Annotated in this window: 52 protein-coding genes and 3 tRNA genes (1 of these 55 running past the window's edge); 25 read left to right on the top strand and 30 right to left on the bottom strand. The window is 32.0% G+C overall.

Annotation, left to right across the window (positions count from 1 at the left end; translation table 11 throughout):
• From VK164_RS08290 to VK164_RS08260, 7 genes are all read right to left on the bottom strand, one after another.
• Positions 1-243, bottom strand: partial view of a glycoside hydrolase family 20 protein gene (locus tag VK164_RS08290; RefSeq protein WP_324208896.1) — the 5' end (the start) only. Its footprint begins 2,019 nt before the window's first position; the window shows 243 of its 2,262 coding nt (coding positions 1-243); the start codon lies at positions 241-243; its stop codon lies off the left edge, out of view.
• 81 nt (positions 244-324) lie between these two features.
• Positions 325-2,898 carry a sodium-translocating pyrophosphatase gene (locus VK164_RS08285; protein WP_324208895.1) on the bottom strand — a complete coding sequence of 858 codons (2,574 nt, stop codon included), beginning with the start codon at positions 2,896-2,898 and terminating at the stop codon, positions 325-327.
• Between the two features lie 110 nt (positions 2,899-3,008).
• The gene (locus tag VK164_RS08280) at positions 3,009-3,539 is read right to left on the bottom strand and encodes an inorganic diphosphatase (RefSeq protein WP_166236880.1); all 531 of its coding nucleotides are present in this window, start codon (positions 3,537-3,539) and stop codon (positions 3,009-3,011) included.
• Between the two features lie 95 nt (positions 3,540-3,634).
• On the bottom strand, positions 3,635-4,237 hold the full coding sequence (locus VK164_RS08275) for a DNA-3-methyladenine glycosylase 2 family protein (RefSeq protein WP_324208894.1): 603 nt from the start codon (positions 4,235-4,237) through the stop codon (positions 3,635-3,637).
• A complete protein-coding gene (locus tag VK164_RS08270) occupies positions 4,238-6,721 on the bottom strand; it encodes a DUF5686 family protein (RefSeq protein WP_324208893.1) in 2,484 nt (827 codons plus the stop codon).
• A 64-nt stretch (positions 6,722-6,785) separates the two neighbouring features.
• A complete protein-coding gene (locus VK164_RS08265; protein ID WP_324208892.1) occupies positions 6,786-7,763 on the bottom strand; it encodes a pyruvate dehydrogenase complex E1 component subunit beta in 978 nt (325 codons plus the stop codon).
• A 181-nt stretch (positions 7,764-7,944) separates the two neighbouring features.
• Positions 7,945-8,017 (bottom strand) — tRNA-Phe (locus tag VK164_RS08260).
• A 122-nt stretch (positions 8,018-8,139) separates the two neighbouring features.
• On the opposite strand from VK164_RS08260, the gene VK164_RS08255 reads away from it, so the two are divergent.
• The 5 genes from VK164_RS08255 to VK164_RS08235 all read left to right on the top strand — a co-directional run bounded on the left by VK164_RS08255 (position 8,140) and on the right by VK164_RS08235 (position 13,202).
• Positions 8,140-8,874, top strand: coding sequence for a type III pantothenate kinase (locus VK164_RS08255; RefSeq protein ID WP_324208891.1), 735 nt, complete (start codon positions 8,140-8,142; stop codon positions 8,872-8,874).
• Positions 8,867-10,138, top strand: a complete 1,272-nt coding sequence (locus VK164_RS08250) for a hypothetical protein (protein ID WP_324208890.1) — start codon at positions 8,867-8,869, stop codon at positions 10,136-10,138. The genes VK164_RS08255 and VK164_RS08250 overlap by 8 nt, the downstream gene beginning before the upstream one ends.
• 22 nt (positions 10,139-10,160) lie before the next feature.
• Entirely contained in the window at positions 10,161-10,724 is a 564-nt protein-coding gene (gene lptC, locus VK164_RS08245; RefSeq protein ID WP_324208994.1) for an LPS export ABC transporter periplasmic protein LptC, read from the top strand.
• Between the two features lie 38 nt (positions 10,725-10,762).
• On the top strand, positions 10,763-10,945 hold the full coding sequence (locus VK164_RS08240) for a hypothetical protein (RefSeq protein ID WP_324208889.1): 183 nt from the start codon (positions 10,763-10,765) through the stop codon (positions 10,943-10,945).
• A gap of 151 nt (positions 10,946-11,096) precedes the next feature.
• Positions 11,097-13,202 carry a peptidylprolyl isomerase gene (locus VK164_RS08235; RefSeq protein WP_324208888.1) on the top strand — a complete coding sequence of 702 codons (2,106 nt, stop codon included), beginning with the start codon at positions 11,097-11,099 and terminating at the stop codon, positions 13,200-13,202.
• Between the two features lie 48 nt (positions 13,203-13,250).
• On the opposite strand, the gene VK164_RS08230 is transcribed toward VK164_RS08235, so the two are convergent.
• From VK164_RS08230 to lepA, 4 genes are all read right to left on the bottom strand, one after another.
• Positions 13,251-13,673, bottom strand: a complete 423-nt coding sequence (locus VK164_RS08230; protein WP_324208887.1) for a translesion error-prone DNA polymerase V autoproteolytic subunit — start codon at positions 13,671-13,673, stop codon at positions 13,251-13,253.
• Positions 13,664-14,929, bottom strand: a complete 1,266-nt coding sequence (locus VK164_RS08225) for a Y-family DNA polymerase (RefSeq protein ID WP_324208886.1) — start codon at positions 14,927-14,929, stop codon at positions 13,664-13,666. Before VK164_RS08225 ends, VK164_RS08230 begins: the two co-directional genes overlap by 10 nt.
• A gap of 66 nt (positions 14,930-14,995) precedes the next feature.
• Positions 14,996-19,207 carry a choice-of-anchor L domain-containing protein gene (locus tag VK164_RS08220; protein WP_324208885.1) on the bottom strand — a complete coding sequence of 1,404 codons (4,212 nt, stop codon included), beginning with the start codon at positions 19,205-19,207 and terminating at the stop codon, positions 14,996-14,998.
• Between the two features lie 128 nt (positions 19,208-19,335).
• Entirely contained in the window at positions 19,336-21,132 is a 1,797-nt protein-coding gene (gene lepA, locus VK164_RS08215) for a translation elongation factor 4 (RefSeq protein WP_324208884.1), read from the bottom strand.
• 155 nt (positions 21,133-21,287) lie between these two features.
• On the opposite strand from lepA, the gene dusB reads away from it, so the two are divergent.
• Positions 21,288-22,283, top strand: a complete 996-nt coding sequence (gene dusB / locus VK164_RS08210) for a tRNA dihydrouridine synthase DusB (protein WP_324208883.1) — start codon at positions 21,288-21,290, stop codon at positions 22,281-22,283.
• A gap of 2 nt (positions 22,284-22,285) precedes the next feature.
• Here the strand turns inward: dusB and VK164_RS08205 are convergent, their stop codons facing one another.
• The 6 genes from VK164_RS08205 to VK164_RS08180 all read right to left on the bottom strand — a co-directional run bounded on the left by VK164_RS08205 (position 22,286) and on the right by VK164_RS08180 (position 28,276).
• A complete protein-coding gene (locus tag VK164_RS08205) occupies positions 22,286-23,710 on the bottom strand; it encodes an MATE family efflux transporter (protein ID WP_324208882.1) in 1,425 nt (474 codons plus the stop codon).
• A gap of 120 nt (positions 23,711-23,830) precedes the next feature.
• Positions 23,831-24,190, bottom strand: coding sequence for a nuclear transport factor 2 family protein (locus VK164_RS08200; protein WP_324208881.1), 360 nt, complete (start codon positions 24,188-24,190; stop codon positions 23,831-23,833).
• A gap of 93 nt (positions 24,191-24,283) precedes the next feature.
• The gene (locus tag VK164_RS08195; RefSeq protein ID WP_324208880.1) at positions 24,284-25,177 is read right to left on the bottom strand and encodes a pseudouridine synthase; all 894 of its coding nucleotides are present in this window, start codon (positions 25,175-25,177) and stop codon (positions 24,284-24,286) included.
• Positions 25,178-25,207: 30 nt separating this feature from the next.
• A complete protein-coding gene (locus VK164_RS08190) occupies positions 25,208-26,128 on the bottom strand; it encodes a geranylgeranylglycerol-phosphate geranylgeranyltransferase (RefSeq protein WP_324208879.1) in 921 nt (306 codons plus the stop codon).
• 86 nt (positions 26,129-26,214) lie between these two features.
• Positions 26,215-27,153 (bottom strand): mevalonate kinase, encoded by a 939-nt coding sequence (locus VK164_RS08185; RefSeq protein WP_324208878.1) that lies wholly within the window; start codon positions 27,151-27,153, stop codon positions 26,215-26,217.
• A gap of 46 nt (positions 27,154-27,199) precedes the next feature.
• Positions 27,200-28,276 carry a diphosphomevalonate decarboxylase gene (locus VK164_RS08180; RefSeq protein WP_324208877.1) on the bottom strand — a complete coding sequence of 359 codons (1,077 nt, stop codon included), beginning with the start codon at positions 28,274-28,276 and terminating at the stop codon, positions 27,200-27,202.
• Positions 28,277-28,358: 82 nt separating this feature from the next.
• Between VK164_RS08180 and VK164_RS08175 the strand changes: the two genes are divergently transcribed.
• Positions 28,359-28,835, top strand: coding sequence for a TspO/MBR family protein (locus tag VK164_RS08175; RefSeq protein WP_324208876.1), 477 nt, complete (start codon positions 28,359-28,361; stop codon positions 28,833-28,835).
• 522 nt (positions 28,836-29,357) lie between these two features.
• The gene (locus VK164_RS08170; protein ID WP_324208875.1) at positions 29,358-30,047 is read left to right on the top strand and encodes a recombinase family protein; all 690 of its coding nucleotides are present in this window, start codon (positions 29,358-29,360) and stop codon (positions 30,045-30,047) included.
• Here VK164_RS08170 and VK164_RS08165 read toward each other — a convergent pair.
• Entirely contained in the window at positions 30,024-30,278 is a 255-nt protein-coding gene (locus VK164_RS08165; protein ID WP_324208874.1) for a helix-turn-helix transcriptional regulator, read from the bottom strand. The two genes, VK164_RS08170 and VK164_RS08165, sit on opposite strands and share 24 nt — an antisense overlap.
• A gap of 146 nt (positions 30,279-30,424) precedes the next feature.
• Here VK164_RS08165 and VK164_RS08160 point away from each other — a divergent pair, with 146 nt between their 5' ends.
• Both VK164_RS08160 and VK164_RS08155 read left to right on the top strand, forming a co-directional pair.
• On the top strand, positions 30,425-31,000 hold the full coding sequence (locus tag VK164_RS08160; RefSeq protein WP_324208873.1) for a DUF4352 domain-containing protein: 576 nt from the start codon (positions 30,425-30,427) through the stop codon (positions 30,998-31,000).
• A gap of 116 nt (positions 31,001-31,116) precedes the next feature.
• The gene (locus VK164_RS08155) at positions 31,117-31,389 is read left to right on the top strand and encodes a hypothetical protein (protein ID WP_324208872.1); all 273 of its coding nucleotides are present in this window, start codon (positions 31,117-31,119) and stop codon (positions 31,387-31,389) included.
• A gap of 45 nt (positions 31,390-31,434) precedes the next feature.
• On the opposite strand, the gene VK164_RS08150 is transcribed toward VK164_RS08155, so the two are convergent.
• From VK164_RS08150 to VK164_RS08130, 5 genes are read right to left on the bottom strand one after another with little or no spacing between them, the layout of a single operon-like run.
• Positions 31,435-31,674, bottom strand: coding sequence for a DUF2188 domain-containing protein (locus VK164_RS08150; RefSeq protein WP_324208871.1), 240 nt, complete (start codon positions 31,672-31,674; stop codon positions 31,435-31,437).
• 17 nt (positions 31,675-31,691) lie between these two features.
• Positions 31,692-32,045, bottom strand: coding sequence for a DUF6527 family protein (locus tag VK164_RS08145; protein WP_324208870.1), 354 nt, complete (start codon positions 32,043-32,045; stop codon positions 31,692-31,694).
• Positions 32,023-32,763, bottom strand: coding sequence for a ThiF family adenylyltransferase (locus VK164_RS08140; protein WP_324208869.1), 741 nt, complete (start codon positions 32,761-32,763; stop codon positions 32,023-32,025). Before VK164_RS08140 ends, VK164_RS08145 begins: the two co-directional genes overlap by 23 nt.
• Positions 32,760-33,182 (bottom strand): DUF6791 domain-containing protein, encoded by a 423-nt coding sequence (locus tag VK164_RS08135; RefSeq protein WP_324208993.1) that lies wholly within the window; start codon positions 33,180-33,182, stop codon positions 32,760-32,762. Before VK164_RS08135 ends, VK164_RS08140 begins: the two co-directional genes overlap by 4 nt.
• Before the next feature lie 7 nt (positions 33,183-33,189).
• The gene (locus tag VK164_RS08130) at positions 33,190-33,876 is read right to left on the bottom strand and encodes a multiubiquitin domain-containing protein (protein ID WP_324208868.1); all 687 of its coding nucleotides are present in this window, start codon (positions 33,874-33,876) and stop codon (positions 33,190-33,192) included.
• Between the two features lie 450 nt (positions 33,877-34,326).
• Here VK164_RS08130 and VK164_RS08125 point away from each other — a divergent pair, with 450 nt between their 5' ends.
• The 6 genes from VK164_RS08125 to VK164_RS08100 all read left to right on the top strand — a co-directional run bounded on the left by VK164_RS08125 (position 34,327) and on the right by VK164_RS08100 (position 41,495).
• Positions 34,327-34,683 carry a helix-turn-helix transcriptional regulator gene (locus VK164_RS08125; protein ID WP_324208867.1) on the top strand — a complete coding sequence of 119 codons (357 nt, stop codon included), beginning with the start codon at positions 34,327-34,329 and terminating at the stop codon, positions 34,681-34,683.
• Positions 34,673-35,194 (top strand): ImmA/IrrE family metallo-endopeptidase, encoded by a 522-nt coding sequence (locus VK164_RS08120; RefSeq protein WP_324208866.1) that lies wholly within the window; start codon positions 34,673-34,675, stop codon positions 35,192-35,194. The genes VK164_RS08125 and VK164_RS08120 overlap by 11 nt, the downstream gene beginning before the upstream one ends.
• A gap of 260 nt (positions 35,195-35,454) precedes the next feature.
• Entirely contained in the window at positions 35,455-36,465 is a 1,011-nt protein-coding gene (locus VK164_RS08115) for an AAA family ATPase (protein WP_324208865.1), read from the top strand.
• Positions 36,466-36,468: 3 nt separating this feature from the next.
• The gene (locus tag VK164_RS08110; protein WP_324208864.1) at positions 36,469-38,922 is read left to right on the top strand and encodes a S8 family peptidase; all 2,454 of its coding nucleotides are present in this window, start codon (positions 36,469-36,471) and stop codon (positions 38,920-38,922) included.
• 84 nt (positions 38,923-39,006) lie between these two features.
• The gene (locus tag VK164_RS08105) at positions 39,007-39,804 is read left to right on the top strand and encodes a hypothetical protein (RefSeq protein WP_324208863.1); all 798 of its coding nucleotides are present in this window, start codon (positions 39,007-39,009) and stop codon (positions 39,802-39,804) included.
• A gap of 140 nt (positions 39,805-39,944) precedes the next feature.
• Positions 39,945-41,495, top strand: coding sequence for a recombinase family protein (locus tag VK164_RS08100; RefSeq protein ID WP_324208862.1), 1,551 nt, complete (start codon positions 39,945-39,947; stop codon positions 41,493-41,495).
• On the opposite strand, the gene VK164_RS08095 is transcribed toward VK164_RS08100, so the two are convergent.
• The 4 genes from VK164_RS08095 to VK164_RS08080 all read right to left on the bottom strand — a co-directional run bounded on the left by VK164_RS08095 (position 41,461) and on the right by VK164_RS08080 (position 45,025).
• Positions 41,461-41,534: transfer RNA gene (locus VK164_RS08095), tRNA-Asn, on the bottom strand. The two genes, VK164_RS08100 and VK164_RS08095, sit on opposite strands and share 35 nt — an antisense overlap.
• Before the next feature lie 35 nt (positions 41,535-41,569).
• Positions 41,570-41,643: transfer RNA gene (locus VK164_RS08090), tRNA-Asn, on the bottom strand.
• Positions 41,644-41,714: 71 nt separating this feature from the next.
• Positions 41,715-43,040 carry an RIP metalloprotease RseP gene (gene rseP / locus VK164_RS08085; protein WP_324208861.1) on the bottom strand — a complete coding sequence of 442 codons (1,326 nt, stop codon included), beginning with the start codon at positions 43,038-43,040 and terminating at the stop codon, positions 41,715-41,717.
• A 71-nt stretch (positions 43,041-43,111) separates the two neighbouring features.
• A complete protein-coding gene (locus VK164_RS08080) occupies positions 43,112-45,025 on the bottom strand; it encodes a M1 family aminopeptidase (RefSeq protein WP_324208860.1) in 1,914 nt (637 codons plus the stop codon).
• A 243-nt stretch (positions 45,026-45,268) separates the two neighbouring features.
• On the opposite strand from VK164_RS08080, the gene serS reads away from it, so the two are divergent.
• The 6 genes from serS (at position 45,269) to gldD (ending at position 51,463) form a co-directional block, all read left to right on the top strand.
• Complete coding sequence (serS, locus tag VK164_RS08075; RefSeq protein WP_324208859.1) at positions 45,269-46,540, top strand: serine--tRNA ligase; 1,272 nt, start codon at positions 45,269-45,271, stop codon at positions 46,538-46,540.
• A gap of 74 nt (positions 46,541-46,614) precedes the next feature.
• Entirely contained in the window at positions 46,615-48,390 is a 1,776-nt protein-coding gene (locus VK164_RS08070; RefSeq protein ID WP_324208858.1) for a hypothetical protein, read from the top strand.
• A gap of 61 nt (positions 48,391-48,451) precedes the next feature.
• On the top strand, positions 48,452-48,778 hold the full coding sequence (locus VK164_RS08065) for a DUF4286 family protein (protein WP_324208857.1): 327 nt from the start codon (positions 48,452-48,454) through the stop codon (positions 48,776-48,778).
• A 1-nt stretch (position 48,779) separates the two neighbouring features.
• On the top strand, positions 48,780-49,559 hold the full coding sequence (rsmA, locus tag VK164_RS08060) for a 16S rRNA (adenine(1518)-N(6)/adenine(1519)-N(6))-dimethyltransferase RsmA (protein WP_324208856.1): 780 nt from the start codon (positions 48,780-48,782) through the stop codon (positions 49,557-49,559).
• The gene (mgtE, locus tag VK164_RS08055) at positions 49,549-50,901 is read left to right on the top strand and encodes a magnesium transporter (RefSeq protein ID WP_324208855.1); all 1,353 of its coding nucleotides are present in this window, start codon (positions 49,549-49,551) and stop codon (positions 50,899-50,901) included. The genes rsmA and mgtE overlap by 11 nt, the downstream gene beginning before the upstream one ends.
• Positions 50,902-50,914: 13 nt before the next feature.
• On the top strand, positions 50,915-51,463 hold the full coding sequence (gene gldD, locus VK164_RS08050) for a gliding motility lipoprotein GldD (protein ID WP_324208854.1): 549 nt from the start codon (positions 50,915-50,917) through the stop codon (positions 51,461-51,463).
• 32 nt (positions 51,464-51,495) lie between these two features.
• Here the strand turns inward: gldD and VK164_RS08045 are convergent, their stop codons facing one another.
• Complete coding sequence (locus VK164_RS08045) at positions 51,496-51,870, bottom strand: heavy metal-associated domain-containing protein (RefSeq protein ID WP_324208853.1); 375 nt, start codon at positions 51,868-51,870, stop codon at positions 51,496-51,498.
• Positions 51,871-51,979: 109 nt separating this feature from the next.
• Between VK164_RS08045 and VK164_RS08040 the strand changes: the two genes are divergently transcribed.
• Complete coding sequence (locus VK164_RS08040) at positions 51,980-52,849, top strand: DMT family transporter (RefSeq protein ID WP_324208852.1); 870 nt, start codon at positions 51,980-51,982, stop codon at positions 52,847-52,849.
• Between the two features lie 50 nt (positions 52,850-52,899).
• On the opposite strand, the gene VK164_RS08035 is transcribed toward VK164_RS08040, so the two are convergent.
• Both VK164_RS08035 and VK164_RS08030 read right to left on the bottom strand, forming a co-directional pair.
• Positions 52,900-54,951 carry a pitrilysin family protein gene (locus VK164_RS08035; RefSeq protein ID WP_324208851.1) on the bottom strand — a complete coding sequence of 684 codons (2,052 nt, stop codon included), beginning with the start codon at positions 54,949-54,951 and terminating at the stop codon, positions 52,900-52,902.
• 12 nt (positions 54,952-54,963) lie between these two features.
• Positions 54,964-56,289, bottom strand: a complete 1,326-nt coding sequence (locus tag VK164_RS08030; RefSeq protein WP_324208850.1) for a pitrilysin family protein — start codon at positions 56,287-56,289, stop codon at positions 54,964-54,966.
• A gap of 185 nt (positions 56,290-56,474) precedes the next feature.
• Here VK164_RS08030 and rplU point away from each other — a divergent pair, with 185 nt between their 5' ends.
• Entirely contained in the window at positions 56,475-57,149 is a 675-nt protein-coding gene (rplU, locus tag VK164_RS08025; protein WP_324208849.1) for a 50S ribosomal protein L21, read from the top strand.
• Between the two features lie 29 nt (positions 57,150-57,178).
• Positions 57,179-57,439, top strand: coding sequence for a 50S ribosomal protein L27 (rpmA, locus tag VK164_RS08020; protein ID WP_073582069.1), 261 nt, complete (start codon positions 57,179-57,181; stop codon positions 57,437-57,439).
• Positions 57,440-57,671: the final 232 nt, after the last annotated feature.

Here is a 57,671-nt window from a genome sequence, read left to right as displayed (position 1 = left end):
TTTAGACTTTGCTTTAGACGAAGTTGTAATTTCTAAATTTAATCCTAATTGTTGCTTTATGATTTGTTGCAAATATTCAGCTTCGAAAGAATTTTTATCGGCTTGAATCACCGTTTTCGAGTTCAAAACAAAAGAACCGGAATAATGTTCAATGTTTTGTGGCTTCGGAATTAAGTTAAGAGTTTGTTGTGCAATGCAAATTACAGAAAAGAGCAACAACAAAGTCAGTATTTTATATTTCATTGGAGTTGTGTTTGTTTCGCTAAAATTAAATAAAAAAACCGCACATTGCTGTGCGGTTTTCATTATTTGTATAGAAAAAGATTATTTTCCTAGTTCAGCAATTTTTGCTTCAACTTCTAAATCGTCTCCTTCAAAAACTTTTTCTTCTGTAATTTTTTTACCATCAACTATTGTAGTTAAAGTAACAGTAGCTTTTACTTTTCCATTAGCATCTTTTACTTTTTTTACTTTAATGTCTTTGATGTTTGTTTTTTCATGATTGCAGTTTGCACCATGAACATGTGCTTCTCCAATAAATTTTCCGTTTTCATCGTATTGAGACATACATTTGTCCATACATTCTTTTGAACATCCTTTAGATTCACACATTTTTGCACATTCATCTTTTGTCATTGTAGCACATTTTGACAAATCACATTTTCCTTCTGAACAAGTCATTTCAGTTTTTACGCAACAAGCACCCTTTTCAGTAGTTGCTGAATGTCCACCTAAAATTGGAGCAATTACTAATCCAATCAAACAAGTTAATTTAATTAAGATATTCATAGATGGTCCAGATGTATCTTTAAATGGATCTCCAACAGTATCTCCAGTTACAGCAGCTTTGTGCGCATCGGAACCTTTATATGTCATTTCTCCGTTGATTTCAACACCAGCTTCAAAAGATTTTTTAGCATTATCCCATGCACCACCAGCGTTATTTTGGAACACTGCCCAAAGTACACCTGAAACAGTAACTCCAGCCATATAACCACCTAGCATTTCAGCAATTAATTGGTTGTTATCGCCATAAACTAATTTACCTAATAATACAATTGCGATTGGGAAACCAATTGTTAAAATTCCTGGCAACATCATTTCGCGTAAAGCTGCTTTTGTCGAAATCTCAACACATTTACCATATTCTGGTTTTCCTGTTCCTTCCATAATTCCTGGAATTTCTTTGAACTGACGGCGTACTTCATATACCATGTCCATTGCTGCTTTACCTACAGAGTTCATTGCTAAAGCAGAGAAAACTACAGGAATCATACCTCCAACGAATAACATGGCTAAAACTGGTGCTTTGAATATATTGATACCATCAATTCCGGTAAAAGTTACATAAGCAGCAAATAAAGCTAATGAAGTTAATGCCGCTGAAGCGATTGCAAAACCTTTTCCAGTTGCAGCAGTTGTATTACCAACTGAGTCTAAAATATCAGTACGAGTACGGACTTCTTTTGGTAATTCACTCATTTCTGCGATACCTCCAGCGTTGTCAGAAATTGGACCAAAAGCGTCGATTGCTAATTGCATAGCTGTTGTAGCCATCATTGCAGAAGCTGCTAAAGCAACTCCATAAAACCCAGCAAAAGCATAAGAAGCCCAAATTGCACCAGCAAATAATAATACTGTTGGGAAGGTTGAAATCATACCTGTTGCTAAACCAGCAATTACGTTAGTACCAGCACCAGTTGATGATTTTTGTACAATTGCCAATACTGGTTTTGTACCCAATCCTGTGTAATATTCTGTCACAGATGAAATAACACCACCGACTACTAATCCTACTATTGTGGCAAAGAAAACACGCATTGAAGAAACTTCTTTTAATCCTTCACCATAGAATTCCATCGTCATAACTTCTGGTAACATAAATTGTACTAAGAAGAAACAAGATATCGCTGTTAAAACAATAGAAACCCAGTTTCCTTTGTTTAATGCTCCTTGAACTTGTGCTTCTTTAGCATCATCACTTGAAATTTTAACTAACATTGTCCCAATGATAGAGAATAAAATTCCAAAACCAGCGATTGCCATTGGTAATAAAATTGGTCCGATTCCACCGAAAGCATCTTCTATTTTACCACCCATATCTTTAATTACATAATTTCCTAAAACCATTGCAGCTAAAACGGTTGCTACATATGAACCAAATAAGTCAGCACCCATACCTGCAACGTCACCTACATTATCGCCTACATTATCAGCAATTGTAGCAGGATTACGTGGGTCATCTTCTGGAATACCCGCTTCTACTTTTCCTACTAAGTCTGCACCTACGTCTGCAGCTTTTGTATAAATCCCACCACCTACACGAGCAAATAATGCGATAGACTCAGCTCCTAATGAAAAACCAGCTAATGTTTCCAAAACAACTGTCATTCCTTCAGTGTCTGTCCAAACGCCACCCATAAAAGCGTGAAAGAAAAGTATAAAGAATCCTGTTAATCCAAGAACTGCTAAACCAGCAACTCCTAATCCCATAACTGTTCCTCCACCAAAAGACACTTTTAACGCTTGAGGTAAGCTTGTACGTGCTGCTTGTGTTGTTCTAACGTTTGTTTTTGTAGCAATTTTCATTCCCATGTTTCCAGCTAGAGCTGAAAAAATGGCCCCAAAAACAAAAGCTACTACAATTAATAAATGTGTTTTCACACCCGGAATAAAGGTAATTCCTGCTAATACAACACTTGCTAAAAGAACAAATATTGCTAATAATCTGTATTCTGCTTTTAAGAAAGCTAATGCCCCTTCATAGATGTAGTCCGAAATCTCTTTCATCTTTCCATCGCCAGCGTCTTGTTTTAATACCCATGCTCTTTTGGCCGCCATGAATGCAAGACCAATTAACGCCATCACAATTGGCACATAAATCATCATTGATTCCATAAAATGTTTATTTGGTTTTGTTTGTTAATTATATTCTAATTTTAACAAAAATAAACAAAAAAGGCAATATTCATAGAAAATATTGCCTTTTTTAGTTGATATACAGAAATTTATTTGATACTAAATAATCCTTCTGGTTTGTTTTCAATTTCGTTAAAACGTTGTGTACACTTCATCAAAATTTCTTTTGCTTCATTAACATCTCCCCAACCTTCTACGTCTACCTTTTTGTTTTCTAAATCTTTGTAAACTTGGAAAAAATGTTCAATTTCTTTGATTAAGTGTGGATTTACATCGCTTAAGTCGTTTAATTTATTCCAAATTGGGTCAGAAACAGGTACGCAAATTACTTTTTCATCCGGACCTTTATCGTCTGCCATATGAAAAACACCTATTGGTTTTACCTCAATCACACATCCTGGAAAGGTTGGTTCGTTAATTAAAACTAAAACATCTAAAGGGTCTCCGTCTAAAGCTAAAGTTTCTGGGATAAATCCATAATCTGCTGGATACATCATTGATGAAAATAGCATTCTATCAAAGCGCATTCTTTTTAATTCAAAATCGTACTCGTACTTGTTTCTACTTCCTCTTGGAATCTCGATTAATACATCAAATGTAGTAACTTTATCTGCTGTCATTTTTCTATTATTTTTAATAAAGGGTTGCAAAGGTACTACTATAAAACAGTAGAAACAAAAGAGTTTTGCAAAAAAAGTATATATTTTTACACTCTTTAAAAACTAATTTTTCTTCCTCTTTTTTCAAGATAATAATGCCAAAGAAGATAAGTCGCCACTGAACGATAAGGTTTCCATTTTTGAGCATAGATTTCCATTTCTTCTTTGGAGTGAGTATCAAAAAGCTCTTTCATGGTATTCACAACTGCAATATCTCCAAGTGGAATTATATCTAATGAATTCAGGCAAAACATTAAATAAATATCAATTGTCCAGTTACCAATACCTTTAATTTTTATTAATTCTTCTCTAACTAATTCAGGTATTTTACATGCTAAACTTTCAATGTTTATTTGCTCTGTTAAAATAGCTTCAGAAAGCGCTTTAATATATTTAGTTTTTTGCCGACTTACACCACAAGAGCGAAAATCTTCATCTGAAAAACGATATACATTTTCAATTGAAAATAATGGAATTGCATTTTTCAACTTATTAAAAGTAGCTTTGGCAGAATCTATTGAAACTTGTTGTTCTAAAATTAAAAGCACTAATGTTTCAAAACCTTGTGCTCTTTTTGGCTGAATAGGAATTCCATATTGCTGAATTATTTGTTCAAAAACAGCTTCTTTTTTAAGCAGATATGCAATTGCTTCTTCCATTTAGAAATAAAATCCAAATGAGGCTTTAACAGTAAATTTATTTGCATCTGGTATATCTAAATAACTTCCGCGCCAAGCAAAATCAATACGCAATACTTTAAAGATATTACCAATACCCGCGTGGTATTCCCAATATATATCTTCTGGAGCACGGTAAACCAATCCAGAGGCATTGATGAAACGGTTTTCGTCCGAAACTGTTCCATAAACACCTTTTATACCAACAATTTCTCTCCAATTTAATTTTCTTAAAAGCGGAACTCTAGAAAATAATCTTCCGTTAAAATGATGTTCAAAATGTAGAGAAGCATACTCATCAGCCACAAAATCATAATAATCTAATAAGTTATAGGTATTGTCTATAATGAAATACGACTGATTTCCTGGAATTACACCCATTAGTCCTAATGGGACTTGACCGAAAGTTTTTCCTACTTCCAAAGTGGAAAACAATCTTCCAAAACCACCAATTAGTACTGGTTGACGATAGTAAAATTGAAGTTTTTGATAATCGAAATCGCTATTCATAACACCTTTTAATCCTTGGCTGTAACTTAAGAAAAGACGTGCATAATTATTGTCAACTTCCATTCTTTCCACACCATAACCAACGGTTCTTCTTTTTGGAGTAAATTCAGTAACAAAATTAATTTCCGATTGTTTTACTTCACTCTTGGTAGTGGTTTGTGTAGCATCTGTATAATAATCTAAACTAAATTGATTGGATGCAGACTGCAATGTACGATAAGATAAATTAGTTTGAAAGGTTAAGTTTTTAACTGGTTCGATTTCAAATCCAAAGGTGGTCAAATTAACCGAAGTCAATTTATTATTTGTACCACTTGAAAAGAAAGAAGATGAAGCAAAACTTCGTCCTAAAACATCATTTGAAGTGGTTAAGCTTACGCCAATTTGTTCCACATCTCTACGATTTCCAGCAGAAAGAATGATTCTGTTTTTTTTGTTTACCATCCATTTTCCTGAAATTCCATATTTGAATTTATTATCTTTAAATCCGTATGCTGTATAGCCTTGAATTCGCCAAGTATCATTTGAACCAAAATAGGTTCTTCCACCAAAACGAATTCGTTGACCTTCAACATCATTGTATCCAAAGGTTGAAAATATTGGTCCAAAATCCATTTTCCATTTAGGAATTTCGATGTAACCACTTCCTAAAATGGATGCCAAATTATAAATACGTTTAAAACGAGGAACTTCTTTTAAAGTGTCGAGCATTTTATATATTCCAGCTTCGTTTTTGTTAAGATTTTCGAAACGATTTTCTTCCCAAAATTCATCCGATTTATTAAAAACCGAATTGTCATAAAAATTCACTTCCTCTTTAAAAAACTTATCTTCTTTCTTTTTATCAAATTGATGATTCTTAAAGAGCGAAGTGCGTTTTCCATAAACTCCTTTTGATTCTTCTTTTTTAGAAAAACTAAAATCTGACATCATGTAATCTCGTGTGAGCAAGAAAACGGAATCATTCATTACTTCAAACTCTTGCTCGATATAAATTTCTTTTACCCAGTTAATGTTAGCACTTTTACTAGCTTCAAGGTTGATTTTTTTAATTGCAAAAGTGGTGTCATTTACCCAAAAATCTCCTTTGAATGTTAATTCGTTTTTACGTCTTGGATAATAGACAATATTATAACACCATTTGTTGTCAATATACATACTATCTGATAACACATAGTTATATACATTGATTCCCGTTCTTGATAAAGGACTCACAAAATCTTTATCAAAAAATTTCAAATAATTATCATAAATATCATAATCCGCATACAAATCTTTAATAAAAGTATTTACACCATCGCCAGAACCAAGTCCGGAATTTTTATTAGCTGTTGTAATTTCTTTTGTTTTTTTAGTTTCGTTATCTCCATAAACTTCACTCAAGGTTTCGTTGATAAAAATAGGTAAAAACGTTTTTCCTGAAATTTTTGAGGTGTCGATTTGATTAAAAACAAATTCCATTCCTTTGAAAACTTTGCTTTTCATAAAGGCAGAATCAATAGTGTTCAAATCAAATTCTACTTTTTCATATTTTTCGTACTGATACTGTTTGAACATTTTGAGTCCGTTTTTTCTTCTTCGTTCCCATATTTTCCTCAATATATCAAGTGCTGGATTGTCTTTTTTAGACGTCTTTCCTGTATGAATAACAATTTCTTTCAATTGTTCGTTTTCTTTTAAGGTAATTTTTAAATTTTGATTCAAGCCAGGCTTCAGGGGAATTTCTCTCTTTTCATAACCTTCAAACAAAACAACTAAAGCAGTGTAATTTTGTTCAGATTCAAAATAGAAAATTCCGTTTTCATCTGTAATTACACCTTCTCTCGAATCTTTAAAGAATACACTAGCGAAGGGGATTGATTCACCTTTTTTATCAACAACTTTTCCTCCAACTTTAGTTTGACCTAAAGCGATTGTTGCAAAAAACAAAGTAAATAGTACTAATTTCTTTCTCATAATTAAAAACAAAAAACTTCATCAGCTAAGTACTGATGAAGTTCCAAATATAACGAGTTATTTTTTATTTATAGGTAACTTTTTTTACAGCTTTGATTACATCTTGTGCATTAGGCAACCATTCTTTTAATAAAGTTGGTGAATATGGCGCTGGAGTATCAGCTGTTGTGATTCTTTGGACAGGTGCGTCTAAATAATCAAATGCTTTTTCTTGAACCATGTAAGTGATTTCAGAAGCTACACTTGCAAAAGGCCATGCTTCTTCTAAAACCACTAATCTATTAGTTTTTTTTACAGAATTTAAAATGGTTTCATAGTCCATTGGGCGAACCGTTCTTAAATCAATTATTTCACAAGAAATACCTTCTTTTGCCAATTCATCAGCGGCAATATGAGCTTCTTTTATAATTTTTCCAAAAGAAACAATTGTTACATCTGTTCCTTCTCTTTTAATATCTGCAACTCCTAATGGAATTGTGTATTCACCTTCTGGTACTTCGCCTTTATCTCCATACATTTGCTCTGATTCCATGAAAATAACTGGGTCATTATCACGAATAGCTGCTTTTAATAATCCTTTTGCGTCATATACTGTTGAAGGAACTACTACTTTTAATCCTGGTGTGTTTGCAAACCAGTTTTCAAAAGCTTGTGAGTGTGTTGCGCCTAATTGACCTGCCGACGCGGTTGGTCCACGAAAAACCATTGGCATAGGAAATTGTCCAGCTGACATTTGACGCATTTTAGCAGCATTATTAATAATTTGGTCAATACCAACTAATGAAAAGTTAAACGTCATGAATTCAACAATTGGTCGATTCCCATTCATTGCAGATCCTACTGCAATTCCTGCAAATCCTAATTCGGCAATTGGAGTATCAATTACTCGTTTAGGGCCAAATTCATCTAGCATACCTTTTGAGGCTTTGTAAGCACCATTATATTCTGCTACTTCTTCACCCATTAAATATATTGACTCATCGCGACGCATTTCTTCACTCATTGCTTCACAGATTGCTTCTCTAAATTGTATCGTTCTCATGTGTTTACTTCTTAAAGTTTTAATGAAAGGCAAAAATAAAAATTAAAACCGATTTTTATATCATTTATACGAATTTGTTATTCAATACAACAAGTAATTATTAACTAAAACGTTGTAATTGCAGTTTTTAAAAATTAAAAAACACAAAAAAGCCCTTAATTATAAAATCAAGGGCTTTAAGTGGTACCTCCAGGGATCGAACCAGGGACACATGGATTTTCAGTCCATTGCTCTACCATCTGAGCTAAGGTACCTTTGGCAAACAATGCATTACTGCTTGTTGATTGCGGGTGCAAATATAGAACCTATTTTATATTTTCCAAAACAATTATTAAAAAAAATCAATTTGTATATTTGCAAAACAAAAAACCTCAATATGCTTTTAACAATAGATGTAGGGAATTCAAGAATTAAAGTGGCTGTATTTGAAGAAGATAACCTTGTTGAGTTGTTTGTTTTTGAGCCTCAAGAGGCCTTAAAAAAAATTTCTGAAATACTAAATTTTTTTCCCAAAATTAGCAAAGCTATATACTCTTCGGTTGGAAAATTAGATAGTAAAGCATTAAAATTTGTTCAAAATAAAGTAAAAACCACGATTGTTAATCATAATTCACTATTTCCTTTTATCAATAAATATAGTACTCCAAACACATTAGGTATAGATAGAATGGTTTTGTCAGCTGGAGCAACATTGAAATTTCCAAATCAGAATAGGTTAATTATTGATGTCGGAACTTGCGTGACATATGATTTTATTGATAAAAACAACTACTATTTTGGTGGTGCAATTTCTCCAGGTATAAAATTACGTTATAATAGTCTACATAATTACACAGCTAAATTACCGTTATTAACAATTTCTAATCCGGATAATTTTATTGGAGATTCGACAAATAATTCGATACATAGTGGGGTAATAAATGGTTTATGTTTTGAAATCGATGGCTTTATTTCACAATATTATCTTAAATATCAAGATTTAACAGTAATTTTAACAGGAGGAGACGCAGATTTTTTGGCTAAAAGATTAAAAAGCACCATATTTGCCAATTCAAATTTCTTATTAGAAAGTTTGAACTTATTATCAATATACACAGAAAATAATGATTAAAAAAATTGTAGTCTTTTTTAGTTTACTTGTATCAGCAAGCTTATTTGCTCAAGAAAACACAGCTTCACCTTATTCATATTATGGACTTGGTGATGTAAAATTCAAAGGAACTCATGACATAAAAGCTATGGGAGGATTAAGTATTGTTGGAGACAGTATTCATTTAAATCTTTCGAATCCAGCATCTTATTCTAGCTTAAAACTTACTACTTTTAGTATTGGAGGAACTTCAACGTTTACAAATTTCAATACTTCTACAGATAGTGAAAAAGCGCAAAGAACAAGTTTAGATTATTTAGCTGTTGGGTTGCCATTGGGTAAATTTGGAATGTCTTTCGGATTAATGCCTTACAGTGCAGTGGGTTATAAGGTTCAAAATATTACTGAAGCTGCTGATGATCCTGATGGTTTAGAAAGATCTAAGCAATTTACAGGTGATGGTAATGTAAATAAAGTGTTTTTTGGCACTGCTTATAAAATCACTCCAAAACTTAGTGCTGGAGTTGATGTTGGTTATTATTTTGGAGATATTAATAGTAAAGATATTGAATTTATAACTGATCCAATGGTACAATTAGGCACTAGAGAACTTAATAATTCAAAAATATCTGGGTTTTCATTAAATTTTGGGTTATTGTATAATTGTAAAATTTCTCAAAAGTTAGAGTTGTTTTCTAGTGTAACGTATAGTCCTGAGAGTAATTTAACATCAAAAAACACCAGAAATATTGCAAATATTATTTTCACTTCAAGTGGAGCCGAATTTATAGATACTGAAAATGCTATTGATATTAATGTTCAAGATACAAAATTAAAGCTTCCAAGTAAATTTTCTTTTGGAGCAGGGATTGGTCAAGCAAAAAAATGGTTAGTAGGGTCAGAAATAACATTCCAAAATACAAGCAATTTAGGTAATCGTTTTGATGATATTACTGGTGCAACATTTGAAAATTCTACAAAAATCTCAATAGGAGGTTATTATATACCGAAATATGATTCTTTCAATGGTTATTGGAACAGAGTGGTTTACAGAGCGGGTTTTAGACACGAAAACACAGGTTTGATAATAAATAACGAAAGCATTAAGGATTATGGTGTTAATTTTGGTTTTGGATTGCCGTTAGGTATTTCAAATATTAACTTAGGATTTGAATTTGGGAAAAAAGGAACTGCAGCTAATAATTTAATTGAAGAAAATTATTTTAATGTAAGTGTTGGACTTTCTTTAAATGATATTTGGTTCAAGAAAAGAAAAATTGACTAAAACTAATTTATTCAAGCTGGAGATGACTTTTTCGTTTAGCTTTATTAAAATATTTAGAAGTGCAATTATGTTGTTTTGCGTAATTGTACTTTTTTCATGTGAAAGTGATTTAAAAAAAGTTCAAAAGCTTAGTGAAACTTCTTTTATTCCTACTGGTGAAGCAGATTCTATAAACTTGAAATATACCGATTCTGGTAAGATAAAATCTATCTTGAAAAGCCCTAAAATGCTCGACTATAGCAATATTAAAAATGCATTTACAGAGTTTCCAAAAGGAATACATCTCACGTTAATGGATGAAAAAGGCAATAAAAGTACTGTAGTTGCGGATTATGCAATTTCTTATAAAAAAACTGAAATTATAGATTTACAAGGGAATGTAATTATTACTTCGCATGATGGAAAAAAACTGGAAACTTCTCAGCTTTATTTTGATCAAAAAAATGAATGGTTTTTTACTGAAAAATTATTCAAATATACAGACGAAGCCGGTGGATATCTAGAAGGGCCAGGAGTTGACTTTAGCAAGGATTTTAAAATTTTCAACATGCAAAAAAGTAATGGAGAAGTTAATACCCTTGATTAATTTTTTATTTAAAAACAATCTTTTTAAAAAATATTAAAATGAATTATTTAAAAATTGTACAATACTTTTACTTAGCCTTTGCGGCGTTTTTTGCTTATGATGCATTTGCTAAATATAATAGTGGAGAAAGCTATGTGCTAAGTATTTTAATTGCAGCAGTATCGTTGGGGATGTTTTTCTTTAGAAGACATTTTTACAACAAATATCAAAACAAAAAATAATTATTCAGGATTAGATAAATACAAATAAAATCTAAAACCAAAGAAAAGTCCAAAAACTTTAAAAAAAACTATGAAAATATACCTTTTCTATTTTATTATTAAATAGATAATTGTATTTTCGCCCTCTGAAAAAAATTAAACACAAATAAAAATGGCAGTTTTATCTAAAATTAGACAACGTTCATTCTTCCTAATTGTAATTATTGCATTAGCATTATTTTCATTTGTATTAGCAGATGTAATTCAAAGTGGAACTTTTGGAAATAGCGCAAATAATATTGGTTCAGTAAATGGAACGGATATTTCTGGGCAAGAATTTATGCAACAAGTTGCAATGATTGAAAAACAAGGTCAAGGTATGACTAACACTCAAGCAATTAATAGTGCTTGGGAACAAAACGTAAGAAGTATATTACTTGGTGAAGAGTTTGAAAAATTAGGACTTAAAATTGGTGACGAACAATTAATTAATGTTATCAAACAAAACCCAAATTTTGCTCAAAATCAACAATTTTTAAATGCTGCAGGTCAGTTTGACGAAAATAAATTTAAAGAATATATTAAGTCTTTAAAAAATGCTCCAAACCAAGAACAATGGTTGCAATGGAAAGAGTTTGAAAAAAACATCGAAAAATATGCTGTAGAGCAAATGTACAATACAATGATTAAAGCGGGTGTTGTTACAACAAAAGCAGAAGGCAAATTTGCATACCAAATGGAAGCAGATAAAGCTGATTTTGATTATGTAACTGTCGCATATTCTACTGTAAGCGATGATCAAGTTAAAGTTTCAGATGATGAAATTTTAGAGTACATGAAAAAAAATGCTAAAAAATACAAATCTGATAACACCAGAAGTATCGATTTTATCTTAGTTGAAAACAAACCTTCAAAAGAAGATGAGGTAGCAATGTTAACTTCTATAAATAGTGTTTTGAATGGAAAAGTTGTTTATAACGAGCAAACTAAATCTAATGACACTTTACCTGGTTTTAGAGCTGTATCAAATGTTGGAGAATTTGTAAATGCGAATTCTGATATTAAATTTGATTCTACTTATTTAGCTAAAAAAGATTTACCAATTGAATTTCAGGAGCAATTATTTAATTTGCCAACTGGAGCTGTTTTTGGACCTTACGTTCATAATGGACATCAATGTGTTTCAAGAATGATTGGTAGAAAACCAAATGCAAGTGCAAAAGCTAGTCATATCTTAATTGCATACAAAGGAGCAGAAAGATCAAGTGCTACAAGAACAAAAGAAGAAGCTCAAAAATTAGCAAATGATTTATTAGCACAAGTAAAGGCTAGCCCAACTAATTTCGCAATGTTAGCAATGGCTAATTCAGATGATCCTGGATCTAAAAGCAATGGAGGAGAATATGATAATATTACTCCAGGTCAAATGACACCAAAATTTAATGATTTTGTTTTTAATAATCCTGTAGGAACTATGGGAGTTGTTGAAACGGAATTTGGTTTCCATGTAATGAAAGTATCAGGTAAAAATGATGCTGTTTTGCTAGGAACTATTGCTCAAAAGATTCAAGCTTCTGATGCTACTATGGATGCTGCATATACAAAAGCTAGTCAATTAGAATCAAGTGCTACTGAAAATAAAGATTTTGATGCTGTTGCTAAAAAAGCAGGCTTAGTTGTTACACCAGCAACAAACATAAAAGCATATGATGAATACATTCAAGGTTTAGGGGCTCAAAGAGAAATAGTACGCTGGAGTTTTAATGAAGAAACAGAAGTTGGAACTGTAAAACGTTTTGAAGCACCTCAAGGATTTGTAATTGCAAAATTAAAAGATATCAATGATACTGGTTTATTGCCTATTGATGTTGCAAAACAATCTGTTGAGCCAATCTTAAAAAATCAGAAAAAAGCTGAAATTATTAAGAAAAAAATGAGTGGAACTTCATTAGAGGCTGTTTCAAAATCTTCAGGAGCATCTGTTTTAACTGCTACAGGTGTTTCTATTAAAAACCCTATTATTCCAAATGTAGGTATGGAATCTAAAGTTGTTGGAAAAGCATTCGGTTTAGCTTCTGGAAAAACTTCAGATATTATTGAAGGAACAAGTGGTATGTTTATCATTAGAGCTAAAAAGGTAACTAAGGCTCCTGCAATTTCAAATTATACTACTTATATCAATCAAGATAGAACTCAAAATCAATCTTATGCAATGTCAAAAGCTTACACGGCTATTAAAGACAAAGCAGATATAAAAGACAATAGAGCAAATTTTTAACAAAAGTTAAAAAGTATAAAAAAAGGGCTGATTTAATCAGCCCTTTTTTTATACTTTTTTAATAACATAGGTTACTATTCCCCATACAGTAAAGTCGTTGTGCAAACCGATTTTTATAGGTTTGTAGTTTGAATTTTCGGCGATTAGAAAAAGATTGTCTTCTTCTATCTTAATTCGTTTAACTGTAAATTCACCATCTATTAAACAAACCGCTATTTTGTTGTTCATTGGTTCTAAACTTCTATCTATAACTAGAATATCACCATCATCAATACCAGCGCCTATCATTGAATTCCCTGATGCTTTTGCATAAAATGTTGCCTCTGCATTTTTTACCAAAGTTTTGTCTAAGCTTATTTTGTTTTCCTCAAAATCTGCTGCTGGCGAAGGAAAACCTGCTTTAATTCCACTGCTTATAAATTGTTGTCCTTCAGAAAAAGTATCATCGGGAATAAAAAAAATTAGTGACATTTTATTTCTAATATTTCTTTAAAACTAGTTGTATATTTATTAGATAAATGGTGTTGCTTCATTTTCCATGTACGTTGTAAGTCTTGATTTCCTAATCGAATTTTTCGTTCTCCAATTTTTTTATGGTAGTCATCCATTACTTGCATTATTTTCTGATACTTTGGATTTTCATCATCAAACAAATGAAATTGCTTTTGATTTGATGGAATAATCTCTGTTACTATAACTCCAGCTTTTTTATAAGAGGCTTTTTCTTGATAAATTTCCTCTAACATTTTTGTTGCGATATTGCTTATTGAAAAAGCCGTATTACTTGGAAAAGGAAGTGTTTTTAGACGATAAAAGCTATATCGAGAATCTGTTGTTCTAAATTTATTTTTTTGCAGATATAAGATCACACCATAGCAACATGAATTTTGTTTGCGTAGCTTTTCAGAGCAAATAGAGGCAAATGTGGCTACTCGTTCTTTTAACTCATTATAATCGTTTATATCGTGCTCAAAGCTTCTAGTAATAGCGATTGTTCGTTTTGTTTTAGGTTCGTTTATTTCTAAAATTGATTTTCCTTCCAATTCATATTTTAAACGAATACCTACAACTCCCATTTCCTTTTTTATAAATGATTCGTTGTGTGGTAAAGTGAAATCATAAGCAGTTAAAATATTTTTACGTTGCATTTTTTTTGTTAATTGATAACCGATTCCCCATACGTCTGCAATTTTTGTCCATTTTAAAGCCTTAACGCGCTTTTCTTCAGTATCGATAACATAAACTCCATTGGTGCGCTCTGGGAATTTTTTAGCAATACGATTTGCTAATTTAGCCAAAGCTTTAGTTGGGGCAAACCCTATTCCTGTAGGAATACTTAACCATTTTAAAATTCGTTGTTGAATATTTAATCCAAGAGAATGATAATCAGAAACTTGTTGCCCATCAAAATTTAAAAAAGCTTCATCGATACTGTACATTTCTACATTTGGTGTGAAATTTTCTAAAATATTCATGACTCTTTGACTTAAATCGCCATAGAGTACATAATTAGAAGAAAAAACTTTTATATCATGCTGTTGGATGAATTCTTTAATTTTAAATTCAGGTATCCCCATTGGAATTCCAAGCGCTTTAGCTTCACTACTTCGCGATATAACACAACCGTCATTATTAGACAAAACCACGACTGGTTTACCGTTATATTGAGGTTGAAAAACACGCTCACAAGAAACGTAAAAATTATTACAATCTACTAATGCATACATCTTGTAAAATTACTTTTCTTTTGTCAAAAAGTAAATAATACAGTTGTTAATGTTAATAACTTTGAATTATCGTTTTAACGAAAAATGTGCCTTAAATATCTGCTTAGTTTGAGATGTTTGTGATAAGTATTCTACTGTAAACCAATAATCTGTTGATGGTAATTTTTCACCATTATAAGTTCCGTCCCAACCAAAACTAGCAGGAGATAATTGTTTTAAAAATTTCCCGTATCGATCAAAAATTGAGATGACAGCATTCGGTTGTTGACTTAAATCCCAAATATTCCAATTGTCATTAATTCCATCACCATTTGGTGTGAAATAATTTGGATAATTAATAATATAAATTGGTCCGATGCGGGTAGGAGAACAATTACCTAAAACATCAATTATATTAACAAAATATTCACCAGTTTCTAAATCAGAAAAAACATTGCTAGATTGTATTGCACTTAAATTTCCGTTAGGATACTCTAATTGATATAAGTAATCACCATAACCTCCAGTAATATTTACCGTAATAAACGTGTTGTTTTCAAAGGCAGAACTCACATCGAAATCAGCTACAGCAGGTCCTGATTGAGTAATTGTAACAGTTGTATTGTTGTAATTACAAGCCGCACCTACATCTGGAGTAAGCTTTATAAACTCAACATCATATGTCCCTGCTTGTGAGGCTGTATAATTTGGCCCTGTTCCCATAAGTGTACCATTCAAGTACCAATTCACAGTAAAAAATGCAGGATTTAATCCAGAATGCACGGTAAAATTTCTATATACTGTTCCTGTTACAGAATCTACACAGATAATTCCTCCTTGCAATGTTATGTCTAATAAAGGATGTACCGTGAAAGTAAATGCTATTTCATCATTACAATTTGGATTCCCTATTGCAGTAGCATAAATGTAATATGTATAAGTTCCTGCTGTTGAAATGTTTAAATTGGTAATTAAATCTGCCGCATTTCCTCCTGGTTGTGAGTAATAATTGATGTTATATGGCACAGTTGGTAATGTCGGTAAGATATAGTTTCCACATTCTTCATTGTCAAAAATTAAACCTAATGCGGCCAAGTTGGGTGTTTCTGAAACTATAATGTCAAAACTATCTTCTTGTGTACAAATAATTCTATCGCCATTTACTGCATAAACATAAATCGATGTTGTTGTGTTTGGAGTATTAAAAATTGTCCCATTTGGTACAGGATTAACACCATTTGGATCATAAAAATAACCTATTGAGTAATTAAATGGAGTTGGAGCTATATGTGTTAATGCTGGCAATTGAAAGTTGTCATTCTCACAAACATTAATATTTTGATAATTCGGTAAATTGATACCATTATAGGTCATTGTGAAAGGTAAATCTCTTACACAAAGTGTAGTTGGGTCAATATTGTAAATATAAAATGTATGTGTATAATTAAACACATCTGTAGGAGAAACAACAACTCCAGTTCCAGCAGGACCTCCAGATTCAGTATAAATAGTACCAAATGTTGGCGCAGGTATTGAATAAGGCTGGCATTTAGTCTCGCTTAAAACACCATCAACAGGAGGAAAAGGATTTAATGAAATAGTAAAACTTGATTCGCTATCACAACCATTTGCATCTGGCCCATTATAAATATAATATGTGCCTGGTGCTAAATGAGCACCTGATAAATCAATAATGTCTCCAGCATGCAATTGCTGTTGGCCAATAATTGTAGGTCCGCCAGATAGTGTATAATAAGTCCCATTAGACAGAGTAGGTAATATAAATTCTCCGCAATGTGTTCCGCTTGGTATCACATCGACTGCTGGTCTTGGATAAATAGTTATGTTAAAATTTAAATTGTCAGTACAATTTGGTAATGCAGATGTGTTTGCATAATAGTAAACAGTTTGCGACGAAGTAATTGTCAAATCTGTGATATGGGTTCCCCCACCCATTGGTGCAGTATAATATCCTCCAAAGGCAATTGACGGTAACGTGTAACTTCCGCAACCTGAAACCGAGGTGAATTGAGAGGTGTCAACTAAGTTTATGTCAAAAGTGTTTTCTATTGAACAATTTGCATTTGACGAAAATACATAATAAGTTCCTGGGAAATTAGGTCCATTAACACTAATTACATCTCCAGGATTTAATGCGCCAATTCCTCCTGAAAAAAGAAAATATGAACCATTTGTTAAAGGAGGTAAAACATATGAATCACAAACTGTAATATCAGAAGGTGAATCTGCTAAGGGTATTGGGTGAATGTTGATTATAAACTGATCGTCTCGACAAAAAACACCATTTACTTCCGCATAATAATATATGGTCATTGAAGTGCTTACTTGTGTTGTGTTTGTAAACTGTGTTCCTTCTGGAAGAAGAACGCCTGCTCCTAAAGGACCCCCGGGAGCGGTATAAAAATCGCCTATATTTTCAGGTGGAGTGGGAATAGTAAATATCCCGCAATGATCTAATTGAGGAACATACTCATCAATTAATGTTAAATTAAATGTTGATTCATTAGTGCATCCATTTGCATCAGGACCAATAAAAATATAATATGTTCCACCTGTGTCAAGTATATCTCCTGCATTTAATGGGCTTCCTGTTCCACCAGGACCTGTAAAATAATTTCCATTTGTAATAACTGGCAAGGTAAAATCATGACATTCTGTTGGGTCTGGAATATCATCTACAATTGGTAAAGGGTTAACAATTAAAGTAACAGAAGTGACATCAAAACAACTTGGATTTGAATTATCCTGCATTCTAATACCTATAGTTACAGTTGTAGTTCCATTAAGTATGGAAATAGAGGTTATTGCGCCTATTCCAGTAGCAGCTTCAGCTACAGTATTGTAATATGAAATGGTATAATTAGCTGCCGATTGCCCGTTCAATACTTCCGCATCTAAAAATGTTGTAAATACGTAATTAGTACTACCAATGCCTTCACACAGTTGAATATTATTAGGTTGTGTTGCTATTACCGCATTAGTTACAATTAAATTAAATGGATAAACAGCATCACAAAAATTCCCAGTTAAGGTGTTTAATATTTTTATCAAAATGGTTTGTCCACCAGAGCTAGAATAAGTGTTTAAATTTGCATTTGGTATTGGGTTGTTTGCGACAATGTCAGCTGGTGTTTCAAAATATAAAACATCATAAATTGCAGGGTTTAGCCCTAAAGAAACTTCGTTATTCGTGGTTAAATTAAATGAATATGTAGCTGCGCCAGTGTTACAAGTTTGTAAGTTTTGTGGTGCTATTACCGTTAAGTTATTAAATACGACTGTGTCAGTTATTAAACAAGAGCCTTTCACTGCTTCAACAGTGTATGTTCCAGCATGTGTTACTGTGTAAGAAGAATTGGTTTCACCTGGAATTGGATTTCCATTTTCAAACCAAGTATAAGTGTAAGTTGTATCTAAGCCTGTGTCTAATAAATATTCATCACCTGTACAAATAATTTGATCAGGGCCCATATCTAAAGTTGTTGTAAAACTCCCTGCAGCTAAAAAAACAGCTGAATCATAGCTTGAATCATTATAATCACCAATAACTAATCTGATTTTATAAGGAGTATTTGGAATAACTGCAGAAGCAGCATTCATTACAACTGTATGTCCACGCATGTTCAAGGTAGATGCAGAAGGATTAATTACATTATACACATCAAAAAATGACGCATTGGAAGATGCACAAGTTTCACCAGGAAAATTGTAAATGGAATTTCTAATATCTTTTACTGTTACTGGGGTGTTAGTGCCAGGAATTACAGCTAAATTAGTAGATACACCAGTGCTTAAATTAGTTAAAACAAATGCAAAAACATCACTAAATTCACATTGATATTCACCATATTCGTTTGATGCAAAAAGAAAATTAAAATTAAATGTGTTTGAAAGTGGTACAAAATCAAATTCTAAAAATGCTACATCAGTAATTACTGCTGTTTGACCACTTGAATTGCTTAAATTTTGTAAATAAACATCACTATTTGTATTAATTTGTGTACTTAAGTTGGTGTTTAGGTATTGTCCTTGAGTATTTATTGCAGTTCCATTTCTTATGATAATTCCTTCATTTATTGGAAATGATGAAGCATTTCTATTAAAATAAGCAACCGATTGTGGTGAAGAAATTGAGATATTTGAAACTTCTACGCAAGAATTTCCAAGTAATAAATCAACTAATTGAGCAGGCGAATTAGTTGTATTGTCAACTGTTATCGTTTGTGAGAACAAACATGTTGAAAATAAAATGGCGAATATATAGGTTATTTTTTTCAAGATTTTGTTTGGGATTAAAATCATTGATATAAATATAGGGAAAAAATAAAAATGATATTGATTATAATTGTGAAAAAGTTTAAACATTAAAAATTATTTAAACTTTTTCACAATTTATTAATTATTTGTTAATCATTTAATTTTAATACTGCCATAAATGCTTCTTGAGGAATTTCAACATTCCCTACTTGACGCATACGCTTTTTACCTTTTTTCTGTTTTTCTAATAATTTACGTTTACGCGAAATATCTCCACCATAACATTTCGCCGTTACATCTTTTCTCAAAGCTTTGATGGTTTCGCGAGCAATAATTTTTGCACCAATAGCTGCTTGAATTGGAATATCAAATTGTTGTCTTGGTATTAATTCACGTAGTTTTTCGCACATTTTTTTACCAATATTATACGCATTATCTTCATGAATTAAAGCCGAAAGTGCATCAACGGATTGCGCATTTAAAAGTACGTCTAATTTTACTAATTTTGAAGTACGCATTCCTATTGGATGGTAGTCAAATGAAGCATATCCTTTGGAAACTGTTTTTAATCTATCATAAAAATCGAATACAATTTCCGCTAATGGCATATCGAAATTCAATTCTACTCTTTCTGTTGTCAAATAGGTTTGATTAGTGATTAAACCACGTTTCTCGATACACAAACTCATCACATTACCAACAAAATCTGCTTTTGTAATAATTGTAGCTTTGATATATGGCTCTTCAACTCTATCTAATCTTGATGGTTCAGGCAAATCAGACGGGTTGTTCACAATCATTGGAACTTCAGGCTCTTTCTTAGTATAGGCTAAGTATGAAACGTTTGGAACGGTTGTAATTACAGTCATATTGAACTCACGTTCTAAGCGCTCTTGGATAATTTCCATGTGTAACATTCCTAAGAATCCACAACGGAAACCAAATCCTAAAGCAGCTGAACTTTCTGCAGTAAATACTAACGAAGCATCATTTAATTGTAATTTTTCCATAGAAGCACGTAAATCTTCATAATCTTCTGTGTCTACAGGATAAATTCCAGCAAAAACCATTGGTTTTACATCTTCAAATCCATGAATTGCATTTGTAGTTGGTGTTTTTGCATCAGTTATTGTATCTCCAACTTTTACTTCTTTGGCTTCTTTAATTCCTGAAATTAAATAACCTACATCACCCGTTGAAATTACATCTTTTGGTACTTGATTTAATTTCAAAGTTCCAATTTCATCGGCAAAATATTCACTGCCTGTGGCCATGAATTTAATTTTTTGTCCTTTTTTAATTTCACCATTCTTTACACGGAAAATTACTTCGATTCCGCGAAATGGATTATAATGTGAATCAAAAATTAATGCTTGAAGCGGTTCTTCTTTATCTCCTTTTGGAGCAGGAACTTTATCAATAATAGCAGCTAAAATATTTTCAACACCAAAACCAGTTTTTCCAGAGGCATGAATAATATCTTCTAATTTACAGCCTAATAAATCAATAATATCATCACTAACTTCTTCTGGATTAGCACTTGGTAAATCTACTTTGTTTAAAACAGGAATAATTTCTAAATCATGTTCTAAGGCTAAATATAAATTAGAAATTGTTTGAGCTTGAATGCTTTGTGCAGCATCTACAATCAATAATGCACCTTCACATGCTGCAATTGAACGCGAAACTTCATATGAAAAATCCACGTGACCAGGTGTGTCAATCAAATTCAATATATATTGTTCACCTTTATAAGTGTACTCCATTTGAATAGCGTGACTTTTTATGGTTATACCACGTTCGCGCTCTAAGTCCATATTGTCTAGCAATTGGGCTTTTTCTTCACGAGCGGTAACAGTTTGCGTAGCTCCTAAAAGTCTATCTGCAAGCGTACTTTTTCCGTGGTCAATGTGTGCAATAATGCAAAAATTTCTAATGTTTTTCATTCTTCAAGTTCAATATCAAGTTCAAATTTCAATAGCAATTCTTTCATGCAATTAATCTGCAAATATAAACTAAAGTTTTGGATTTTAAACCCGACAAGTTTTCAAAACCTAATGGCTGTAAAAATTTCCTATCTTTGCAAAAAAATTGAAGTACAATGCCTAAAATTGGTAACATTACACTACCTGATTTTCCTCTATTATTAGCACCAATGGAAGATGTGAGTGATCCGCCATTTCGTCGTTTATGTAAATTACATGGGGCTGATTTAATGTATTCTGAATTTATTTCCTCAGAAGGATTGATTCGTGATGCTATGAAAAGCAAGCAAAAGTTAGATATTTTTGATTACGAACGCCCTGTAGGAATTCAGATTTTTGGTGGTGATGAAGAAGCGATGGAAATGAGTGCTAAAATTGTAGATACAGTTCAACCGGATTTGGTTGATATTAATTTTGGTTGTCCTGTTAAGAAAGTTGTTTGCAAAGGAGCTGGAGCTGGTGTTTTGAAAGATGTAGATTTGATGATTCGCTTAACTAAAGCAGTTATCAAAGGAACAAGTTTACCAGTTACCGTGAAAACACGTTTGGGTTGGGATGAAAATTCAATCAATATTGACGAAGTTGCCGAACGTTTGCAAGATATAGGTGTACAAGCCTTAACGGTACATGCTAGGACTCGAGCACAAATGTATAAAGGTCATTCTGATTGGAGTCATATTCAAAGAATTAAAGAAAACCCTAGAATTACGATGCCAATTTTCGGAAATGGCGATATTGATTCTCCTGAAAAAGCATTGGAATACAAAAATAAATACGGTTTAGATGGCATGATGATTGGTCGCGCTGCTATTGGTTATCCGTGGATTTTTAATGAAATTAAACATTATTTCACTACTGGAGAAAAATTAGCTCCACCAAGCATGAATGACCGAATCGAAGCCGCAAGAAACCACTTAATTTGGAGTATTGAATGGAAAGGTGAAAGATTAGGAATAAACGAAATGCGTCGTCATTACACCAACTATTTCAAAGGTATTCACGGTTTTAAAGAGTACAAACAAAAATTGGTTACCACAGATGGCATCAATCAATTGTTAGATGTGTTTACTGAGATTGAACAGGTGTATACGGATTATGTTTTTGAGGGATAAAACTATACCTCAATTCTCTTCCATTTTCCTTTTTTATACAAAACATATCCTGCAATTGTAATGCATGCTTCTGCAATTGGAATAGCCATAAAAACACCAGTAGGTCCCATTTTTAAATGCTTCGCCAAAAAATAAGCCAACGGAATTTGAAACAACCAAAATCCAAAAAAATTAATTTTTGTGGGCGTCCAGGTATCTCCAGCTCCGTTAAAAACATTAATGAGCACCATACCAATTCCGTAAAAAACATAACCAAGACTTACTATTTGAAGTGCTTCAACGGCAATTTTTAAAACTACCGCATCGTTTGTAAACAACGAAACCATATATTCTGCACCAGTTAATGTAATAACCGTGATGATTGCCATAAAAATTACATTGTATTTTGCAGTCACAAAAACCGACTTTTCGGCGCGTTCGACTTGTTTTGCGCCTAAATTTTGCCCTACCAAAGTTGCAGCTGCACCACTTAATCCCCAAGCAGGAAGTATGAAAAACATCATGATTCGCAATGCAGTTTGATATCCAGCAGAACCTTGATCACCGCCTGTTGTTGCTACCAATTTGGCTAAAAATATCCAACTGCAGGATGCAATTACAAATTGTAAAACGCCAGGGGCAGCAATTTTTACTATTGCCTTTATCTGTTCAAAATCGGGAGTAATATAGGCAAGCACCATTTTTATTACACCCTTGCCATTAAACAAATTATATAATTGATATAAAACACCAATGCTTCTTCCAGTTGTTGTTGCCATTGCAGCTCCTGTTAATCCAAAGGCAGGAATTGGTCCTAAACCGTTAATGAATATTGGACATAAAATAATGTTACAAATGTTTGCCAACCACAAACTTTTCATGGCTATTGCAGCATTTCCGGCACCTCTAAAAATTCCGTTTATCAAGAATAAAAGCATTATAGAAGTACTTCCACCCATCATAATTTGAACAAAAGAAGTTCCGTAAATAGCAGATTCTCTGGAAGAACCCATCCACATGAGCATATCGGTCGCAAAAACAATTCCTAAAACACTAATTACAATATTTATTACAACGGCTATAACGATAGCTTGCATACCTGCTTTAGCGGCAGCAACTGGGTCTTTTTCACCAATTCTTCTGGCAACAACAGCCGTGGCTGCCATACTAATTCCAATAGCTAACGAGTATATTATTGTGAGAACCGACTCTGTTAATCCAACGGTTTGTACAGCAAAACTGCTGTTTTCTAAATGCCCAACAAAATACAGATCTACTAATGCAAAAACCGATTCCATCATCATTTCTAAAACCATTGGAATGGCAAGTAAAATAACGGCAGTATTTATTTTTCCAGATGTAAAATCATAATTTGACTCGCCATTTAATGCCATTTTTATGGTAGAAAAAACGCGTGAAAATATATTTTTTGATGATTTTTCAGTCATTTTGAATGAAATTAAACTTTAAATATGTCAACAACCAAATATAACTAAATTCATAAAATAGTTAATAAAATAATTCTGTACCTAATCATAAGCAATTAGGCAGAAAAAAATCACATTTATCTACCCATGATACACCCTAGAAAAAACAATCTTTCCTTCTTTAATTTCTAGAACTTCAGCTACCAACATATCTTCTTCTCCTGCTACTTGACGTGTGTATTCCATGAAAACTCGGTCGGTGTTGGCGGTTAATGAGGTTACTTTGTAATGTAATGTTGGTAATCTATCAAAAGCATCTTGCCACCAAACGCGCATCGCTTCTTTTCCAATGATTAAACCATTAGTTTCGGGTTGACGAATTTTTAATTTCGGACTAAAATGTTGCGCTTCGTCATCGTATAATGCTAATAGCTTTTCTAAGTTTTTAGTGTTGAAAGCATCAAACCATCGAATGGCAATTTGTTGTAGTTGATTGGGCATAAAATTTAGATTTAAAACAAGTTACAAAAGGTTGGTAAATAAAAAAAGGCACAAAGAAAAAATCGATGTGCCAATATCTTTCAAAAAATACGTTTAAGCATTTTTAAGGTTGATGATTTCTTGTTCGGTTAAGAATCTCCAATCGCCTCTTGGCAAATTTTTCTTGGTTAAACCTGCAAAAGTTACTCGGTCAACTTTTAAAACGTCATATTTTAGGTGTTCAAAAATTTTACGAACGATTTTTACATTTGACGTTTTCATTTTCAAACCGATTTCACTTTTTGGTTGATCTTCAATATATGTGATTTCCTCGACGTAAACTCTGTGATCATCAATAGTTAATCCTTTTTGGATTTTCTCTAAATCTTCAAATTTTAGATTTTTATCCAACGTTACTTGATATACTTTAGAGGAACGTTGATTAGGAACGGTAAATTTCTGAACAATTTCAGTATCATTAGTAAACAATAACAAACCCGTTGTTGTTTTGTCCATTCTTCCTACAGGCATCAAATTTGCTTTTGTAGCATTTCGTACCAAATCCAAAACATTTGCCGAACCAGGTGCATCATCTCCAGCTGTTGAGAAATTTTTAGGTTTGTTTAGTAAAATATATTCTTTTTTTTCTGGAGTAATATTTACTCCATCAAATTGAACAGCATCTGTTAATTTAACTTTATATCCCATTTCTGTAACAACTACACCATTTACTTTTACATTTCCACTTTGAATGTAAATATCAGCATCTCTACGACTACACATTCCTGAATTTGAAATGTATCGATTTAAACGAATTTCATCTGGATTTGAAGGTTTTTTGGGAGATTTTGATGTCTTTGGCGATTCTTTTGCAGCCTCAGGTTTTGTAGCAAATTTTGAAGGCGCTTTTCTTATAGGTGCATTTCCTCTGGAATTACTAGCTTTCTTGTATCCTCCTTGTCTTGCAGAACCCGGACGGCTTTTATCGTTATCTTGATGACGTGACATAATTGTAAACAAATTTTTGCAAAGATATAACTAATATGTTGAAATCAATTTTTTGCCGTGAATTAAAACGGAAGGTTCTATTAAAATGATACAAAAAACACCAGAAACAATAATCAACTTTAATAAGAAATGGAGTTTTAAATATTCGGTTTTTTTAGTTGCTTTCCATAGTAATATACCAAAAAACAGCAATGCAATTAAACTCAAATAAAAATAGATATCCATGTAACCTACGTTGTATATTTCAATTAAAAAATACACAGGAACCAAAGTTAAAAAGGTTAAAATTGAAATTACTATTTTAGCCGTTTTTTCACCAAAAGCAACTGGAATAGTTTTATAATCTGCTATTAAATCTCCTTCAATATTTTCTAAATCTTTAATTATTTCTCTAATTAAAATTAATAAGAGTAAAAAAATAGCGTGTGCAAAAATAACGGCATAAAAATTTTTATAATACATTAAAATTCCAAAGAAAGGTAAAATAGCCAGAATTGCCGCGGTAATATTCCCAACAAAGAACATTTTTTTTAATTTGTGTGAATAAAACCAAATTAAAAAAATATAGGTCGAAAAAAACAGCATTGCTCTCCAAGAAATAAAAAGCATTAGGAAAACTACAATAAAATTAATTGTAAAATACACCTTAAGTTTGGTTTCTTGACGTACTAATCGATCAATCATTGCTTTTTTTGGCCGGTTGATTAAATCTTTCTTGGCATCGTAAAAATTATTTATGATATAGCCAGAAGCTATGGTTAGGGTAGAAGCAAAAACAATTAGAAACAATCTCCAATCAAGAATAATCTCCAATGCTCTTTTTTCGGGAGCGAGGATGAAAATTGCAGAAAGATATTGAGCCAAAGCAATTACCCAAATATTGTATCCTCTGATTACAGAGAAGAAGCTTGCGATTTTTTTGAGTGTTAATTTGGATTTACGAGTAAGCATTTTTTTCTTGGTATTGGGTAAAAAGTATTAGATGAAAGGTAATAAATAAAACCTTATACCTTTTGACCTTTACCTATTTGCCCATTTTAAAAATTATAAACTACTTCTAATTTATAGTCTTTTAGTGATTCTTTAGCTTTATCTAAATCTTGAGTAAATCCTAGAATATAACCACCACCACCAGAACCACACAATTTTAAATAGTAATCGTTTGTGTCAATTCCTTTTTGCCAAACTTGGTGGAATTGTTCTGGAATCATTGGTTTAAAGTTGTTTAAAACTACTTTAGATAGTTGTTTAGTGTTTTCAAATAACGATTTTACATCACCGTGCAAGAAATTTTCCACACAAGCATCTGTATATTTAATAAATTGAGATTTTAACATCGTACGGAATCCGTTATCTTTTAAGTTTTCCATAAAAATAGAAACCATTGGAGCTGTTTCGCCCACAATTCCTGAATCAATTAAGAAAACCGCACCTTTTCCTTGTGTACTTTGTGTTGGAATTCCAGTTGCTTCAATATTATCTTTCGAATTGATTAAAATTGGAATACTCAAATAACTGTTCAAAGGATCTAAACCTGAACTTTTTCCATGGAAAAACGATTCCATTTGCGAAAAAATTGTTTTCAATTGCAATAATTTTTCACGCGTTAAATTTTCTAAAACCGTGATTTTGTTGTTTGCATATTTATCATAAATAGCTGCTACTAGAGCACCACTACTACCTACACCATATCCTTGTGGAATGCTCGAATCAAAGTACATTCCGCTGTTTACATCTTGTCTTAAAACTTCTAAATTGAAAGTTACTAATTCAGGTTGTTCGGCTTGTAAATTTTCTAAATAAGTGACGAACTTTCTTAAACTTTCGTTTGATTTTATGGCACTTTCTGAAGGATTTTCATCTTTCTTTAAAGCACCATTGTAGAAATTATATGGAATTGAAAGTCCTTTCGAATCTTGGATAATTCCATATTCTCCGAAAAGTAATATTTTTGAGTAAAAAAGTGGTCCTTTCATAAATTTCAGTTTTCTTTTTCAGTAAACAATGAGTAAATGTACAAAATTAATTTGATTTTGCACCAATCCCAATTTGATCACAAATATACTGACCATTTTGACAATGTCCAACTAATTCATCTTGAATAAATTGTAAAACTTTTACGCTAACGTTTTCGGGATATAAAATGTGCACATTTGATCCAGCATCTAATGTAAAGCAAACTGGAATTTGTGTTTCATTTCTGAATTTCCAAATCTTATTGATAATTTCTAATGTATTGGGTTTCATCAAGATAAAATAAGGCATGGAAGTCATCATCATGGCGTGCAAAGTCAAGGCTTCGCTTTCTACGATTTTGATGAATTCTTCTATATTTCCAGATGTTAAAATCGTTTTGATTTTGGATAAATTTTCGTGGGCTTGAGCAAAACGTCTTTCAGCATATGGATGATTGTGCATTAAATCATGACCAACCGTACTTGAAACTTGCTTTTCTCCTTTATCGACTAACAAAATCGTATCTTGATAGTTTTTAAAGTTAGAATGAATTTCCGAAAATTCCACCCCAAACAAATCTGAACTTCCATTAATTTCAGCATGATTACCCCAAACTACCACTTCGCCTTTGATACTTCTGCACGCGCTTCCACTTCCTAATCTTGCCAAAAAAGAAGCTTTTGAATAAAAGTATTCGTTAGAAATTGATGGATTTATTACTTTTTCTAAACTCATTATATTCATAGCTAAAGCTGCCATTCCGGATGCCGAAGAAGCAATTCCTGAACTATGAGGAAAGGTGTTTTGAGTATCAATTTTGAAATGATATTCCTTTAAAAAAGGACAATATAGCTCAATTCTTTCGAAGAATTTTTGAATTTTAGGCTTAAAATCTTCTTTTGGTTTTCCTTCAAAAAGCAAATCGAATGAAAAACAATTATTTTCCAATTTTTTAACCACTTCCAGTTTTGTAATCGTTTTACAATTGTTTAACGTGAAACTTATTGATGGATTAGCCGGAATTTGGTTTTCTTTCTTACCCCAATATTTCACCAAGGCAATATTACTAGGTGCGCTCCATTCGAAACTAGCCGATTCAATGGAATTATATGATGTTGTTATAAAATCTTTTTCAGTAAGCATTGCTTAAAATTTTGACAAAAATACCGATTTTGATTGATTTGTTCCCTTGATATTTCGTTAATTTGCTTATAAAATTGAAATGATGACAAAATATTTACGAATTATAAACTTAGTAATTGTTTGTTTGGCGGTAGGTTATTTATCTAGTAAGGTTACTCAAGCAAGTATAGAATCATGGTATCCATTGATAAAAAAGCCATTTTTCAATCCGCCGAATTGGGTTTTTGCTCCCGTATGGACTTTGCTTTTTGTGCTAATGGGAATTTCAGGTGGTTTAATTTGGAATCAAATGGCTACAAAAATGCCTTTGGTTAAAAAAGGGATGCTTTTCTTTATTATCCAATTGGCATTAAATGCACTTTGGTCATATATTTTCTTTGGATTGCATAATTTTTTATTAGCCATTGTTGAAATTATTCTACTTTGGTTAATGATTTATGAAACTTATTTTGTTTTCAAACAGATTGACAAAAAAGCAGCTTATCTACTAATTCCTTACTTGATTTGGGTAGGATTTGCAACAATTTTAACGGGAAGTATTTTTTGGTTGAATCGATAATAAATAAAAAAGTCTTACATTTCTGTAAGACTTTTTTGCTCCCCTAAATATTAATTTATCGAACCAATTAGTGGAAAGTTTTAAGAAAATCTACGAATTAAAAGGCTTCATAGACATTGACTCTAATACAGATAGTTTGATAAATAAGAAAGAAATCTCAACATCTGTCTATGTTTAATATCCCTTACTTATATAGAACCTAATATCATAATAGTTATGACAGTTGAAAAGCAATGAAAAATTATATGAATATCATTATTTAAGACTGTACCAAAGAATTAGCAAAAAGTGTCTAATGAGACAAAAAAGCAAATAAAAAGGAGGGCTTTCAAAAATTTCACTTTTTACAAAAAAGCAACTATAAAACCAGTAATACCAATACATTAGAACAGTTTAAAATTTTATGAGACACTTTTAAAAATTCAAAAAAATTGAGACACTTCAAAAATATCTACCTAAGAGATAAAAAAATTAAAAAAGAATGTATAATAATCTAAACGTCCGTTTATACTTTATAACACTATGAAAAAATATGTATCATATTATAGAGTTTCCACTCAACAACAGGGAAATTCAGGGTTGGGATTACAATCTCAAAAGAGCATGGTTAATACTTTCCTTAAAAAAGAAGATGTTTTAATTAATGAATACGAAGAAATTGAATCAGGAAAAAACAACAACCGTCCTGAATTACTAAAAGCTATTGAACAATGCAAAAAAGATAAAGCAATATTATTAATTGCTAAACTAGATAGGCTTTCGAGAAATGCTTCTTTCATTTTCACTTTAAGAGATTCTAATATTGAATTTGTTTGTACTGACATACCTGAAGCAAATTCAGTCACAATTGGAATAATGGCTGTTTTGGCTCAAGATGAAAGAGAAAGAATAAGCAAACGAACTAAAGATGCTTTAGCTGAATTAAAAAGAAAAGGAGTAAAACTAGGTTCGCCACAAAATTTGACAAATGAAGCAAGATTAAAGGGAATTGAAGCTACAATCCAAAAAGCCCTTAACAACGAAAACAATCGTAAAGCAACTGCACTAATCATATCTCTAAAGAAAGATAATTTAAGTTATCGAAGAATTGCTTTTGAACTAAATAAAAATGGGTTTAAAACAAGTATGGGGATGGAGTTTTCAGGAAGTCAAGTTTTATTTTTACTAAGAAGACATCTTGCAAATAATTTAAACTTTAACATTTCCCAATAAATCCGAAAGAGATATTTTTAATGCTTTGGCTATTATTGATAAAGTAACAATGTTGGGAGTAACTTTACCTTTTTCAATTTTATATAGGTATTGTCTATCTTTTCCTATCGATTCAGCTAATTCAGTTTGAGTTAGATTCAGCTTTTTTCTAAACACAACAACCTGTTCCCCTACTAGTTTAGGAACTGTATTCGACAAGTTTGCTATTTCGATTTCTGTTAGACTTTGCATTTATGCAAGTTGCAAGCAAAAACATTATTATTTGTAACCTTAAAATACTACATTTTTATATATTTGTAGTATATCATTTATCAAAAGTAAGATCAATTTAATCGGCAATAGTGCCAAAAAACAACTTAAACAAATAAAGACAGTAAATGGAAACAAATCAAACACCAAAAAAGAAAATGAGCCTAGGTAAAAAAATACTAATTGGTTTCGGAGTACTAATTGTAATCGGCATAATCTCAAATGCTGGGAAAGAAAAAAAAGAAAAAACAGTAGAGAAATCATCAAATTCAAAAGAACAGGTTGTAGAAAAACAAACTGGAGTAAAAATCGGAGAAATTCTAAAAACCGATTATTTCGATATAACTGCAAATAAAGTAGATTTAACAGACAGAGTAAATACCGGAAATGAGTTTTCAGACTTGAAACCAGAAGAAGGAAATAAGTATTTGATAATTAATTCAACATTTAAAAATACTGACAGTGAAAGTCGAATGATAATCGAGGGTTCAGTTTGGATAAACTATAATGGAAAAGACTATGAATTTGACAAATCTGAATCAGTAATGGCTGAGGGCTTTGGTGCTTTACTTGAACAAATAAATCCATTAACATCAATAACTACAAATTTAGTTTATAAAATTCCAGCAGAAATAACAGGAGATGCCTATTGGCAACCGGGGCGTTCTGATGATGATGAAAGAATATTTTTGGGGACATTATAGATTTAACTATATATAAGTTAATTTTATAAATAAATTTCGTATTTTATTCATAAATACTTGCATAATAATCAGATATTTCGTATATTTGTCTTTTATTTCGAGCTAACGAAAAAGGCTTGAGTCTAATAAAGGTGGAGTTCTTTGCTTTTCTGGCATATTTAATTTTGGCTATTGTATATGGATACAAAACTTTTGAGCCTGCTTACAATCACAAGCAGATGTCGTATTATGAGGTGAAAGCTGATACCGACAATAATGAAAACTTAAACGATAATTTTAAACTTAAAGAACAGTCAGATATGGAAAGAACAATAAATAATGAAGACGCGCTTGAACAAGCACAACAAAGTCCAGAATTAACCGCAGAGAACCCATCGCAGAATCATTAACTTTTTCCTAAAATATAAAACAGCCCTCTAGAGGGCTGTTTTTTTTTATCCGGGAGTCTGAGACGGGTCACTACTTTTTGGGTATGTCCTCTCCTCTTGGAACTTACCATCCTGTTTATGAATGATAACATTTGAATTTCCATTATGATTCTTAGCGATTTCAATGGTTCTTTGCATTACTTCGGCTTTTGTATTACCTGTAGTAGATGCTCTTTGACCTTCTTCGGCTTTTCCTTGCCAGCCGGTCTCTGTTTTTGTGACGTGATACGTCTTTCTTTCAGCCATGTTGTAAAATTTAATAATTAATCTTTTTTCTTTCTTTTAAAATACTTCTTTATGGCTTTAAAATCAGATTTCCTGTTTTTATCAATCTGAATTTCTGACCAAGAAGGAGCAACAATAATTTCATTATGTTTAATCCAATAATGCGATTTACATTCAAAACTCCAGTTCCCTATAGAAGGTGATAAAGAAACTGTTTTACCGTCATAAGTCAATTTCCAATGATTTGGAGTAATTGGAGTAATGACTTTATTACCGCAACCGCAGGCACAAAGATGCACTGCGGTTTTATATTCCACGGTAATATACAATATCCCTTCCTCTAATACACGAGGAATGAATTCTACGAAACTAAATGTCAGCAAGGTCTTCATTAAGCAATTTTCCAGTACTCGTAAAATATAAGTTATTGTGTTCTTTCTTTAAATCTTGGTAAAAACCAACCATCTTCTTCCAGCGAAGGACTGCAAATGCCGCGTTAAGACAATTTAAATCTGCAATCTGAATATTGGTAGCATATTCATTGTCTGCGAACTCTTCAGAGCCAATACGGTGCGGGAGGTGTTCGAAATAATTAGGTGTTCCAGCTGTAACGCGAATCGTTCCCAAGAGTTGGTCACCGACCTGTTTCAAACCCATGCCTACATCAATAAATGGTATTTTTAACCTAAGAAGTTCCTTTGTAATAAAACTTCTGACTTTGTTACTGTCAACACTGATAAAAACAAAATCATAGTCTGCTAATTCCGAAATATTTGATTCATTAACGTATGCATGATGTGGAATTACACCATTGCGTAAGTGAGAATAAATTTCGGTGAAGTAGCCAACTTTAGAAAGATTACCATCGGAGTCAAACTTATCTGCCGGACAAGCACCAGGAGCTCGGAAAGCATTATGAACCTCAAAAACATCTCCATCATATAGATGAATCTCAGCAACATGAGTTTTAGCAACCAAATCAAGTATATAAGAACCTGTCCCGCCAACTCCCACTATCGCAATTTTATGCCCTTCAAACTTGGTGTTCAAAGCCATGATTCCTGCTCTAGACGAATTGGTGTCGGGGTATTTAAAAACTTCATCCATCATTTTGTTACCTCCTTTCTCGGTCTGCTTGTTACTGTTGGCGCAATTGCTTTTGCAGGCGCACTGAGTATCTCAGCATATGTTCGTACTTTTTCGTAATAATCAGTATAAATACCAGTACCTCTAGGTTTACTTGAGAATTGAAAATTTACTACTATTCCCGGTGCTAATTGTTGCGCCGTACTGTTAATAATGATTTCGTTATATGAGCGACCATCGACGTGACAAGGAGTCTCTCCAATAAAACGAACCGTATGATCTCCCATTGGACCTATCACTTGTGGTGTGCGCAGTGCTAATACACAAACAATAGTTCCAAAGCAAACCTCGCAGTTAGAGTTTACATATGGAATCTGGTGGACCAGTAAATACTGTCCACCTATAAATTCCATATCATACCCGGCTTCCCAAAGCCGTAGCATGTCAGGATTATGACTTATCAGTTGCGGTTGCATGAAAAATCATTTTATGTTTAACATAAACAGCCGTTCCTTTAATCATAGAGCCTTCAGGGTTCTGTTTAGGACCGTCCTCATAAGCTACAGTATAGGCAACATTTGGATTATCATTATACGAACCGTAAGCAAGTATAATAACTTCTTCAAAACTGATTTGAGCCTTAGTCCATTTAAAAGGGTCTCCTCCTACCAAAATTTCAATTTCAAAGTTCACTGGAACAGTATAGAAACGTTCAACGGAAGGACGTGCTAAATCTACTTGCTCATCATCATCAATCAAGTTATCGATGTAAGGTTTCTTGTTGTCAAGGAAGATTTTGTCATCGGCATCAATATTAGCCACTTCACGAATCTGATTACCAGTAATAAATTGCTCCGACCATTCGTGCATATTACCATTAACAGTAAATCTTAGTTTTTCTGTAGTATAAAAATGCTCAATACCTTGACGAGCCAAATTGACCTTTGTGTCTTCGAATATTAGTTCGTCATCCCAAGGGTCAGAAATTTTTAAATAGAGCTTGTTTTCCTCAGAAATTCCAGCAAGTTCTCTAATTTCAGCACCAGTAATGTATTGCTGAGTCCATTCATAGTCTTTTTTGTTGACTATTAATTTTAACGTTGGCTTCAAAGAGCCTGATTTGTCGATGTGTTCCATCTGTTTAAGTATGTCTCCCCGGATTAAGGCAGCCAATTGTAGGGGATAGTAATACAATTAACTGTGCAGAATGTGTATTACAATTTGCATAATCCAAAAAGAATCATTACTTTTGTAGTACAGAACAAAGGGATTATTTAAGATAAAAATATCTTAAAAAAATGCGACAAACATTAACCCTATAAGTTACCCAATTTAACCAGTGCAAATGGTAGAGTTGGGTTTTTTGTTTTTACTCGAAAAACATATTGGTACAAATATAATAATTATTTCAATATGTTTACTATAAAAACATCTTTTTTTTATGTTTATTAGACAAACAATGTTATTTTATCGACAAAACGTTGGCGTAATAAACATATTTTCTTATCTTTGTATAAGAAAACACATTTTATGTTGTTATTATTCAGTACCTTTGTGCTGAAATTCAGATTATAAAAACACTTAATTATGCCAAATTTTAATTCAGTCCTTTATAAAATATTAGGAAGCAGGATTAAAGGACGCCGCGAATATCTCAAAATCAACCAAATTGATTTAGGTGACAAGGTAGGTATTGGGCGTACTTCCATAACTAATATAGAAAACGGAAGACAGAAGCCACCTCTATCAATAATTTATAAAATTTGTAAAGAGTTGAACATGGACATCTATACTGTTTTACCTACTTATGGAGAAATTGAAGAAATTATCAATGCGGATAATAACATGAACCCACTAAAACAATACTATGAAAAGTATGGTTTAGACGAAAATTTTCAGAAAGAAATAGACAATTTACTTAATAACGATACGGATGATATTTAAACACATAGAAGAAAGTTCAGAAAATCTTTTAAGAGATAATGGATTTTATAAAGTTGGTTTTGATATTGATAAGCTAGTAAAGCATTTAAAAATTGAGCTGATTAAAAAGCGTTTTGATTTTGAAAGTGATATTTCAGGCTTACTTGCCATTAACAATAATAGAGCTGTTATCTCTGTCAATTCTACGGAAGATGTTAAGCGTCAGCGATTTACAATCGCTCACGAAATTGGACATCTTACCTTACATTCAAAAGACCAACCTTTTTTTGTTAATAAAACTTCTAAAGTAATGTATAGAAATAATGCATCTGCAACAGGAGAAATATTCAAAGAAAGAGAAGCAAATGCTTTTGCCGCTGCCTTATTGATGCCTAGAGAATTAATCTCTAACGAGATTGATGAGTGCGAATTTGGTGGTGATGAAGCAGTGAAACATCTTGCTAAGCGATTTAAGGTTAGTGAACAGGCAATGTCTTTTCGCTTATCAAATCTTGGATATTACATTCGCTAAAATAAATTTATACAGAATAAAAAAGCCGCTAAATAAGCGGCTTTTTTATGTTTGGAATACTCAGCGCTACAGAGAAAAATTAAAAAATTTAAACTTGTTTATTCTAAAAACATTACCAGAGCTTGATTTAACACATATGAAGTGCTTGTTAAAAGCTTCTTTTCTTAAAAAGAACATAAAAATTAATCCCAATATTTGAATAGTATTATCCATTCTAAATCATTATTTTTGTATTTTTATACAAATAAATCATTCTTAAAATGAACCAAACGCTATTAACAAGATTATTTAAATCTATCGAAGGTAACAAAGAAGAGCCTTTGGTAAGGATAGCCTATACTATTATTGATGATGAAAGAAAAAAAGGACACACTAAATTAGCAGATAAACTTGATACGATTTTAGAGGGTAATTTGGCTCGAGTTTTAGAACCTCAACAGAATCCAACTTTAAAATTAACAAGAAATAGAGATGATGTTTTTTCAATTCCAGCTGATAGAAGATACAAACTACCTTTAGCAACTCATATAGAAAATGATTTTTTAAGACACGATATGGTTCTTGCACCAGTTGTAGAAGAAAAAATATTGAGAATTGAAAAAGAATATGTTGCCAGAGAAAGATTGGCACATCATGGTTTAAGACCACGCCAAAAAATACTTCTTTATGGTAGTTCGGGATGCGGTAAAAGCATGACTGCTGAAAGAATTGCATGGGATTTAGGATTGCCCTTTTATAAAGTTCGTTTTGATACTATAATTTCATCATATCTTGGGGAATCGGCATCTAACTTAAATAAGTTGTTTGAGAGCCTTGAAAAGTATCCTTGCGTGCTTCTTTTAGATGAATTTGATATAATTGGTAAGCAAAGAGATGTAAAATCAAACGATGTTGGCGAAATCCATCGAATCGTAAACATCGTTTTAGGTTTACTAGAAGAATATAGTGGGCAAGGAATATTGATTGCTACTACAAATTTGGAAGGCAGTTTAGACAAAGCTTTATTCAGAAGATTTGATGAAATTATTGAGCTTCCAAGACCAAATGAAAATGAAATTGTAGATTTACTTAAAATAACATTTTCTGCATTAAACCTTAATAAAAAAATTGACCTAAAGAATTACGCGAAAAATATGCAGGGTCTTTCTTATGCGTTAGTTGTTAAGATTGCAAACGATGCGGCAAAAAAATCTATTATAAACTCCCACAAAGAAATTTCTGCAGATGATTTGGATAAAGCATTAGAAGAAAATTTGGCTTTTAACAAATAAAACATGGAGAGATTTCCTCATTTAAAATTCCTTCAAAAGGTTACGGGAAAGCCTCGCTTACATGGTGGAGGAAACCCAAATCCACGTTCAGAAGAAAATAAAAACAACAAACAGGGACACTTTGGATATTTATCAGGTCAAACAAATCAAATAAAGACAAGCTGGCAAGACGAAATTAACAGAAGAGCTGCACTTAACTTAGCTCCTTTGGATAAGGATGTAATTCCAATTTTTTTAAAAATAAATCCTGATTTAATCACCTATGATTTTGATTTAAAACAATTTGGAATTGAAGTAATTTCTGAAGAAGATGAGGGGTATATTATTGGAGCTTCTTTAGACGCCTTTACTTCACTTGATGAAAAAATAAGTAAGTTTTTAAATGAACAGCATGGTGGAGCAAAAATTGCAGATTTTTGGGAAATAATTGATGGAAATAATTGGAAGCCAGAACACATTCTTTCTGATTATTTAAAATCTATTTGGAGTGACATCGTTGATGATAGGACATATAAACTAGAGGTTGGTATTGCTTTTGACAAGCCTCTAGGAAATGCACCAAATCCAAATAGCAGATTATATGAAAGAAATCTTCAAAGATACAATGAAAATCAAAGAGAAAGAGATGATCGCTTTTTAGAACGTCAAGATGAATTTGAAGCTTTTATAAGTCATTATGGTAATTTAACAAGCGGCATTATTAGTCTTGATGATAGCTTTTGTTGTGAAATAGAAATTACGGGTAAAGGATTAAAAGATTTAGTATTAAATTATCCATTTGTATTTGAAGTTTCTGAAACTGATGATATTATTGGGTTAAATAGTGAAACCGAAGAAGTCGGAAGTATAGAAATTGAAGTTATTGCTCCAGAATTAAATTCTCCAGAAGTTGGTGTAATTGACAGTGGGATAATGGAGGGGCATAAGTTAATTTCTCCCTCAATTATTGATGGAAATTCAAAATCTTATATTGATGGAGATAATTCAACAGCCGACCATACTAAAAATGGAGGACATGGTACACGTGTAGCAGGTGCGATTTTATATCCAAATGGAATAACTTCAACACAACAACCTTATCAATTACCATGCTTTATTAGAAATTTAAGAGTTTTGAATGGAGATAACAAACTTACTCATAAATTACCTGCTGAACTTATGAAAAATATTGTGGAAGATAATGAAGATTGTAAAATTTTCAATCTTTCCATAAATTCAAATGTAGCTTCAAGAATAAAACACATGTCTTCATGGGCAGCAACTATAGACACTCTAATAAATCAGAAAAAAGTGATTTTTTTGATTTCTGCAGGAAATATAAGCAAAGAAGACATAAGACATTATACTAATAGTGGCATTAGTTATCCAAATTTTTTAGATGAAAAATATTGTAGAATTGCGAATCCAGCTCAAAGTAGTTTTGCAATAACAGTAGGCTCTGTTAATCATGCAAATTTTGAAGATGATGATTTTGTATCACTAGGTATTGAAAATGAAATTTCCGCTTTTTCAAGAATCGGAACAGGTATATGGGGAATGATTAAACCTGATGTAGTTGAGTATGGTGGAGGTTTAGCAATTTCTAAAACTGGAAACATTGTTTCAAATAAAGAATCTATTTCGCCTGAACTTATTCGTTCAACATTAAACGGTGGTTCTGCAATTGGAAAGGACATTGTTGGTACTTCATTTGCTACACCTAAAGTTTCATATATTGTTGCTCAATTATTGAAATTATATCCAGATGAGGATGTAAATTTATTGAGAGCATTAGTTATTCAAGGTGCCCGATTACCAAATGCCTTTTTTGAAAACCCAACATCAAAATGCATAAAACATTTTGGCTACGGAATACCCTCTTTAGAACGAGTAACTAGAAACACTCATCAAAGGGCAACATTCTATAGTGTAGGCGAAATAAAAGCAGAAGAAGGTCACATATACTCATTAAACATCCCAGAATTTTTGAGATCTCATGTTGAAGAACATGACATTTTAATTGAAGTCACATTATCATATACCACAAAAGTCAGAAGGACGAGACAAAAGACAAAATCATACTTATCGACTTGGCTTGATTGGACAACCTCGAAGGTTGGAGAATCATTTGAAGATTTTAAAGATTATGTCCTTAAAGAAATTGAAGAAGGGGAAACTGTTTATGACAGAGACACGAGAAACGGAATGGCTGGTTGGAATTGGAGAATAAAAAGTGATACAAGAGGTACTGTCGATGGAATTAGTAGAAACAACAGTACTGTTCAAAAGGATTGGACAATTATTAAATCTCATGAGCTAACAGATGATATAAGTTTTGCTGTAAGAGGTCATAAAGGCTGGGACAAAACAAACGGAGAAGTTCCATATTCACTGGTTGTCTCAATCGAAGTATTAAACTCAAATTTGGAAATCTACGAAGCCATCAGAGTTGAAAATGAGGCACAAATAGAAACATAATATTACATATACTTCTTAATTTTATTTTCATTTGTTACGCTAGAGTAATATTTTTTTATATCTTTGTAAAAAAATAATATATCTATGGAACTAAATTATGAAAAACTAAAAGAATATAATGACAAATTAAATCAAGAGTCATTAAAGGAAATTTACAACGAACTACCCGAGTCTTTTATACAATTTACAAATAGTGAAATTATAAATCATTGTTTGCATCAAGTTAAAGTTGGAACAAAAAATGAGCAATCTGCTAGGGTTCTAAACAGCTGGATTAATAGTGATGTTATCTTTGTTAAAGATGAAGATAAAGGTAAAATACGAAGATTTGACAGACTTGAAAGTATTTGGCTAAACATTGTTGTTGAAGCAAGAAAATTTGGGCTTCCATTAGAATCTTTAAAACAAACTCGAAAAGATTTAACGCAATCTCCAATAAAAAATTTCTCATTATTAAAGTTTAGCATTATTAACACAATAATCAGAGAACCTCAAGTACTCATGATACTTGAAGATGGTTATGCTAAAGTAATTTCACATGACACACATTGGAAAAGAGCATCAAGAGCATTATATCCCACACACATACTTTTCAATTTAACAGAATTTATCTCTTTAGAATACCCGCAAAATGCACTTTCGGTAGATTTTAAAATCTCAAACCCTTATGAAAGTAATGAAAAAATGACCTTTTTATATTTTCTAAAAACAGGAGATTTTAAGTCAATTCAACTACATGTAAAAACTGGGGATGTAAGGCTAATAGAAGACCCGAGAACCTTAGTTGAAAACAAAGAAATAATGAAATATATTTCATCTTGGGGCTTTGTAAAAGCAGAAATCATTCTTAATGACGGTACAAAAACCACCATAACGCTTTAAAACTATGGTTACCATTGAAAAGTGCAAAGATGTTTTAAAGCACTCAACTCAAAAATATACCGAAGATGAAATTAAACGTATTCGAGAACTACTATATAAACTTGCAGAGATAGAAAACGATAACTTTAAAATTGAACAACATGGACCAAGTAGTGATGTACACAAGAGTATCGACTGATGAACAAAAAGAAAACGGTTACAGTCTCCAAGAACAAGAGAAGAGAATAAAACAACACTGCGAAAAATTAGATTGGAAAATAGTCTCTCATTTTCAAGATGATCATTCTGCAAAAGATTTCTTGAGACCACAATGGAAAGTCTTAATATATGAAATAAAAAGTAAACGCTTAAAAATTGACACAATTGTCGTAACAAAAATTGATAGGTTTTCAAGAAATGCATTTGAAACTCACGACATGATTAATATTTTGGCAAAATACAATATTAGAGTTTATAGTATTACTGAAAACCAATATTTCGATTTCAAAAACGCACAAAATTTTTTCCAACAATACTTTAGTGCTGGTCTTGCACAATACGAAAATATACTTAGAGGCGAGAACACAAAAAGAGGGATGCGTCAAGCAGCTAGAGAGGGTCGTACAATTGGGAAAGCCCCTACAGGGTATCTTAATGACATAATTAACAAAACTGTCATAAAAGACCCTGAAACAGCTCCGTTGATTATTAAAGGCTTTGAAATTCTTTCACTAGACATATATCCTATTGAAGAGGTAAGAAGAAAACTGATTAAAGAAGGATTAAGAAAATGTTGCAAACAAACATTTTTAAATATTGTTAAAAATCCATATTATTATGGGATAATTAAAATAAAATCATGGGAAGATGAGCCAGAAGAAGAAATTATAGGAACGCATTCTCCCTTAATAACGAAAGACTTGTTTGATAAAGTACAAAAAATTATTTCTGGTAAAAAAAAAGCAAATTTAGTTAAAATATCAAGAAACGAAGACTTCCCTCTTCGAGGTCATTTAATCTGTAATTCCTGTCACGGTAATCTTACTGGAAGTCCGTCCACAAGCAGAAATGGGGTCAAACATTATTATTATCACTGTCAAAAAGGCTGTAAGACAAGATTTAGAGCTGACTTAGCGCATAGTTCTTTTGAAGATTTACTAGATGGCTTCAAAATAAAAAAAGATATTTTAAATCTATACAATATAATCCTTGAAGATATTTTCAACAGTAATGAAAAAGATAGACAAAAACAAATTAAACAAGCTGATGACAAAATAAGGCAGCTAAGATCAAAACTAGAATCATTACAAGATAAACTATTAGATGATATAATTGACAAAACTGAATATAATTCAATAAAACTCAGAATACAGAAAGAGTTAGAGGAATGGGAATTAAAAAAACAAGAGCTAAGTATAGATAAATCAGAATTTCAGAAATATATAAATTACGGCTTTCCTTTTCTATATAATATAAAGGAATACTACAAAAAATGTAATGTAGATGTTAAACAAAAAATTTGTGGTTCGATATTTCCAGAAAAAATAATATTTCACAAAAATAAATATCGAACCGCAAGTGAAAATGATTTATTAACCCTTCTTACCTTAAATATCAATAAGTTCGGAGATTTTAAAAATGAAAAAGCCACTCCGAAGAATGGCTTGTCCACTTATGCTCCCCCTCTTGGGCTCGAACCAAGGACCCTCTGATTAACAGTCAGATGCTCTAACCAACTGAGCTAAGGAGGAATAACCTCATGGGTTTATGTTTTGCTAAAAAGTTGCTCCCCCTCTTGGGCTCGAACCAAGGACCCTCTGATTAACAGTCAGATGCTCTAACCAACTGAGCTAAGGAGGAAAATATTTATCTTTTTAGCGAGTGCAAATATAAACTGATTTTTTATTAACGCAAATTATTTTCTGTAAAAATTACAAAACTTTATCTACAATTAATTGGTAAATATCTTTTCCAAAAGTTAAAGCCATTAAACTCAACAAGATAATCATTCCTCCGGTTTGTACATATCCCATTGCTTTATCTGATAATTTTCTTCCAGTTATCATTTCTGCGATAGTAAATAATGCATGGCCACCATCTAGTCCAGGAATAGGTAATAAATTCATAAACGCCAATCCTATTGAAAATAACGCTGTAAAATTCCAAATAAATTCCCAATTCCATTCATCTGGTAAACGACGTGCTATTCCGATTGGGCTTTGCACTTTAGTATATGCCTTAGTTGACGGTTTTAAAATTAATTTGAATTGTTTCACATTGTATACTAATAATGCCCATGATTCTTTAACAGCTGCTGGAATAGCTTGACCAATTGACAATTTATTATTTACTTCATAATCTAATTTATCTAAAGCTTTGTTAACAAAACCTAGTTTCCCTTCTTTATCTACTTTAGCTTTCAATTCAACCATTTGAGTTCCTCTCAAAACAGATAAAGAGACACTATCATTTTTATGTTTAGAAATTAGTTCTTTAAACTCATCATAATATGTAAAAGTACTGTCATTTATAGCTTTTATTTTGTCTCCTTTCTTCAAACCTGCTATATCTGCTGCCGATTTTGAAATAACAGAATCAACAACTGTATTTGAAAAACGAGGACCAACAAACTCTTTACCTTCTTTGCTGATGATTTCACCTTTAATTTCGTTGGTTAAAACAACCTCTATTTTCTTACCATTACGTTCTACCTCTACCTTATCACCAAGTAAAACATCTAATGTCATTCTGTTAAAACTAGGTTGAAAATTGCCATCTACAGCTAAAATTTTGTCGCCATTTTTAAACCCTGCAAACTGGCCTACCTCTCCAAAAGCCAATCCATTTTCTTGAATTTTTTCAGTTGCAATGTATTTTTGGCCTACGGTTGCATACATTATCGTGAAGATTAACCAAGCTAAAATTATATTTACAATAATACCGCCAAGCATTATAATTAATCGTTGCCAAGCAGGTTTTGAACGAAATTCCCATGGTTGAGGTTCTTCACTCATTTGAGCTGTATCCAAACTTTCATCTATCATTCCTGATAATTTTACATAACCGCCTAGTGGCAACCATCCGATTCCCCATTCAGTTTCTCCTATTTTCTTTTTAATCAATGAAAAACCAGCGTCCATAAACAAATAGAATTTTTCTACTCGTACTTTAAACATTTTTGCTGTAATGTAATGGCCAAATTCATGAAGAATTACTAAAACCGATAATATGAATAATATTTGCGCTACTTGAATCATTTTTTATGCTTTTATTTAAACGACAAAAGTAAGGTTTTCACCTTACTTTTTATCATATTTTTATAGTTGGCCTATTTTTTTATAAAATTTTTATGAATTATCCCTTCCGAAGTAGTGATTTTAATCACATGTAGTCCCGAGGATAAATTATTTACATTAAAATCAACTGTACTTTGCAAGCCAACTAATTGGCCTAATGTATTGTAAATTTCTACTTTTTGTAACTGAACATTAGTTGGCATCATAATATGTAATTCATCATTTGTGGGATTTGGATAAATCGAAACGGTTTCTTCTAATTGAAAGGCTTCATTCCCTAAAGTAACTACATTGTTTTTTGAAATAATATGCTTGTTGGGATCAAAAGTGACTCCAGCAACTACAAAAGGTACAGCAACAACAAACTCTTGTCCATTAGTTGTATGATTAACTACTACATCATGATTTGCTCCACCAGCACTCGTTAATCTTATTTCTAAGGGCATTTCAAAAAAAGAAACACTTGGATCAGATTGTGTTTGGCTAACGGTTATTTTTGCTTGTCCAGGACCCCAGTTTTGAGCAGTTACAGTATAAGTTGGATATCCTTGCATATATAGCCAATCATTGAAAAACTCAGTTAAACTGCTTCCGTATACTGCTTCTAAATGCGATTTTAAATTGTTTGTTAATGCATAACCATATGCCAAATTAGTATCTGCAAGATAATTTTTAACAGCTTGAAAAAAAGCTGTATCTCCCATTTTCCATCTTAACATATGAACCACCATAGAGCCTTTATTGTATGTAAGTCTTGAACTAAAAATACGATTTACATTTTCTGCTTCTGTATCTGTTAAAAAAACGGCGCCATTGGAAACGGAAGTAATATTTGATATTTTGCTATTTTTCCATGAAACAAAACTAGCAGCTCCATCTAAATTTTCAACAACTAAACCTGATAAATATTCTGCAAAGCCTTCATTTAACCAAATGTCTTTCCAAGAACCACAAGTGATTTTGTCACCAAACCATTGATGGGCTAATTCATGAGCAATTAAATTTCTGCCCCAACTTCCCATAAACGAAACGGTTGTATGCTCCATTCCACCACCCCAGCCAAATTGTGCGTGACCATATTTTTCTTGATGAAAAGGATAAGCCTCAAATAAATTTTCATATAAATTCATTATTGGTAAAGTTTGAGCTAAACTAGTTACTGCGCTGGTGTAATTCTCTGGATAAATATAATTTACAATTGGAAAATCATTTGGTATGGTACCAGCTGTTTGTGTAAAAACTTGATAATTGGTTACTGCTATAGCAATCAAATATGCAGGAATAGGATAATTATGATGAAAATGAGTTGTTTTGTTTCCTCCATTAACAACTTGAGAAACTTCAATACCATTAGCTACACTAGTATAGGTAGAAGGAGCGGTTATATAAATATCTACACTTTCAACTTTGTCGTTTAAATCTTGCTTGCATGGCCACCAATCTCTGGCTCCGAATGGTTCTGATAGAGTATATATTACTGGTGTTCCAGAATGTGTTGTTGCTGTAAAAGCTGCTTCGCCAGATGCAGGTGCTCCTGAATATGTTATAACAACTGTTGCGTTATTTCCGGTATTTAAAACACTTGGAAGTGTAATTACTAATTCTTCATTTGCATTTTGTGCGAAAACCAGAGGGCTTCCTGCTAAAGTTACTGAACTTACTGTTAACTCGTTTGTTAGATCAAAGGTTACAGTTGTCATATTTGACAATGCAGTAAAAGTTGTTGTTACCACCCCACTAATAAAATAATTTGCAGGGTCTACGGTAAATCGCAACTCATGATATGTTACATTGTAGTTTTGAGTATTTGGATTTACAGCCATTGTCTGTAAATTAGAAGCAGATTTCATTTCTGATTCAATCATTCGTTCAAATTCAGTATTTTCTGTTTGGGCAAAACTAAAAACTGATAAAAGATAGAATAAGCAAAAAGTAGTTTTTTTCATTTTTTATGTAGGTTTAATAATTTGGGCACTCATTTAACATACAATTATGTAATTTAATTGTGGTTGTAATTTATAATAAAGTTTATTTTAAATAAAAATTTAGCGAATATACTATAAAATGTTTAATTTTTAAACGATTTGTTACTGAAATTCATACACATACATAAACCTTATAGCATTTCTTTTTTTTGTCGTTTATCTAAAACCAATTTCTTAAATTTGTGGCTTTAAATCCAATATATTATGTTACAGATAGCGTACATTAGAGAAAACAAAGAAGAAGTAGTAAAAAAATTGGCTAAGAAGAACTTAGATGCCAAGGCTGCAATTGATGGAGTAATCGCACTTGATGAAAAAAGAAGAGCAACACAAGCAGAATTAGACACTATTAAATCTGAGTCAAATAAGCTATCCAAAGATATTGGAGATTTAATGAAGGGTGGTGAAAAAGCAAAAGCAGAAATCTTAAAGGAAAAATCAGTTCAACTTCGTGAAAAAGATAAAGAGTTGACAGAAGTATTAAATGCTTTTGCAGCTCAATTACAAGAAGAATTATACAAATTACCAAATTTACCAGCAGACATCGTTCCAGAAGGGAAGACACCTGAAGAAAATTTAAATGTTTTTCAAGAAGGAGAGATTCCTAAATTACACGAAGGTGCTTTGCCTCACTGGGAATTAGCAAAAAAATATGATTTAATCGATTTTGAATTAGGAGTTAAAATTACGGGTGCAGGTTTTCCGGTTTACAAAGGAAAATGTGCTAAATTACAACGTGCATTGATTACTTATTTTTTAGATAAAAACACCGATGCGGGTTACTTAGAATATCAAGTTCCACACATGGTAAATGAAGCATCTGGATTTGGAACTGGTCAATTACCTGATAAAGAAGGACAGATGTATCATGTTGGTATTGATGATTTGTATTTAATTCCAACAGCCGAAGTTCCTGTAACAAATATCTTTAGAGATGTTCTATTAAACGAAAATGATTTACCAGTTATTTGTACTGGGTATACACCTTGTTTTAGACGTGAAGCAGGTTCTTATGGTGCACACGTTCGTGGATTAAATCGTTTACACCAATTTGACAAAGTAGAAATCGTTCGTATTGAGCATCCAGATAATTCTTACCAAGCATTAGATGGAATGGTAGAACACGTAAAAGGAATTTTACAAGAATTGAAATTGCCTTATCGTATTTTAAGATTATGCGGTGGTGACATGAGTTTTGCATCTGCTTTAACCTATGATTTTGAAGTGTTTTCAACTGCTCAAGAGCGTTGGTTAGAAATTAGTTCGGTTTCTAATTTTGAAACATTCCAAGCAAATCGATTAAAATTACGTTTCAAAGATAAAGATGGTAAAAACCAATTGGCTCACACTTTGAACGGAAGTTCATTGGCTTTACCAAGAGTATTGGCAGGTATTTTAGAAAACTACCAAACTCCAGAAGGAATAGTAGTTCCTGAAGTTTTAAGAAAATACACAGGATTTGATATTATCAACTAAACGTTAATCTTTATAAAATAATGTACTAATTTGACACTAAAAAGTGTTACTTTAGTACATTATTTGTTTTATTTATGCTGAAAAAAATAGCTTTTTTTGTTATGTTTTTAACTTCGTTTTGGGTTTCGGCACAGAACGAACAATTGGCATTTAACTACATTGATGCTGGTGAATATGAAAAAGCAGTCACTATTTTAGAAGAACTTTATTCAAAAAACAAGCAAATCTATTCAGACAAACTATTGTATTGTTATCAGCAATTAAAACAATATGATAAAGCATTAAAGCTTATTGGAGAATTAAAAGTAAAATATAATAATCCTACGTTTTTAGTAGAAGAAGGTTATGTTTATCAGTTGCAAAAAAAACAATTGGATGCTGATAAAAAATATGAGGAAGCGCTTAACGAGATAGATAAAAATCCTAATTATGCATACAATTTAGGTAGTATTTTTGAACGAAAAGTATTGCTTGAATGGGCTTTGAAAGCTTATGAAAGAGGACAAAAAGCAAATACAAATCTAAATTTTGATTATCAAACTGCTTTACTACTAGGGCAATTAGGAAATTTAGATTTAATGTTAGAAAAATTACTTGATTATGGATACAAAAATCAAGAAAATACGGCATTAGTTCAAAATCAATTGAGTCGTTTTTTGATGGATGATTCAGAAGGAACATTTGCCGCAGATATTAGAAAGGCATTGCTGTTAAAAACACAAAAATCACAAGATGTGTATTGGAACCAATTTTTAAGTTGGTTTTTTGTACAACAAAAAGAATATGGAAAAGCATTTGTTCAAGAAAAATCGGTTTACAAAAGAAATCCGGAATCATTTATAAACATTGTTACTCTGGCTAAGATGGCTATTGATGAAAAGCAAAGCGAAGATGCAAAAACAATTTTGACTTTTGTTTTAGAAAACACACAAGATTTGGATTTACAAATGCAAGCACATCACTTTTTAATTTCTATGGAAATTGAAAATGCACCACAAGCCGATTACATATTAATTCATCAAAAACTACAGGAATTACTTAAAAAGTATGGCATTACTCCATTCTCACTAGATTTGCAAATTCTAACAGCACATTTTGAGGCATTTTATTTGAATCAACCTGAACTTGGAAAACAGCTTTTACAAAACACTTTAAATCTTCCCCTCAATATTAGACAACAATCTAAAATAAAGATGGAATTGGCTGATATTATGGTATATGATGAAAAATTCAATCAAGCCATTTTATTTTATGCTCAAGTAGAAGAAAATTTAAAGAATGATGTTTTAGCTCATGAAGCAAGTATGAAATTAGCGAAAGCCAATTTTTATAAAAAAGATTTTGATTGGACACTACAACAAGTAAAAAATTTAAAGCAATCGTCGAGTTTGTTAATTGCAAATGATGCTGTAGAATTGTTTTTACTTATTCAAGACAACTCCGTTGAAGACACTTTACGCGTAGCATTACAAGCTTATGCTAAAGCTGATTTACAACTTTATCAAAAGAAAAATGAAGAAGCACTTCAATCTTTTTTGAGTATTTTGCAAAAGCACAAAGGAGAAACCATAGAAGATGAAACGTTGTTGAAAATTGCTAAAATCTATGAACAAAAAAAAGAATATAACACAGCTTTAAACTATTATCAAAATATCTTAGAGAATCATAAAGAAGGAATTTACATTGATGAAGCTCTGTTTTTCTCTGCAGAAATTTATCGTAAATATCTTTTAGACAATGAAAAAGCAAAACCTTTATATGAGAAAATGGTTTTAGAACATGCCGATAGTTTATATTATACCGAAAGCAGAAAACAATATAGAGCCTTAAGAGGTGATGCAACGATTTAGAAAAAAGAAAAAAAAATATTTTAGTTAAACAACTGCACAGTTAAACGATTAAACAAGAATAATGATTATATATAACGTAACAATAAACGTAGACGAAAGCATACACCAAGATTGGTTAAAATGGATGCAAAACAAACATATTAATGATGTTTTAGCAACGGGTTTATTTACTAGTGCAAAAATGGTTAGAGTACTAGTAGAAGAAGAAATGGGCGGAACTACATACGCAATTCAATATTCTACAGATTCTAGAGCTAAACTTGAAGATTATTATAAAAATCACGCACCTAGATTACGCCAAGAAGGATTGCAACTTTTTGCCGATAAAATGTTAGCCTTTCGAACCGAATTAGAAGTAATGAGCGAGCATTATCACGAAAGTAATTAAAATGGAAAAAGTAACTGCAAAAAAACACTTAGGACAACATTTTCTAAAAGATGAAAGTATCGCAAAAGATATTGCCGATACGCTTTCTCTAGAAGGTTATTCTAAAATTTTAGAAATTGGTCCAGGAATGGGTGTTTTAACTAAATATCTATTGGAGAAACCTACTGAGACTTATGTTATTGAAATTGACAAAGAGTCTGTAGAATATTTAGGTGTACACTATCCGAAATTAGAAAATCATATTATATCTAAAGATTTTTTAAAATATGATTTGAATGAAGTATTACATAATGAACCTTTTGCAATTATTGGGAATTTTCCATATAATATTTCCACACAAATTGTGTTTAAAACATTAGAAATGCGTGATCAAATTCCTGAATTTGCTGGAATGTTTCAAAAAGAAGTTGCTCAACGAATTTGTGAGAAAAAAGGAAGTAAAGTATATGGGATATTATCGGTATTAACCCAAGCATTTTATGATGCTGAATACTTGTTTACTGTTCCACCAGATGTTTTCAATCCGCCTCCAAAAGTAGATTCGGGAGTGCTTCGCTTAACAAGAAAAGAAGATTATTCATTGCCTTGTGATGAAAAACTATTTTTTAGAGTTGTAAAAACAGCATTTCAACAAAGAAGAAAAACACTTAGAAATAGTTTAAAATCGTTCAATTTTTCTGATAATTTAAAAGAAGATAGTATCTTTGGCCTCCGCCCAGAACAGCTTACGGTGGAACAATTCATAGATATTACCAAAAAAATAACAGCCGATGGAGTTTAAAATCAGCAGAGAGTTTCTATCTGAAATAGAACAACTTATAAGTGAAAACAAGTCGCAAGAATTACTTTTGCTACTTGACGATATTCACTTTGCTGATATTGCCGAAATCATGGAGGAACTCGATGATTATGGAGCGGCTTATATTTTTAACACTTTAGATTCTGAAAAAACTGCAGAAATACTGTTAGAATTAGATGATGAGGTTCGTGAAAAAATCTTACATAATTTATCTCCAAAAGAAATCGCTGAAGAGCTTGATGAATTAAGCACTGATGATGCAGCTGATATTATTGCCGAGCTACCGCAACACAAAAAAGAACAAGTAATATCAGAATTAGAAGACGTTGAGCACGCAAAAGATATTGTTGATTTGTTGCGTTATGACGAAGATACTGCTGGTGGGTTAATGGGTAAAGAGCTGGTTAAAGTTAATGAAAATTGGAATGTTTTAACTTGTGTCAAAGAAATGCGTCTACAAGCAGAAAATGTTTCGAGAGTCCATTCAATATATGTAGTTGATGATGAAGAACGTCTAAAAGGACGTTTGTCATTAAAAGATTTATTAACAACTTCCACCAAAACACCAATTAGTGAAGTTTATATTAAAAAAGTAGATTACGTAAAGGTAGATACAAAAGATGTTGAAGTTGCAAGAATTATGCAGAAGTATGATTTGGAAGCGATTCCAGTTGTTGATGAATTAGGACGTTTAGTGGGTAGAATTACTATTGATGATATTATTGATGTGATCAAAGAAGAAGCAGATAAAGATTACCAGTTGGCAGCAGGGATTTCACAAGACGTTGAAGCGGATGATAGTGTTTTAGAATTGACAAAAGCACGTTTACCTTGGCTGGTTTTAGCTCTATTTGGAGGATTTATATCTGTTCATGTATTAGGAATATTTGAGCCTATTATGAAATTACATCCAGAGTTGTTTTTCTTTACGCCACTAATTGCTGCGATGGCTGGTAATGTAGGGGTGCAATCCTCTGCTATTATAGTTCAAGGTTTAGCAAATAATACTATTATAGGACCTATTGTTGAGCGATTACTTAAAGAACTTTCCCTAAGTTTATTAAATGGTGTTATTCTATCGGCGATACTTCTTTTAGGAAGTTACTTTCTATTAGGATATGAAATTCATGTAGGTTATACAGTTGCTATAGCTTTACTTTCAGTTATTATTATGGCATCATTAATAGGGACTTTTATACCTATTATTTTGAACAAATATGGGGTTGACCCAGCATTAGCAACAGGTCCATTTATTACAACAAGTAACGATATCTTAGGAATTTTAACCTACTTCACAATCGCTAAAATTATTTTAGGGATTTAAAATAAATTGGTTTATGTATAAAAAAATCATATTACTTACAATGACAATCGGATTAATCTCTTGTGGGGATGAATCAGTGCCTAAGCCAAAGGGTCAACTTAGTTTGGAATATCCAAATGCTACATATAGTATATTAAAAACAAATTGCCCTTTTTCGTTTGAAATCAATGAGTTTACTTCTGTTAAAGAAAAAAATTGCTCGTATGAAATTCATTATCCAAAAATGAAAGCAACTATTTATTTAACTCATAAAACGGTTTCAAATAATATCAATGATTTGTTGAGAGATGCACAAAAGCTAACGTATGAGCATGTGATTAAAGCTGATGATATTGTTGAGCAACCTTATATAAATAATGATAAAAAAGTTTACGGAATGTTTTATCAGGTAGGAGGTAATGCGGCTACTAACGCACAATTTTATGTTACAGACAGCATTAAACATTTTATAACTGGAAGTGTTTATTTTTATGCAAAGCCTAATTTTGATTCTATTTTACCGGCAGCTGATTATTTGAAGGAAGATATGCGAAGAATAATGGAAACTATTAAATGGAAATAAAAAAAGCGCTGATATTCTCAGCGCTTTTTTTATTAAGCTTTATCTATACTTTTTTCTGATTTTGTAACTTTATACAAATCTCCTCCGCCTACTTTTTCTATTGTTTTTGTTAAAGACTCTAAAGTTTGCTTTGTTTTGTCAAACTTTACTGTGGCAATTTTGCTTTCAAAATCAACTTTTGCTTCACCAACGCCTTCAGTTTCAGATAATTTTCCTTCTATGGTTTTTGCACAACCAATTTCGCATGTCATTCCTTCAATTGTAAAACTTGCTGTTTCTAAATTCTCAGCAGCTATTTCTGTTTTTGTTGTTGCAACTTCTTTAACTTCTGTTGTTGCTTGTTTTTTACAACTTACTACAAAAAGCGTTATTAGTGTTGCAAAAACTATGTTTTTTATATTTCTCATAAAATAAATATTTAAAAAATCGATTCTTTTTTATGTCTTTGCAAATTTACAAAAATTCATAGTGTGATTTTCAAAATAAAGCCTGAATTTTGCCAGTTAAAATGATGCTATGGAAAACAACACTACAAAATGGTATTTATTAGCTTTTTTAGGCTGTGTTTGGGGAAGTTCTTTTATATTGATGCAATTAGGGTTGCAAGGAGTAAATTCAATTCAGTTAGGGAGTTTGCGTATATTGTTTGCTGCCTTGTTTTTAATTGTTGTAGGATTCAAGCATATTGCTCAAATTCCTTTGTATAAATGGAAGTATATTGCCTTGACTTCATTGTTTGGGACATTTGTGCCTGCTTTTTTATTTGCAATAGCCTTGTCAAAAATTGATGGTTCAGTAAGTTCAATATTAAATTCATTAACTCCTTTGAATACGCTGCTAGTTGGTTTGTTCTTTTTTGGATTAGATGTCCAAAGAAGACAAATTTTTGGGGTAATTATAGGTTTTGTAGGTTGTGTTTTATTGGTTTTATTTGGAGATGGAGAAAACACAACTGAGAATTATTATTACGCAATTTTAATAATTATTGCCTCTATTTTTTATGGGATTAATGTGAATTTGATTAAAAAATATTTGTCTGATTTGAAACCTTTGACCATAAGTACAGGAAATTTTATTGTAATGTTTATTCCAGCGTTATTGGTGCTTTATTATACAGACTTCTTTGATATTGTACATCAGGAAAAAGTACAAACTTCACTTGGCTTTATTGTAATTTTAGGGATCGTTGGGACGGGATTGTCTAATATATTATTTTTTAAATTAATTCAACTTTCTTCACCAGTTTTTGCTTCTTCTGTTACTTATATAATTCCTGTTGTTGCAATCATGTTGGGTTATTTATTTATGAATGAAACCTTGTCAATTGTTCAGGTAATAGGTGCTTTTGTAGTTTTAGTCGGCGTTTATTTTTCGAGTAAGAAATAAAAAAAGCACCCAATTTCTTGAGTGCTTTTTATAAAATTTACATTCTGATGTTATTTAAAATCTGCATCAGTTACACCTTCGTTAATTTTAACTTCAGATGTTGTTAATTCGATTTCTATACCAACATTCATAATGGTTTTGTATGGGAATTTTAATCCTTTTACATCCTTATAATCTTGGTAGTAAGTTGTTTGGGTCATTTTTTGACCTGCTTGTTCCATTTCTTTAGCTTCAGCAACTTTAAATCCTGTTTTTACATCATAATATAATGTTGATTTTCCGTTTTTGATAGCGTAAGCATCTGCTCCATTAATATTTTCAATTCCAGTTAATGTTACCTCTTTATCTGTTAATAAAGCTAGTTCTTTAAAAGTTGCTGCATCAGCTTGCATGTCTTTTAAATCATCTCCAGTGAAGTCTTTTCTTTTACCTTGCTGAACCATGTACGCTTCTTTTTCGTTCACTACTTGTTTCATCATTACCATTCCCATTGCTTTCATTTCTACACCTAATTTTTTAGGAGCTGTTTTTACAACTAATTCTAATGGTGTTCCTTGAACTGTTCCAGATGATAATATGGCTAATGTTTTTACATTTTTAACCGCTTTTTCACCGCCAATTGCATTGATGTAGTTGTTTAAAACAGATTGAGCAGTTACACCAGCAGGAACTGGTTTTTTAACTTCTGGTTTAGCTGTAGGATTACCATATTTATCAAAATACATGATTGGTAATTTTTCTGCTTTACTCATTGCTTCTAATCCAGGTAAAACATCAGCTGCTTTTCCTACAATTACTACCCTTGTTTTATCTGCTAAGAAATATTTATTAGCTGCATTTCTAATGTCTTCAGCTGTTACAGCGTTGATGTTTTTGATGTAGTTTTCATAGAAATCTTCTGGCAAACCTTGTGTTTCTTTATTTAATGCATAACCTGCAATTGTTGAAGGTTTTTCAATTTGCATTACAAAGTTTCCAATATATTTTGCTTTTGCGTTTTTTAAATCTTCTTCAGAAACTAATTCTGTTCTAATTCTTTTTAACTCATTAAATACTTCTACTACGGCACTATCCGTAACCGCATTTCTAACAGAAGAACTTGAGCGAAATTTATTGATATATTTTCCTGAACCAATTGAAGAATATGCTCCGTATGTCCATCCGTGTTTTTCACGTAGATTTAAGAATAAACGTCCTTCGCCACCGCCACCTAAAACTTGATTAGCTAATAAAACCGCAAAATATTCTTTGTCAGTCATTTTTAAGTTAGACAAATTTACTAATGCAATTTCCGATTGAACTGCATTCGGTGTGTCAATAAAGTTTATTTGACTATATTGAACATCTTTAGGGTCAGAATAAGTTAATTGAGGAGCTGTAGCTTTTTTCCAGCTTCCAAAAAGTTTTTCAACTTCTTTTTTAACTTCTTTAAAGTTAACATCTCCAACGATAACTAAATAAGCATTTGCTGGGACAAAATAAGTGTTATAGTTTAAAACTACATCACTAAGAGTTACATTATTTAACGTTTCTTCGCTGGTAAATTCTCCTTTATAGTGATCTTTACCATAAGTTAATACATTTTCAACTCTTCTTGCAATTGCTGAAACGCTTTTCTCGTCTGATTTTAAACCTTCAATTAATTTTGCTTTTTCTTTTTCGAATTCTTCTTGAACAAATAGCGGATTTAAAGTTCCGTCAGCCATTAATTCTAGGATTCTTTTAGAATATCTAGATAGTCCATTTGCTGAAGCTCCGGAAGCATAAAAATTGATATTTGCACCTAAAAAATCAATTTCCTCGTTAAAGGCGTCTTTTGACATGGTTTCTGTTCCATTTCCAATCATAGAACTTAAAATATCCGATACACCTTTTTTAGTCCCTTCTGCATAAGGCGGATTGTCTAATGTAAGATTAAAAGATACGCGAGGTAATTTGTGGTTTTCTACAACTAAAACTTTTAAACCATTTTTAAGTACAAAACTTTGTGGCTTATTAATGTTTATTGATGGAGCTGGTCCTGGTTTTGGTTGAGGTCTGTCTTGTGCTTGCATAGTTATTGTTAAAAATAAACTGGCTGCGATGTATATAAATTTTTTCATATTCTTCAAATCTTAGTTTTGAGCTTTATCTTTAGCAGGAAGATAGTCTAAAATCATTCTTTGGTTTGAGTTTAGATATTTTTTTGCAATGTCTCTAATTTCTTCTCTTGTGATTGAACGATAAATATCAATTTCTGTATTGATTAAATTGATGTCTCCATACAACATATAGTAAGTTGCTAAATTGTCGGCAATTCCTTCAACAGAAGCATTGTTGCTTACATAATTACTTTCAAACTTGTTTTGAAGTTTTTGGAAATCATTTTCAGAAATTAGTTCTGTTTGCATTTTTGCTATTTCTGCATCAATTTCTTTTAAGATAGATTCTGTAGTATTTTCACCCATTGGTAAACCATAAATTAAATACATTCCATAATCTTCTTGACTGTAGTTGAATGCTCCAATTTGTAAAGCCATTTTTTTATCGTCTACAATTTTTTTGTATAATTTAGAACTTTTACCATCGGATAGATAAGTTGAAATCATATCTAAAACTCTTGCGTCACGAGATTTCATTGAAGGTGTTCTATAAGAAGCAACTAACATTGGGATTTGAATATTTGGATCTTCCCAAGAGGCTTTAAATTCTTGTGTAATTGGTGCCTCTTCCACTTTTTGACGTGTAACAGGAGCTCCTTTTGGGATAGCGCTGAAATATTTTTTAACCCATTCTTTAGCTTGTGTTTTGTCAAACTGTCCAGCAATTACCAAAACGGCATTATTTGGAACATAGAATTTTTTGTTAAATGCTTGAAACTCTTCTAAAGTAGCTGCGTCTAAATGTTCCATTTCTCCAATAGTTGTCCATTTATATGGATGTACTTTGAACATGTTTTGTTTAACCGCTTTGATTAAGTTTCCATAAGGTTGATTGTCTACGCGAAGTCTTTTTTCTTCTTTAACTACTTCGTTTTGTGTGTCAACGCCAATTTGATTAATTACAGGGTGCATTAATCGTTCAGATTCCATCCAAATGGCTAATTCTAAGTTGTTTGATGGAAAAACTTCATAGTAATATGTTCTGTCGTCTGTAGTGTTAGCATTGTTGTTTCCTCCGTTTGCTGTAACTAATTTAAACCATTCTCCACGAGCAATATTTTTTGTTCCTTCAAATAAAAGATGTTCAAAAAAGTGTGCAAAACCTGTGCGGTTTGGTTGTTCGTCTTTTGCTCCTACATGATACATAACCGAAGTAATTACAACTGGAGCCGAATTATCTTGATGAAGTACTACGTGTAATCCGTTGTCTAAATCAAATTCTTCGAATGTTACTTTTTGAGCTGAAGCAGTTCCGCCAAGCATTAGTGCAGTTCCTAAAGCCATTAAAGATTTTTTCATACGTTATTAATTTGTTGATAATTATCATAAGACGCAATTTTTAAATAATGTTACAAAAAATGTTGTTTTTTTCTATAAAATTCTATTGATATATTTTTTTTAGTATTTTATTGTAGTCATTAGTTGTTTGATTTATAAATTATTGTATATTTGCAACCTTAAAATTTTTAACTAAACTCATTGTTATGTACGCAATCGTAGAGATAGCAGGGCAACAATTCAAAGTAAGCAAAGACCAAAAGGTTTATGTTCACCGTTTAGCTTCAGAAGAAGGTTCGAAAGTTTCTTTCGACAAAGTTCTTTTGTTAGATGACAACGGAAACGTAACTTTAGGCGCCCCAGCTGTAGAAGGAGCTTCAGTAGAAGCCAAAGTGTTACAACACTTAAAAGGTGATAAAGTAATTGTTTTCAAAAAGAAAAGAAGAAAAGGTTACAAAAAGAAAAATGGTCACAGACAATCATTCACTCAAATTTTAATTGAGGGAATTTTGGCTAGTGGTTCAGTAAAAAAAGCAGCCGCTCCTAAAAAAGAAGTAGCGCCAAAAGCTGAAAAATTAGTTGAAGCTGTAGAAGAAAAAGCTCCAAAAGCAAAAGCTTCAAAAAAAGGAGATGATTTAGTAATTATTGAAGGTATTGGTCCAAAAGCTGCTGAAGCATTAGTTGCTGGTGGAATTGATACTTTCGCAAAATTAGCTGCTGCATCTGCTGAAGAAGTAAAATCTATTTTAGATGCATCTGCTTCTAAAGTACAACATTTAGATCCAACTACTTGGGCTCAACAAGCACAATTAGCTGCTGATGGTAAAATGGATGAATTAAAAAAATTACAAGATGAGTTAAACGGTGGTAAAGCTGTTTAATTAGTATTAACTTATAAAACCAAAACATCATGGCTCACAAAAAAGGTGTCGGTAGTTCGAAGAATGGTAGAGAATCAGAATCGAAGCGTTTAGGCGTTAAGATTTATGGTGGTCAAGCTGCTATTGCTGGAAACATCATTGTTAGACAAAGAGGTTCTAAGCACAACCCAGGTGAAAATGTTTACATGGGAAAAGATCATACTTTACATGCTAAAGTTGATGGAGTTGTAAAATTCCAGAAAAAAGGAGAAAACAAATCTTATGTATCTGTAATCCCTTTCGAAGCTTAATAAATTTATTTAGCAACATACAAAAAAAGCCTTGCATTGCAAGGCTTTTTTATTTCTAAAAATAATAGTTTTTACTTTATTTAGCAAAAACAAGAATCCCAGTATAAACTGGGATTCTTTGTTAAGCGTTTTCAATAAATTATTAATACGCTACTTTCTTAGTGATAGTCTGACCATTAGTTAATGTAGTTTTCACAAGTAACGCTTGATTTGTAGCGGTTAATTTAGAAAC

Source organism: Flavobacterium sp., from assembly GCF_035299005.1.
In the GTDB taxonomy this organism is placed as follows: domain Bacteria; phylum Bacteroidota; class Bacteroidia; order Flavobacteriales; family Flavobacteriaceae; genus Flavobacterium.
The sequence above is the reverse complement of the archived record's forward strand: the minus strand, read 5'-3'. Positions and strand labels throughout refer to the sequence as shown.

What these genes read in the sequence shown, in the direction of transcription:
- VK164_RS08070 (WP_324208858.1), top strand. Translation starts at nt 46,615, where the DNA reads ATGCTGAAAAAAATAGCTTTTTTTGTTATGTTTTTAACTTCGTTTTGG.
- VK164_RS08125 (WP_324208867.1), top strand. Translation starts at nt 34,327, where the DNA reads ATGCCAAATTTTAATTCAGTCCTTTATAAAATATTAGGAAGCAGGATT.
- VK164_RS08115 (WP_324208865.1), top strand. Translation starts at nt 35,455, where the DNA reads ATGAACCAAACGCTATTAACAAGATTATTTAAATCTATCGAAGGTAAC.
- VK164_RS08145 (WP_324208870.1), bottom strand. Translation starts at nt 32,045, where the DNA reads ATGAAGACCTTGCTGACATTTAGTTTCGTAGAATTCATTCCTCGTGTA.
- VK164_RS08190 (WP_324208879.1), bottom strand. Translation starts at nt 26,128, where the DNA reads ATGCTTACTCGTAAATCCAAATTAACACTCAAAAAAATCGCAAGCTTC.
- VK164_RS08160 (WP_324208873.1), top strand. Translation starts at nt 30,425, where the DNA reads ATGGAAACAAATCAAACACCAAAAAAGAAAATGAGCCTAGGTAAAAAA.
- VK164_RS08100 (WP_324208862.1), top strand. Translation starts at nt 39,945, where the DNA reads ATGGACCAAGTAGTGATGTACACAAGAGTATCGACTGATGAACAAAAA.
- VK164_RS08045 (WP_324208853.1), bottom strand. Translation starts at nt 51,870, where the DNA reads ATGAGAAATATAAAAAACATAGTTTTTGCAACACTAATAACGCTTTTT.
- VK164_RS08110 (WP_324208864.1), top strand. Translation starts at nt 36,469, where the DNA reads ATGGAGAGATTTCCTCATTTAAAATTCCTTCAAAAGGTTACGGGAAAG.
- rplU (WP_324208849.1), top strand. Translation starts at nt 56,475, where the DNA reads ATGTACGCAATCGTAGAGATAGCAGGGCAACAATTCAAAGTAAGCAAA.
- VK164_RS08065 (WP_324208857.1), top strand. Translation starts at nt 48,452, where the DNA reads ATGATTATATATAACGTAACAATAAACGTAGACGAAAGCATACACCAA.
- VK164_RS08130 (WP_324208868.1), bottom strand. Translation starts at nt 33,876, where the DNA reads ATGGAACACATCGACAAATCAGGCTCTTTGAAGCCAACGTTAAAATTA.
- VK164_RS08280 (WP_166236880.1), bottom strand. Translation starts at nt 3,539, where the DNA reads ATGACAGCAGATAAAGTTACTACATTTGATGTATTAATCGAGATTCCA.
- VK164_RS08120 (WP_324208866.1), top strand. Translation starts at nt 34,673, where the DNA reads ATGATATTTAAACACATAGAAGAAAGTTCAGAAAATCTTTTAAGAGAT.
- VK164_RS08270 (WP_324208893.1), bottom strand. Translation starts at nt 6,721, where the DNA reads ATGAGAAAGAAATTAGTACTATTTACTTTGTTTTTTGCAACAATCGCT.
- VK164_RS08170 (WP_324208875.1), top strand. Translation starts at nt 29,358, where the DNA reads ATGAAAAAATATGTATCATATTATAGAGTTTCCACTCAACAACAGGGA.
- VK164_RS08175 (WP_324208876.1), top strand. Translation starts at nt 28,359, where the DNA reads ATGACAAAATATTTACGAATTATAAACTTAGTAATTGTTTGTTTGGCG.
- VK164_RS08150 (WP_324208871.1), bottom strand. Translation starts at nt 31,674, where the DNA reads ATGGCTGAAAGAAAGACGTATCACGTCACAAAAACAGAGACCGGCTGG.
- serS (WP_324208859.1), top strand. Translation starts at nt 45,269, where the DNA reads ATGTTACAGATAGCGTACATTAGAGAAAACAAAGAAGAAGTAGTAAAA.
- VK164_RS08165 (WP_324208874.1), bottom strand. Translation starts at nt 30,278, where the DNA reads ATGCAAAGTCTAACAGAAATCGAAATAGCAAACTTGTCGAATACAGTT.
- VK164_RS08250 (WP_324208890.1), top strand. Translation starts at nt 8,867, where the DNA reads ATGATTAAAAAAATTGTAGTCTTTTTTAGTTTACTTGTATCAGCAAGC.
- VK164_RS08135 (WP_324208993.1), bottom strand. Translation starts at nt 33,182, where the DNA reads ATGCTACGGCTTTGGGAAGCCGGGTATGATATGGAATTTATAGGTGGA.
- VK164_RS08080 (WP_324208860.1), bottom strand. Translation starts at nt 45,025, where the DNA reads ATGAAAAAAACTACTTTTTGCTTATTCTATCTTTTATCAGTTTTTAGT.
- VK164_RS08140 (WP_324208869.1), bottom strand. Translation starts at nt 32,763, where the DNA reads ATGATGGATGAAGTTTTTAAATACCCCGACACCAATTCGTCTAGAGCA.
- VK164_RS08205 (WP_324208882.1), bottom strand. Translation starts at nt 23,710, where the DNA reads ATGACTGAAAAATCATCAAAAAATATATTTTCACGCGTTTTTTCTACC.
- VK164_RS08240 (WP_324208889.1), top strand. Translation starts at nt 10,763, where the DNA reads ATGAATTATTTAAAAATTGTACAATACTTTTACTTAGCCTTTGCGGCG.
- VK164_RS08230 (WP_324208887.1), bottom strand. Translation starts at nt 13,673, where the DNA reads ATGTCACTAATTTTTTTTATTCCCGATGATACTTTTTCTGAAGGACAA.
- mgtE (WP_324208855.1), top strand. Translation starts at nt 49,549, where the DNA reads ATGGAGTTTAAAATCAGCAGAGAGTTTCTATCTGAAATAGAACAACTT.
- VK164_RS08235 (WP_324208888.1), top strand. Translation starts at nt 11,097, where the DNA reads ATGGCAGTTTTATCTAAAATTAGACAACGTTCATTCTTCCTAATTGTA.
- VK164_RS08225 (WP_324208886.1), bottom strand. Translation starts at nt 14,929, where the DNA reads ATGTATGCATTAGTAGATTGTAATAATTTTTACGTTTCTTGTGAGCGT.
- VK164_RS08255 (WP_324208891.1), top strand. Translation starts at nt 8,140, where the DNA reads ATGCTTTTAACAATAGATGTAGGGAATTCAAGAATTAAAGTGGCTGTA.
- VK164_RS08195 (WP_324208880.1), bottom strand. Translation starts at nt 25,177, where the DNA reads ATGTCACGTCATCAAGATAACGATAAAAGCCGTCCGGGTTCTGCAAGA.
- VK164_RS08030 (WP_324208850.1), bottom strand. Translation starts at nt 56,289, where the DNA reads ATGAAAAAATCTTTAATGGCTTTAGGAACTGCACTAATGCTTGGCGGA.
- VK164_RS08200 (WP_324208881.1), bottom strand. Translation starts at nt 24,190, where the DNA reads ATGCCCAATCAACTACAACAAATTGCCATTCGATGGTTTGATGCTTTC.
- VK164_RS08275 (WP_324208894.1), bottom strand. Translation starts at nt 4,237, where the DNA reads ATGGAAGAAGCAATTGCATATCTGCTTAAAAAAGAAGCTGTTTTTGAA.
- rpmA (WP_073582069.1), top strand. Translation starts at nt 57,179, where the DNA reads ATGGCTCACAAAAAAGGTGTCGGTAGTTCGAAGAATGGTAGAGAATCA.
- VK164_RS08265 (WP_324208892.1), bottom strand. Translation starts at nt 7,763, where the DNA reads ATGAGAACGATACAATTTAGAGAAGCAATCTGTGAAGCAATGAGTGAA.
- lptC (WP_324208994.1), top strand. Translation starts at nt 10,161, where the DNA reads ATGACTTTTTCGTTTAGCTTTATTAAAATATTTAGAAGTGCAATTATG.
- lepA (WP_324208884.1), bottom strand. Translation starts at nt 21,132, where the DNA reads ATGAAAAACATTAGAAATTTTTGCATTATTGCACACATTGACCACGGA.
- VK164_RS08035 (WP_324208851.1), bottom strand. Translation starts at nt 54,951, where the DNA reads ATGAAAAAATTTATATACATCGCAGCCAGTTTATTTTTAACAATAACT.
- VK164_RS08285 (WP_324208895.1), bottom strand. Translation starts at nt 2,898, where the DNA reads ATGGAATCAATGATGATTTATGTGCCAATTGTGATGGCGTTAATTGGT.
- VK164_RS08185 (WP_324208878.1), bottom strand. Translation starts at nt 27,153, where the DNA reads ATGAAAGGACCACTTTTTTACTCAAAAATATTACTTTTCGGAGAATAT.
- VK164_RS08040 (WP_324208852.1), top strand. Translation starts at nt 51,980, where the DNA reads ATGGAAAACAACACTACAAAATGGTATTTATTAGCTTTTTTAGGCTGT.
- dusB (WP_324208883.1), top strand. Translation starts at nt 21,288, where the DNA reads ATGCCTAAAATTGGTAACATTACACTACCTGATTTTCCTCTATTATTA.
- rseP (WP_324208861.1), bottom strand. Translation starts at nt 43,040, where the DNA reads ATGATTCAAGTAGCGCAAATATTATTCATATTATCGGTTTTAGTAATT.
- rsmA (WP_324208856.1), top strand. Translation starts at nt 48,780, where the DNA reads ATGGAAAAAGTAACTGCAAAAAAACACTTAGGACAACATTTTCTAAAA.
- VK164_RS08105 (WP_324208863.1), top strand. Translation starts at nt 39,007, where the DNA reads ATGGAACTAAATTATGAAAAACTAAAAGAATATAATGACAAATTAAAT.
- VK164_RS08180 (WP_324208877.1), bottom strand. Translation starts at nt 28,276, where the DNA reads ATGCTTACTGAAAAAGATTTTATAACAACATCATATAATTCCATTGAA.
- gldD (WP_324208854.1), top strand. Translation starts at nt 50,915, where the DNA reads ATGTATAAAAAAATCATATTACTTACAATGACAATCGGATTAATCTCT.